This is a genomic window from Sedimenticola hydrogenitrophicus, from assembly GCF_025175675.1.
GTDB lineage: Bacteria > Pseudomonadota > Gammaproteobacteria > Chromatiales > Chromatiaceae > Sedimenticola > Sedimenticola hydrogenitrophicus.
The window spans coordinates 1-43,671 of record NZ_JANIOA010000038.1; the positions used below are offsets into that span (position 1 = coordinate 1).

The window sequence follows — 43,671 nt, forward strand, 5'->3', positions numbered from 1 at the left end:
AGGTCAGAGAACAATATTGGCAATTACCTGAAGAATTTGTTCTCTATGACCCAGATTCCTGTACCGCCGATGTATTGATTGCTGTATCGAGATGCTCCTGGACAACCGTACCCTGGTATTTTCCCTGATGCTGGTCGGCGCCATGATGGCGCTGAGCTTGGCCGTTGTGTCATGGGGGCGGGAGCATGACAGCCTGAAGAAATGGGCTGGGGCGATGGCGCTGGAGGCGGTTGCTTTCTTCTTGATCGGCGCACGCGGTGCAATTCCCGATGTGGTCTCCATCATGTTCCCCATCATTCTGATGGTTACGGCACAAGCCCTGAAGCTTGCGGCGATCTACGAATACCGTGAGTTGCCGTGGCCGCGCTGGCAATGCCTGGTGCCGGTTGGATTGGTCTCCATGGTCATTGTCTTGTTGCCACTGGATGATTTTCGTGGACGGCTGATTTATGGCAGCCTGATTTATGCAACGCAAATGCTGATGATCCTGAAAATCCTGCACACCGATATGGATTCCCGCGCGGGGCGTGCCTGGTGGCTGTTGTTCGGCGCCACCACAGCAATCTTGCTGTTTGCGCTGTTGCGGGGCATCGTTGCATTCTTCAGGATCATCGAGTTCGCCACCATCGAATCAACGGTTACGCCAAGCCCTGTGCAGATTGCGGTTTTCATCGGTCTCATGGCCATGAGCATGCTGGGTTCGCTGGGATTCATCCTGATGGTCAAGGAACGCGCCGACCGCACCATCCGTTCGCTGGCCATGACAGATTCGCTAACCGGGGTGATTAACCGCCACGCCTTCATGGAGCAGGCTGAGAAGGAACACGCTTTGGCACGGCGCCACATGATGCCCCTCGCGCTGCTCATGATCGACATTGATTATTTCAAACGCATCAATGACGAATTCGGGCATCCGGTCGGGGATGATGTGCTCGTTGATGTGGTGCGCATCCTGGGCTCGCGGCTGCGCAAGCAGGATACGCTGGGGCGTTATGGCGGGGAGGAATTCTGCATTTTGCTGCCCGGTACCGACGAGGTGGGCGCAATGGTGGTGGCCGAAACACTGCGTGGTGCGGTGGCGGAGGCGCCACTGGCGGTCGGGTATAAAGAGGTTTTCGCGACCGTCAGCATCGGTGTGACCGTCTGTCCATCATCCTGTGACAGTTGCGATCAGGAGTTCGACAAGCTGCTCGCCGATGCGGATGCGGCGCTATACCAGGCCAAGAATGAGGGGCGTAACCGCGTGGTCTCGTTATCCATGAATTGCCAATCGGCAAACCCGGGGTCAGAGGGTTCAGAGGAGAATGCCACTTATTTAACGAGTAAGCTGTTGATATAGTGATAAAAAAGGCTGGTCCAGGTGATAAGATGCAAATCGCCAGACCTACAACCAATCAGTCATGGAACCAGCCTCAATACATCCTGGCCAGGGTGCCTGCATATATCAACAGAAACGTGTCAGAAATCGGGCGGCCCCGCTCTTGCCTCGGAAGCTATTCAATCCGATATAGCGAACTTGACTGCGAAGGCTGCAAACTTTTTGGTGGCTGTTCCCCGGGATCGGTGGAAAGTCGAAAGCTGGGCGGCACATAGTCTCCAGCATCTATTATCTTAAGAACTATTGATCAGGGTATTGACACTCATGACCACCGGAAAACCCGTGCCATTACTGGCTTTTCGTAGCTTGTGGATAATCAAGTCGAAATGAGCGAAACCGTCAGCCCGCTGCCCGCGGATGCCGCGGATGAGGCGTTCATGCGCCAGGCCATCGCCTTGGCCCGGCGTGCCGAGGCCGAGGGGGAGGTGCCGGTGGGGGCGGTGTTGGTGGCGAATGGCGAGGTGATCGGCGAGGGCTGGAACCGGCCGATCACCGCTAACGACCCCACCGCCCATGCCGAGATCATGGCGCTACGCGACGCGGGACAGCGGATGAAGAATTACCGGCTGCCCGGCACCACCCTCTATGTCACCCTGGAGCCCTGTCCCATGTGTGCCGGCGCCATCGTTCACTCCCGCGTCAGCCGGGTGGTGTTCGGCGCCACCGACCCCAAGGGCGGGGCGGCCGGGAGCGTGTTCAATCTGCTGCCCTCGGACCAGCGGTTCAATCATTACGTGCAGGCCGAGGGTGGGGTGCTGGCCGGGGCCTGTGCCGAGCTGTTGCGCGCCTTCTTCCGCTCCCGGCGCTGAAGTACGTCATCATCAGGGTTCGGAGTCGGGTCGGCCGAGATCAGGCCAGGGACATATTGGGCTAGCGCATCAAGGGTGCAACAATACCCCGGGCTGCCCAAGGTAGTCACACGATTTTTCGTATCCACGGCGTCTTCCCAGTCCCGGATCGGTAAAGGGTCATTACTCTCGCCAAGACGCCAAGCACGCCAAGGAAAAGCGATTCCTTTTTTTATTCTTTGCGCTCTTGGCGTCTTGGCGAGAGTTCATTTGCCATTTGTCATCCAGAGGCGCTCGGCTCATGCATAGGTCAAACCTGAAGGGTCCCCGGCTCAGCGGGGGATTGTTCCGGGGATTCACTCGCTGCATCTTGCGGCTGTCAGGGGATCCCGGAGTACTGAATAAACGCGGAGTTACAATACCGCCGGCAGGGTGGTGACCACCGCCTGAAGGGGCTGTTGCTTCTGCTTGCGGTTGTGCCACACCAGCAGATCATAGTAGCTGCGGATATTGTCCACGTAATGGACCGGCTCCTTGCCGCGGGCAAAGCCGTGTTTGAGCGTTTCGAAATATTTCTTCTGGGCGAGCAGCGGCAGGTGCTGTTTCACCTCCGACCACTTGTCCGGGTCGCCGCCGTTACGCTGGGTGAGGATGCGGGCATCCTCCAGGTGGCCGTACCCCACGTTATAACCGGCCAGGGCCATCCAGGTGCGGTCCGGTTCCTGGATGCGCTCGGGGAGCTTCTTCTCCACCCGGCGCAGGTAGCGGGCGCCGCCGCTGATGCTCTGGGCGGTGTCGGTGCGGTCTTCGATTCCCATCTGTTTGGCGGTGGCGGAGGTCAGCATCATGATCCCCTTCACCCCGGTGGGGGAGACCGCCTTGGGATTCCAGTGGGACTCCTGGTAGCCGATGGCGGCGAGCAGATGCCAGTCCATATCATTCTGTTCCGCCGCCTCCTTGAACAGCGGGATCAGCGGCGGCAGGCGTTGCACCAGGTGCCGTGCGAAGGTGCGGTTGTCGACAAAGCCCAGCTTCTCCACGTAACCGTAATAGCGCTCCAGCAGCTGCTCCAGGGAGCCGTCCTCCTTGATCCGGTTGATGAAGGTCTTGGCCGCCTTGTACAGGCTGTTGTCCTCGGCATGGGGGAAGGCCCAGGCCACCGGCATCTCCTTGCCCAGTTCGAAAGCCACTTGCAATTCGGGATGATAACGCCGGCTCAGGGCCACCTCATTGGAGTTGGCGATGGTATAATCGATCAGTCCCTCATAGACCAGGTTCAGCAGTTCCGTACTCTCCACGGCGCGCTGTGCGTCCCAGTTCAGATCCGGATACTCGGCCACCAGTTGTCTGAGCTGCTCCTCATGGCTGCTGCCGGCCATCACCTCCAGGACCCCATCGACCGTATCGATAATCTTCCTGGGACGCCGTTTGCCCGACTTGTAGACAAGCTGGGCGGTCACGCGCTGGTATTCCGGGGTAAACCTGATCGCCAGCTCCCGGTCGGTAGTCACCGTCAGACCGGCGGCCGCAAAATGGGCTTCGCCGCGCACCACGGCTGGCAGGATCTCATCGAAACTCTCGGGGATGACATACTTCACCTTGACGCCCAACTCGGCGGCGAACTGTTCAACCAGCTCATACTCCAGGCCATGGATACGCTCCTTCTCCTGGATATAGGTGGCCGGATTGTTGCGGGTGATCACGATCAGTTGCCCCTCCTCCTTGATCCGTTCGATCAGAGGCTTGGGTATGCTGCAGCTGGAAAACAGCAGACTCAGTGTCAGGAACCACAGGGTACGCATGGCTTATGGGGTAACCTTCAGCGTCCTTTGTTGGGTCAACGACCGGGTTTGTCGGGTGTACAATCGACCCCCTATTCTAAAGGAGGTTTCAGCAGATCGCGAAGCTCTGTCTATCCGATTGTTTTATATCGCTTTTAATCGATTGCCATCTGGTTTGTCTATAGCGATAATAGCGCCGCTGCTGTCAGCGGCGGGAGAGTCGGGTACAATAGCCCGTCACCGGGAGAAGGGGGGATGCTCGGAGTCAGGGGGTTGACCCGACGCTGCAACGCGCCGTTGTTCGGCCGTACAGAATTGGAGAGGTGCCAGAGTGGCCGCAAAAATCGCCGGGAGCGATTTTAGCGCCCGCAGGGCGCCCCGAAGGGCGAAGGGCAGGATGCCCGGAGTAATGGGCTTGACTCGACGGTGCAACGCGCCGTTGTTCAGCCGTACAGAATTGGAGAGGTGCCAGAGTGGCCGAATGGGCTTGACTCGAAATCAAGTGACCCCTTGCGGGGTCCGTGGGTTCGACTCCCACCCTCTCCGCCAATTTTTTAAGCTATTGCAACGATCTACCTGCCCTGGTTATTGGCCGCTCATGCGTTTCAGCCGTTTCGCTGAAACCACCGCTGCCAAGCGATGGGTAGGTTCCTTCTTTAATACTGCTAGAGTACCGGTTTCAATTTGACGCGCAAACCGGATAGAGATGAACCTCCACCGGTGATGGCCCAATGAGGAAAAAACAGGCACTGGAGCTGCTGCGTTCACACAAGGCCGAGCTGTCCGAACGATTCGGGGTGATCGATCTGGCGCTGTTCGGGTCCACGGCGCGTAACGTTGCGGGCAAGGATAGCGATGTCGACATCCTCGTTTCATTCGATGGACCGGCCGTTTCGAAACGCTACTTCGGCGTCCAATTCTATCTGGAGGATCTTTTCGGTTGCCCTGTGGATCTGGTAACAGACAAGGCGCTACGCCCTGAGCTGCGGTCTTATGTGGAGCAGGAAGCCATCCATGTCTGACACAGGTAAGCCGAACCGTAGATGGGACTTCTATGTGCGGGATATGATCGGTTTTGCGCAAAAGTGCTTGTCTTACGTCGCAGACATGGATCAGCGGCAGTTCGTCACCAGCGGTATCACCTATGATGCCACCCTGCGTAATCTCGAGCTGATCGGCGAGGCGGCCACCCATATTCCCGATGACATCCGCGCGACCTATCCTGAAATCCCCTGGCGGCAGATCATTGCCACCCGAAACCAATTGATTCATGCCTATTTGGGCATAGATGATGACACGATCTGGAGTATTATTCGGGACGACATACCGGATCTGCTTCCAAAGCTGGAAAAAATCGCATGACCCGTCCCGGAAGGGTTTGCTGAGTGTTCTTCACGGAAGACCGGGAGCACTTTTTCAGGCCGCTCAACGGCAAGTACCGGGGCCAGGTGGTGGACTGCCTCCGCACCTTCTATTCCCGCCTCTACAGCTCGCTCGCCGACTACAGCCGCAGTTTCAACCGCGAGCAGGTGATCGAGATCCTGGAGGAGGCGATCGCCCGCAGCCCGGTACTGGATGAGGACGAGGCCGAGGTCTACCAGGCCCCGGCCCGCTCGCAGCGCGAGCAGGCCAACTGGATACTCAATCAGCTGCTGGAGTACGGTTGGCTGGAGCGCCAAATGGACGAGGCGACCATGCACAGCACCTACGCCTTCACCCGTCACGGCCGCCTGTTCACCCAGCCCATGGTGGAGGCGTCCGGCGGCCGTTTCCGCACCCGCCACCGCAATACCCGCAACACCCGCAACGCGCTACAGTCGTTCCTCGACCAGGGCGAGGTGTATGACCTACTGGACGCCTTCGAGTATTCGGAGCGCATCATCTCCGACTTCTCCGATGTGATTGCCGAGCTGGACGAGCGCAAGCGCCAACTGGTGAAGGAGGTGGAGGCGCAGCAGGTGGTGCAGCGCGCCTCGGACGAATTTTTCGATTTTATGGAGAAGCGCTTCATGCCGGACCTGTCGATCCGTCTGTCGGCCGATTCGGTGGAGAAGTACCGCGACGAGATCAGCGAGCTCATCGGCAAGGCGCGACGCAAGCGCCGTGAATTCAAGACGCAGGCGGAACGGGAGTTGCGGCGGGCGGTGCCGGAGCTGATCGAGCACGTCAACCGTTCGGTCTATCTGCTGATCCTCGACGGCATCGAGACGCGCATGCACAACGCGGCGTCCATCATGCTGCCGGCCCTGCGTCAGGCACTTAACGGCTTTACCCGTCGCGCCGATATCATCATGCGCCAGCTCAGCTATACCGGGGCGTCGGGCCAGAACCGCCTGTTCGGCCTGTGCGAGCGGCTGCGCAGCACGCCCGAGGCGCTGCAGGCGCGCGCCCTGGCGGCAGCGGGTCAGTCCCTGTCGGTGATGGATATGGGTTTTGTCGACCCGGACGGTATTCGCCTGCAACAGGGGCGCCGGCCCCGGCGGGTGAACAACTCGGTCGAAGCGGTTGTGACGAATGACCGGGTCTCCCGCAAGGCGCTGTTCGTGCAGGGCGCGGTGGACCTGGCCTTTACCTTTAACAGCCAGGGCCAGCGTGAGTACCTGGTCCAGGCGCTGTGTGACGGCCACCGGATCAAGAGCCAGCAGCTGCCGGTGCGCGACGCTCGGGAGCTGCTGATGAGCGCCCATGCCATCGAGGTGGGGGCACTCGGCGGCGGCGAGTTCGGCTTCCGGGTGACCCCGACCGACAACCGGGTCGGCACGGACTATTTTCACGCCTGCGATGAATTTACCATTGAACTGATCGAAAGGGAGTCGAATGCTGACTGAAGCACTGAGCGAGGCGCTTGAGGAGGCGGGGGTGAGCCTGCAGGAGTTCCGCGAACTCTGCCTGCGCCTGCTCAACTACGGGGTGCTGTGCCGCGCCGAGAGCCAGACCGAGCAACAACTCTACGACCGCTATCTGCGAATCGAGCCGCTGGTGGAGGAGTACCTGGATCTGATCGGCGTCAGCCTGTTCCACGACCGGCGCTTTGCCTATCTGCGGCTCTATCCCCCCGGCGCCCGGGTGCCCGGCATGGAGGATGCGCCGGAGAGCGCCTTCAGCGGCGGCCTGCGGGCGCGGCTGCGCCAGGACGAGGTGGCGCTGTTGCTGGTGTTGCGGCTGCAGTACGACAAGGCGTTGCGGGAGGGCCAGTTGGACGAGCACGGTCATGTCCTGGAGTCGGTGGAGTCGCTGGCCATCGCCATGCGCAATCTGCTCGGCCGCACCCTGCCTGACAAGATTGTCGAGCGCAAGCGGGTATTCAACCGGCTGCGCCAGTTGCGGTTGATCGACTACCGGCAGGATGAGGAGATGGAGAACGGTGAGGCGTGGATCCGCATTCATCCGATGATCGTCACCTTTGTCAGCGATGAGGCACTCACCGCCCTGGAAGATGAGTTGCCGCAACCCGAGGCGGAAGATGTTTCTTAAACAGTTTGTCTATATCAACTGGGGCAACATTCCCAACCTGGAATTCGATTTCGGCCCGGTCAATCTCTTTTCCGGCGGCAACGGCTCCGGCAAGACCACGGCGGCGGACGCCATCCAGACGGTGATGACGGCCGCCCACGAGAACCTGTTCCAGTACAACCCGGGACAGGACGAGACCACCCAGCGCGGGCGCGGCGGCAAGCGGGTGCGCACCCTGGCCTCCTATGTGCTGGGTTGCGATGATGGCAGCTACGCCCGGCTCGATCCCAGCGACGGCTACCTGGCGGCGATGTTCCACCCCACTCAGGGGGAGAGCGGTGAACCCTTCACTGCGGTAATCGCGGTACGCGCCTGGCTGGACAGCGCCGGCAGCAACACCGTGGCGCGCCAGGACGACGCACAGTTTTTCATAATCAGCGGCGAGACGCTCGGGTTGTCCCATTTTGTGCGCGGCGACAGCGCCGGACGCTACGTGGTGCCGTTGCCGGAGCTGCAGACCCTGCTGATCAGCGAGTTCGGCAAGCGCCGGGTGGAGAAGTACGAGACCAAGAAGGCCTATCTGCGCCGCCTCTACGGTGCCCTGCGCGGCAAGTCCGACGCGGTCACCGAGACCGAGGCGATCGCGGCGGCGCGCGCCTTCTCCCGCTTCATGTCCTACAAGCCGATCAAGGGGATCAACCGTTTTGTGGCGGATGAGATCCTGGAGCAGAAGGATCTTGGCGAGGCGGTGCGCTCGGTCTCCAGCCAGCTCAAGACCATCCACCACATGGAGCGGGATGCGGCCAATCTGCTGGGGTCGATGGAGACCCTGCGCCGGGCCGGCGCGCAGGCGCAGCGCTATATCGAACAGTGGACCGAACTGAATGTGCTCGATTACACCCTGGCCCAGGCCGAATATCAGACCCGCCAGGCCGACTATCTGCGCGGCAAGCAGCTGCAGCAGACCCAGCGTCAGGAGCAGCAGGAGACCGAGCAGGCGATCGCCCAGCTGGAGCGACAGGCGGAGCTGGTGCATGACCAGCGGATCAGCCTGGAGGCGCAGCGCCAGGGGGTGCAGGCCCTGCGCCAGAAAGATGAACTGGAGAAGCAGCGCGGTGGGCTTGACAGCCGCCTGGTAACGCAGGCCCAATCGGTGCTGGCCCAGGATCAATTGGTCACCGGGAACATCCAGGCAAGCCGGGATATCGCCGAGGCGCTGGGTGATGCGGCCCTGCTGGACGGCGAGTCCGGGATCACCGTGCTGGAGGCCGAGTCGCTGGCCCGGGAGGTGGCCGGCACTGCCCGGCAGGTGATCGGGGAGCTGCACCACCTGGTACAGCGGGACTTTTCCGGCACCCTGCCGGCGCTGGTGCCCGAGCTGGATCAGGTCCAGGCGCTGCAGCGGACCCACAACCGCTGGCACGCCTTCTGGCACGGCGGCGAGGCGGAGGCGTCGCCAAGAGAACGGTTGGCCGCGCAGCAGCACACCCGTCGGGCGCGTTACCAGCAGCTGGCCGAACAACGCCGCCAAAAGCAACATGAGATCGAACGGCTGAATGCCAATCAGGTCAGCTACCCCGCCTATGTAGAGCGGGCGTTGAAGGCGATCCGCCAGCACTGCCCGGCGGCCGACCCCCGGGTGCTCTGCGACCACGTAGAGGTGAAGGATCCACGCTGGCAGTCGGCCATCGAGGGCTATCTGGGCGGGGCGCGTTTCTCCATCCTGGTGGAGCCGGAGTATGAGGCCGAGGCCATCGGCATCGTCCGCCACCTGCCGGGCCGGGACAACCGGGCGCGGGTGATCCAGGGGGAGAAGGCGGCCAGGGATGCGGCGCGTATCAGTCTCGATTCCCAATCGATTATCCACGTGCTGGAGTTCAGCCACGCCGCGGCCCGCGCCTACCTGAGCGCCAGTTTCGGCACGGTGGTGCGAGTCGCCTCCGCCGAGGCATTGCGCATGACCCGGCGCGGCATTACCGAGGAGGGTATAGGCTCCGGCAGCTACAGTATGTGGCGCTGCGATCTGCCGGACAGCGATCTGGTGTTCGGCGCGGCGGCGCGCGAGCGGGCGTTGCAGGCCAAGCTGCAGGAGCTGTCGGAGATCGAAGTGGAGTGGAACCAGGCCAACGACCGGCTGCAGCGGATCGCACGCCTGCTGCAGGCAGTGGACCGGTTGCGGCACACCCGCTACGCGGACGATCTGCAAGCCATCGTCGAGACCCATCGTGAGATCGGCCAGATCGACGGCTTGCTGGCCCAGCTGGACCTGAGTGAACACCGGGACCTGGAGGCGCGGTTGCAGGCGTTGAAGGCGGAACAGCTGGAACTGGAGACGAAAAAGGGGGGGCTGCACGAACAGCGTGGCGAGATCCGCAAGGGGCTGGAGAGTATCGACAAGCAGCTTCGGTCGCTGAGCGACCTGCAGGAGCAGAACCGGGAACGGCTGGACGCCTGCGAAGCGGCGCTGCAGGCGCTGGCAGCCACCTGGCCCGAGTTCGATAGCGAGGCGCGTCTGCAGGCGGCCGATAACGAAGCCCGTGATCTGGATATCACCACCGCCCGCAATTTCCGTAATGAACTGGAGAAGGGGCTGCAACAGGCCCAGCGTCGGACGGAGGACGAGGTCAAGGCGCACAACCAGCATTGCCGACCGGCCGATACCATTATCTATCCCGACTTCAGCGGCGACTACGATGCCGCCCTGTTCCGCTCCATCTGCCAGCTGCAGCGCGAGATCGACCGGGTTTACAACATCCTCAAGAACAATATCCTGGTGGAGAAACACCAGCAGCTCGAGGAGCTGAAGGGGGCGTTCAACAACGCCTTCGTAACCCACCTCTGCCACACCATCCACCAGGCGCTGAACGACGGCAAGCGCCAGATCGAGCAGTTGAACCGGGAGCTGCAGCACCACCGTTTCGGCGCCGACCGGGAGACCTTCCGCTTCGCCAGCGACTGGATACCGGAATACCGGGACTATGCGCGTTTCTTCCAGGAGGTGGTGAAAAATCCACTGCTGGGGGACGAGACCACCCTGTTCGAGGTGGAGTTGTCGGCGAAGTCGCGCAAGGTGCTCGACGAGTTGATGCGTATGTTGCTGGACGAGGATGAACAACGGGCGATGCGCGACCTGGAACGCATCGCCGACTACCGCAACTACCGCCGCTACGAGATCTACAAAGAGGTGGAGGGCAAGCCGCCGATCCCGCTCAGCGAATACGGCACCGGCTCCGGTGGCCAGCTGGAGACCCCGGCCTACATCATCCGCTCCGCCGCCATCACCTCCGCCTTCCGCTTCGCCGAGGGCAACACCCACCTGCGCATGGTGCTGGTGGACGAGGCGTTCTCCAAGATGGACGAGACGCGCTCACGTGAGGTGATCAACTACCTCACCGGCAGCCTCGGCCTGCAACTGCTGTTCATCATGCCGACCAGCAAGTGCGGCCCCTACATGGACCTGATCAGCCACGAGTTCGTATTCGCCAAGGTGCCGAGCGAGCGCCTGCGCGGACAGCTCAACACCCGGGTGCTGGTGGACCGCAAGCAGTGCAACCAGGAGCGCATCCAGGCGCTGTGGGCCAATCACCGGCGCAACGTCTATCACCAGGCGGAGCTGGATTTCATGCAGGAGTTCGCGACGGCGGACTAGACAGTGGGCATGGCTTGGAACAGAACGCTTAGTGTGGAGTACCCGACGTATATGACACAACCGCCAATGCATACCCCGCCGGCGCCACCCTGGCTGCAAGACGAACCAGAGATCCGTGATCTTCTGGACACCCTGCTTGCGCGGCTAGACAAAAAGCCGTTGGCGGTACGGGAAAAGCCGCCAAGCGTGCGCTTGTCGGCAAAAAACCAGCCCGATCTGTTCAGGAATGATGAAGCATCGGATCGTAGCTGGGCACTGCTGAAATCGCTCACCCCTGATCTGCTCAGGGTGACCGATAACCCCAGACGGAAACCCTTCGATCCCGTTTATGCGGGCGCCACCATTCAATTGTCGCCCGGTCGTGAAGCCGAAGCGGAGAAGTTGTTACGCGGCTGGCTGGTGCACCCCTATTGCGCACCCTACCGATCACACTGGGAGAGAGCGGTGACGGCGGGCGCAGCGCTATTTCCAGGATCGGCGGCCGAACTGGTTTTGGCCGCTCCCGGCCTTCCCGGCCGATCGGCACAGGAGGTGCTGGATGCATTTGCCCGCATCGGCGACTTTGCGGATATCGGGTTGACCCTGAGGCAGTTGAGTGCAAAGTGCTTCTGGGGCCACTCCAAGTTCCTAGATTCCCGGGAAGATCTGTTGCGTACGCTGTTTCCCGGTATCCTGATCGCACCCCGCCCCGTGCTGGTGCAGCTCTATCTTTCGTCGGTCGTCTCCGGCGTACTGTTTATCGAAAACCAGGACAGCTATCTTGCGGCGCTGGCCGGTTCTCCCGAAGCGGTAGCGGGGCACGCGCTGATCTATGTGTCCGGCTTCAAGGGGAGTGCCGGTCGTATCCGGAACAAGCAGGCGGTTTCGATGCATTTTCATGCATCCAGTGACCTGCAACAGCAGGAGAAATTTCTCGGCTGGTGGTTTTCCGGCGAGGCGTGCGAATGGCCGTTGTGGTTCTGGGGTGACCTGGATTATTCGGGGATGATGATCCTGAAGGCGTTGCGTGGTCTGTTTGGTGAGGTGGGGGCTTGGGTGGCAGGGTATTCGCCCATGCTGGATCTGCTAAGCCGGTCCCAGGGGCACGCGGCGGAAACCGCTAATAAGGGCGCGCAGGGAAACCCGGAAAGTACCGGTTGTGACTACGCTGATAAGGTGTTGCTACCCGCCATCAGGTCAACGGGAATGTTTGTCGACCAAGAGGCGGTCACGAACTGAGCGGGCTGCTGGAACCTCACTATTTGCCACTGCTCCGGAGCGTCGGGGCAGTGGCGAAATTAGGTGCCGGATCAGTGCGTCAGCATCCAGGTGATAACTTTTTTAATGTCCGCCAGTGGTGCCGGACTGGGCGGCATCTGCGTCTCTCCCCATTTTCCGCCCGGACTGCCTGCCTGGACCGTGGCAGCCAAGGTGTCGACCACGCCGTTCTGGCCGGCATATTTTTTGGCGATATCCTGGAACGAGGGGCCGATCAGTTTGGCGTCCGCCTTATGACAACCGAGGCACCCCGACATCATGGCCGTTTGCTGGTCGGCCTGGGCCGTGAAGCTGGTAACCAGCACTGTGGTGCATACCGCGGCCAGGAGTATCGAGTAGAGCTTTTTCATTGGCACACCTGCTTTTGTTGTTTTATGGAATGAATTGGGCGTTGCTCAAATACAGATAACGGCAGTAAGCGAAGAAAATTTAACTTTCACGAGGGCATTTTTTTAAATTAAAACAGGGTGATATAGTGGGTTTATGCTCTGTTAGCCCGTATTGTCACGGCTGGGCGAGGTTGAAAAGTGGCCTGGGAGCGGGTCGGATGCATTTGGACTTTTCCGGATACGATCACGCGGGTAAATTCGCTCCGCCATGATGGAGTTCATCCCCTTGGGTGCGCGGCTTGGCTTCGACCTTGCACCGCCAGTGTTTCCCGGCTGGGATCTCAATATTGGACGATCATGACTTATACATTTGAACCAATCGGTTACATCCGTTCTCCTTACAAGGAGAAGTTCGGCATCCCGCGCCAGCCGGGACTGATCCCCGAGGCGCGGGGCGAGCTGGTGTTCGTCGCACCCTACGACCGGCCGGAGGCGGTGATCGGCCTGGAGGGGTACTCCCACGTCTGGCTGCAGTTTGTGTTTCATCAGGCACTGCGCGGGGCGTGGCAGCCGATGGTGAGGCCGCCGCGGCTGGGCGGCAACAAGCGGGTCGGGGTGTTCGCCAGCCGGGCGCCGTTCCGGCCCAATCCTATTGGGTTGTCGGTGGTGAAGCTGGAGGGCGTGCACGCCGTCGACGGCGAGGTGGTGTTGGAGCTCTCAGGCATCGATCTGCTGGATGGTACCCCGGTGCTGGATGTGAAGCCCTACGTGGGGTACGTGGACAGTATCCCCGAGGCCCGTTCCGGGTATGCCCCGGAGGCTCCCGGTGTCCGCTTTCAGGTGCGCTTTTTGGATCTGGCGGAGGTGCAGTTGCTGTCCCGCCATGAGCCGGACCGGCTGCGTGAGTTTATCACCCACTTGCTGGAGACTGACCCGCGACCGGCCTATTCGGGGGAATCCCGACCCGGACGGGTCTACGGCATCCGGCTGTATGACTTCGATCTGCGCTGGCGGATCAGCGACGATGTCATCGAGGTGCTGGAACTGGCACCGCTGGCTGTGGACTAGCGCTACCCTTTACCCATAAGTGGGGCGGACTGCGTCCAGGAGTAGGATGGGTGGAGCGCCCCCATGAACTCTCCGCCGGCTCCTTCTCCGGCGCGCAACCCATCGCGCACCTGCATCCGCATTCGAAGATGGGTTACGGCGCGCCCGAGCCTCGCGAACAGCCGTCAACAAGGGTGCCGCGCCTGCACCCATCCTACACGCGTGTGCATCGGCCTTTGTGGGTCAAGGGCAGGACTAGCCCGCCAGTTCGTTCCCCAGATACTTCCCGACCGCCCGGCGGACTTTGTCGATATCACTGAGCGTCCCGGCCAGGGTCGGGATGGTGTCTTCCCGTTCGATGATGGTGGTGAGGCGGCCAAAGCGGTCGAGCATTTCGCTATAGAGCTGCCAGATCGGATCGGGAATGTGCGGGGGAGCATCGCATTCGTCGTTCGTTGCCGGCAGGAAGCTGATCTCCGGCAGGTGGAGCTGCCGCACCCGCGCCGGCGGCAGGCGGGCAATGTAGTCCGAGGTGTTGAACCCCTGGTTCAGACTGCTGCTGAGCAGGTTACCAATATCGATCAGGATCAGGGAGTCCGAGCGCTCGGCCACTTCACGGATGAAATCGGCCTCCGGAATCTCCTGATGATTATCCTGTTCCAACGGTACGTTCTCCAGCAGGATCTGCCGGCCGAGGAACGCCTGCACCCGGTTGATGCGCGCGACCACATGCTCCAGGGTCTCTTCGGTATAGGGTAGCGGCAGCAGTTGGCCCTGCTGCTCATCGTCCGCCCCGCGCCAGCAGAGGTGGTCGGATACCCAGGCCGGCTCGATCCGTTCGGTCAACCGCTTCAGCTGATCCAGGTAGCCCGGTTCCAGCGGCCAGGGACTGCCGATGGACAGCGAAAGCCCATGCAGCATCACGGGGTAGTGTGATCTCAGCTCATCCAGCTGGCGCAATGTGGCTTCATCGGCATCCAGGTAGTTTTCGCTGATGATCTCGATGCAGTCCAACGCCGGCCGGTCATGGAGCAGGGTTTCCAGATACTCGGTGCGCAGGCGCAGGCCGTATCCGAGATAGGGGCGTGCGTCGCTGTTTTTTCTTGTAATCATAGGGCTAAAACCGTCACTTCATCGGGATGACAATACCCCGCTTGTCCCTGGCAGGGCAAGTGGGGGTAGTGTGGCGTGTTTGCCAGCATATCAGCAACTACTTGAAAACTGATTTTGCCGTACCCAATTGGGTTTCAGGAGAGTGCATCGACAGGTACTGCTACTCGCCCGAGGTGTCCGCTGTAGGCTCACAGATGCACCACGGAGACACGGAGCACACAGAGGTGTGTCCGGACAACGAAACGGATCGGGTCGTCGGGGAGGCTCCGCGTACGGACTTGGGGTTGGCCCGCATGAGAATCCTGTGATTTCTCTGAGCCCTCTGTGTCGCTGTGGTGCGGATAGAGGCAGGTAGTTAGCGACTGTTTTTTTCTGGAGAGGTGTGATGACACATATCGTATGCCCTCATTGTCAGGGGGTGAACCGGGTTCCCGAGCAGCGGCTGGCCGAGGGCCCGAATTGCGGCAAGTGTCGCCGGCCGCTGTTCAACGCCACCCCGATTGCCCTGGATAGTGCCGGATTCGAGCGCTTTGTCGGCCGTAGCGAGCTGCCGCTGCTGGTCGATTTCTGGGCTCCCTGGTGTGGTCCCTGTCGGATGATGGCTCCGGCCTTTGAGCAGGCGGCGCGTCGTCTGGAGCCCAGGGTACAGCTGATCAAACTCAATACCGAGGAGGAGCAGACGGTGGCGGTGCGCTACGGAATCCGCAGTATCCCCACCCTGATCCTGTTTCGCGGAGGGGCGGAGATCGCCCGGGTTTCCGGGGCGATGGATGCCTCGGGCCTGGTTGCATGGACGACAAAACAGCTGTGATTTTTGCCGGGTGTCGCATGGACAGCGATACCCCGATTCAAGTAGAATTCCCCCGGTCGGCGGCTTTGCGATTCAGCGCAGTCGCTCCCAGAAAATCCTAAATCTTTGCGGGATGGCTCCCTTGAGACTGTCCCGTTTGGCATGCCTGAAGGGGACTGGTTTCTTGAGTAAGCCCGCAATATTGGTCTTGGAAGATGGAACGGTCTTCCGTGGTGAGTCCATCGGTGCCGATGGTCAGACGGTCGGCGAGGTGGTGTTCAACACCGCCATCACCGGATATCAGGAGATCCTCACCGATCCCTCTTACTGTAAGCAGATCGTCACCCTGACCTACCCCCATATCGGCAACACCGGCACCAATGACGAGGACGAGGAGTCCAATGCCGTCCACGCCGCCGGGCTGATCATCCGCGATCTGCCACTGCTGGCCAGCAACTGGCGCAGTCGGCGTCCCCTGGATCAGTATCTGCGGGAAGAGGGGGTGGTGGCCATCGCCGGGATCGATACCCGCAAGCTGACCCGGATCCTGCGCGAGAAGGGGGCCCAGTCCGGTTGTATCGTCGCCGGCGAGCGGCCGGATGAGACCGCCGCCCTGGATGCGGCCCGGTCGTTCCCCGGCCTCAAGGGCATGGACCTGGCGAAGGAGGTAACCACCCATCTCCCCTATGAGTGGGCGCAGGGTACCTGGAGCCTGGAGGGTGGCCTGCCGGAGTCGCCGGGGAATCTGCTGGAGAGCCTGCCGACCCATGTGGTGGCCTACGATTACGGCATCAAGCGCAATATCCTGCGCATGCTGGTGGATCGCGGTTGCCGGGTCACGGTGGTGCCGGCGCAGACACCGGCCAGCAAGGTGCTGGAGCTGCAGCCGAATGGCGTGTTCCTGTCCAACGGACCGGGCGATCCGGAACCCTGCGACTATGCCATCGAGGCGATCAAAACGATTGTCGATAGCGGTATCCCGGTGTTCGGCATCTGTCTGGGACACCAGCTGCTGGCGCTGGCCAGCGGCGCCAAAACCGTCAAGATGAAGTTCGGCCACCACGGTGCCAACCACCCGGTGCAGAACCTGCAGGACAAGGTGGTGATGATCTCCAGCCAGAACCACGGTTTCGCGGTGGACGAGCAGAGCCTGCCGGACAATCTGCAGGCGACCTATCGCTCCCTGTTCGACGATTCGTTGCAGGGGATCCATCGCACCGACCGGCCGGCCTTCGGCTTCCAGGGCCACCCGGAAGCCAGTCCCGGACCCCATGACGTGGCGCCGGTGTTCGACCACTTTATCGAGTTAATGCAAGCCGCGGAATAGTGCGGGTTAGTCGACAACTGAAACAAGCCATTTACTGCGGATTTGAAAGCAACAAATGCCCAAAAGAACAGACATTGAAAGCGTACTGATTATTGGTGCCGGCCCGATCGTGATCGGTCAGGCGTGCGAGTTCGACTACTCCGGTGCCCAGGCCTGCAAGGCGTTGCGCGAGGAGGGCTACCGGGTGATCCTGGTCAACTCCAACCCGGCCACCATCATGACCGACCCCGACAGTGCCGATGCGGTCTATATCGAACCGATCAACTGGCGCACGGTGGAGCGGATTATCGAGAAGGAGCGCCCCGATGTGTTGCTGCCCACGATGGGCGGCCAGACGGCGCTGAACTGCGCCCTGGATCTGGTGCGCGAAGGGGTGTTGGAGAAGTACGGGGTGGAGATGGTCGGCGCCTCCCGCGAGGCGATCGACAAGGCCGAGGATCGCGATCTGTTCCGCCAGGCGATGCAGAAGATCGGCCTGGACATGCCCCGGGCAGCGGTGGCTCACAGCATGGAAGAGGCGCTGCAGGTGCAGGCGCAGATCGGTTTCCCCACCATCATCCGGCCCTCCTTCACCATGGGCGGTTCCGGCGGCGGTATCGCCTACAACCGCGAGGAGTTCATGGAAATTTGCGAGCGCGGCCTGGATCTCTCGCCCACCCGGGAGCTGCTGATCGAGGAGTCGGCGCTGGGCTGGAAAGAGTACGAGATGGAGGTGGTGCGCGACCACAAGGACAACTGCATCATCATCTGCTCGATCGAGAACCTGGACCCGATGGGCGTGCATACCGGCGATTCCATCACCGTGGCCCCGGCCCAGACCCTGACCGACAAGGAGTACCAGATCATGCGCAACGCCTCGCTGGCGGTGTTGCGCGAGATCGGCGTGGATACCGGTGGCTCCAACGTGCAGTTCGCCATCAATCCGAAGGACGGGCGCATGATCATCATCGAGATGAACCCGCGCGTCTCCCGCTCCTCCGCCCTGGCCTCCAAGGCGACCGGCTTCCCGATCGCCAAGATCGCCGCCAAGCTGGCGATCGGCTACACCCTGGACGAGCTGCGCAACGAGATCACCGGCGGCGCCACCCCGGCCTCCTTCGAGCCGACCATCGACTACGTGGTCACCAAGATCCCCCGCTTCGCCTTCGAGAAGTTCCCGGCCGCCCAGGATCGCCTGACCACGCAGATGAAATCGGTGGGCGAGGTGATGGCGATCGGCCGCACCTTCCAGGAGTCGCTGCAGAAGGCGCTGCGTGGTCTGGAGACCGGCAAGAGCGGCCTGGACGAGGTGGTGGACCTGGAGTCCGAGGAGCTCAAGACCATCCTGCGCCATGAGTTGCGGGAGCCGGGCGCGGAGCGCCTCTGGTATGTCGCCGATGCCTTCCGTTCCGGCATGTCGCTGGACGATATTTTTGAAGTGACCAAGATCGATCCCTGGTTCCTGGCGCAGATCGAGGAGCTGGTGCAGATCGAGGCCGGGATCCGCCAGGGCGGGCTGCCGGCGCTGGATGGCGCGCGGCTGCGCTACCTGAAGCGCAAGGGTTTCTCCGATGAACGGCTGGCCGAGTTGGTGGGTGTGAAGCAGGATCTGATCCGCGAGGCACGCTGGAGTGCCGGGGTGCGGCCGGTGTTCAAGCGGGTGGATACCTGCGCCGCGGAATTCTCCACCAGCACCGCCTACATGTATTCCACCTATGAGGAGGAGTGCGAGGCGCAGCCCACCGACAGGAAAAAGATCATGGTGCTGGGTGGCGGCCCGAACCGGATCGGCCAGGGTATCGAGTTCGATTACTGCTGCGTGCACGCCGCCTTCGCCCTGCGCGAGGACGGTTACGAGACCATCATGGTCAACTGCAACCCCGAAACGGTCTCCACCGATTATGACACCTCGGACCGGCTCTATTTCGAACCCTTGACCCTGGAGGATGTGCTCGAGGTGATCGCGGTCGAAAAGCCGCTGGGGGTCATCGTGCAGTATGGCGGGCAGACGCCGCTGAAACTGGCGCGGGCGCTGGAGGCGGCCGGTGCGCCCATTATCGGTACTTCGCCGGACTCCATCGACCTGGCCGAGGATCGCGAGCGCTTTCAGCAATTGGTGGAAAAACTGGGCCTGAAGCAGCCGCCCAACCGGACCGCCACCGAGGCCGAGCAGGCCGTGCTGTTGGCGGAAATGGTGGGCTATCCCCTGGTGGTGCGCCCCTCCTATGTGCTCGGTGGCCGGGCCATGGAGATCGTGCATGACGAGGATGATCTGCGCCGCTACATGCGCGAGGCGGTGAGCGTCTCCAACGACTCGCCGGTGCTGCTCGACCGCTTCCTGAACGATGCCATCGAGGTGGACATCGACGCTATCTGCGACGGTACCGATGTGGTGATCGGCGGCATCATGGAGCATATCGAGGAGGCCGGTGTCCATTCCGGCGACTCCGCCTGCTCGCTGCCCCCCTATACCCTGTCGGCCGAGGTACAGGATCGCATGCGTGAACAGATGCGGCGCATGGCGCTGGAGCTGAAAGTGGTGGGGCTGATGAACGCCCAGTTCGCCATCAAGGACAACGAGATCTACCTGCTGGAGGTGAATCCGCGTGCCTCACGCACCGTGCCGTTCGTCTCCAAGGCGACCGGGGTGCAGCTGGCCAAGATCGCCGCGCGCTGCATGGCCGGCGTATCGCTCAAGGAGCAGGGTTTCACCAAAGAGGTGATCCCGGAAAACTACTTCGTCAAGGAGGCGATCTTCCCGTTCGTCAAATTCCCCGGGGTCGATACCCTGCTGGGTCCGGAGATGAAATCCACCGGCGAGGTGATGGGGGTTGGCGCCACCTTTGGCGAGGCCTTCGCCAAGGCGTTGGAAGGGGGGGGCGATCTGCTGCCGCGCTCCGGCCGGGCCCTGCTGTCGGTGCGTGAGCAGGATAAGGCGCGTCTCGTCTCGGTGGCGCGTGATCTGCAACAGCACGGTTTTCAGCTCTATGCCACCGGCGGCACCTGCAAGGTGATCACCGATCACGGTATTGAGTGCGAGCGGGTGAACAAGGTGGCGGAAGGGCGTCCGCACATCGTGGATATGATCAAGAACGATGAATTCCGCCTGATCATCAACACCACCGAGGGCAAGAAGGCGATTGCCGACTCGGCCGCCATCCGCCGCGCCGCGCTGCAGCACAAGGTGAGCTACACCACCACCATGTCGGGGGGCGAGGCGATCTGTCTGGCGTTGAAGCAGGCGGACAGTACCCATGTCAATCGGTTGCAGGACCTGCATTGATCCGCGTCCGGATCGGCTGCGAGGAGAGAGAACAGAGATGAGGTTTAAGCTATGAGCAAGGTACCCCTGACAGTCAGAGGTGCGGAGAATCTACGGGCTGAGTTGACCCAGCTGAAGCAGGTGGCGCGCCCGCAGGTGATCCAGGCCATCGCCGAGGCGCGCGCCCACGGCGATCTGAAAGAGAACGCGGAATACCATGCCGCGCGTGAGCAACAGGGCTTTATCGAGGGCCGGATCAAGGATATCGAGTCCAAGCTCTCGCATGCCCAGATTATTGATGTGAAGAGTATCAATGCCGATGGCCGGGTGATTTTCGGCGCCACCGTCGACGTGTATGAAGAGGAGGAGGATGCCGAGCACACCTTCCAGATCGTCGGCGATGACGAGGCGGATATCAGGCAGGGGCTGATCTCGGTCAGCTCGCCCATGGCGCGCGCGTTGATCGGCAAGTCGGTGGGTGACGAGACGGCGGTTCAGACCCCGAATGGCCTGCGGCACATGGAGATCCTGGCCGTGCGTTATGAGTAACGGCCCGGGTTGACAGGATTCCATCACGGGGGCGCAAGCCCCCTTTTGGTTCAGGCCCCTTTGCGATCACACCTCTTGTGCATCGGCCCCGTTCTGGATCGGAGTAACATAGGGTCTGCCCAGGGGGCTGGGTCAAGCCGCGTATTTCCGGAAATTGGTTGATCCATTCCGGCCGGCTTGACTCCGACCCCTCTTAGAAGAGTGTCAGGAATTGTTAATCCTTTTTTAGGGTAATGACCGGGTTGTCGGGGTTGCGCCGGAAAAAGGCGGCCACATGGCCGATGGTCTGGACCAGTTCGGCGCCACAGCGGCCGCAGATCTGTCCAATCATCTCCTGACGCTCCTCCCGGTCGCCGGCATTCAGTCTCACCTTAATCAGTTCATGGGTGTTCAGGGTGATATCCAGTTCATTGAACACCGCCTCGGTCAGGCCGTTCTGACCAACGATCACCACCGGATTGAGGTGATGAACCAGACTCTTCAGCTGGCGGATCTGTTTTTTTGTCAACGGCATGGCGGGCTCCGGTCGGTGTTGAAAGGCCGCGCATTCTAACGTAGTTATAGGATGGCTGACACTTTTTTGATTTGTCGCTCCTGTCGGCGGGACCTCGGTCCGGGCGGCGTGGCTGAGTGTCGGAATATCCGGACATCACAGATGAAGTAGGTCCAATGAAAAAAAGCAAAAGCAGTCACCAGTGGCTGGACAGGCATTTCAATGATGCCTATGTAAAGCGCGCCCAGGCCGAGGGATATCGTTCGCGGGCGGCCTACAAGCTGCTGGAATTACAGGAAAAAGATCAACTGTTGAGCCCGGGGCAGGTGGTCGTGGATCTCGGTGCGGCGCCCGGCGGCTGGTCCCAGGTGGCGGCCCGGCTGGTGGGCGGCAAGGGGCGGGTGTTTGCCCTGGATATCCTCGCCATGGCTGCGCTTCCCAGGGTCGATTTTATTCAGGGCGATTTCCGCGAGGATGCGTCGGTTGAGCAATTGCGGGAACTCCTGGCCGGCCGGGCGGTGGATCTTGTAATTTCCGACATGGCCCCCAATGTGAGTGGAATGAGCGCAGTCGACCAGCCCCGCGCCATGTATTTGTGTGAACTGGCACTGGAATATGCACGCGAAGTGCTGCGTCCGGGAGGCGATTTTGTGGTCAAGGTCTTTCAGGGCGAGGGGTTTGATCAATATGTCAGGGGGCTGCGGAGTAGCTTCGCCCGGGTGACAACACGCAAGCCCGCCGCTTCGCGGTCCCAGAGCCGCGAGGTCTATCTGGTGGCGAGGGGCTATAATGTATAGTAATGTAGATCGCTCATATAGATGATAGCCAATTGAATTTTGACCGGTTCCTGTGGTCGATAATGCAAGTGGGCCGGAAAGCGTCGGGGCGGTGCTGCAATTTTCTCGACATGGGCAGTAATGTAGAGGGTTTCAACCTTGAATGATATGGCAAAGAATCTGATTCTCTGGGTGATCATCGCGATTGTTTTGATGTCAGTATTCAACAATTTTTCCACCCAGACTACGCAGACCAACGCGCTGTCCTATTCAGATTTTATTGCCCAGGTTAAGAACGGTGCAGTCGAGAAGGTGAATATCGACGGCCGCGAGATCAAGGGTACCCTCTCTTCCGGCGCCAGCTTCTCCACCTATAGTCCCGGGGATGACGGGCTGGTGGGCGACCTGCTGAACAACGATGTGCAGATCGTCGCCACGCCGCCGGATAAGCCGTCTATCCTGATGACCATCCTGATCAACTGGTTCCCGCTGTTTATCCTGATCGGCCTGTGGATCTTCTTCATGCGCCAGATGCAGGGTGGCGGTGCCGGCCGGGGTGCCATGTCCTTCGGCAAGAGCAAGGCGCGCATGTTGGGCGAGGATCAGGTCAAGGTGACCTTTGCCGATGTCGCCGGCGTCGAGGAGGCCAAGGAAGAGGTCTCGGAGATGGTCGAATTCCTGCGTGACCCCTCCAAATTCCAGAAACTCGGTGGCAAGATCCCCAAGGGCGTGCTGATGGTCGGCTCGCCCGGTACCGGCAAGACCCTGTTGGCCAGGGCCATTGCCGGCGAGGCCAAGGTGCCGTTCTTCACCATCTCCGGCTCCGATTTCGTGGAGATGTTCGTCGGTGTCGGTGCCTCCCGCGTGCGCGATATGTTCGAACAGGCGAAGAAGCACGCCCCCTGTATCATCTTTATCGACGAGATCGATGCCGTCGGCCGCCACCGTGGCGCCGGTCTTGGCGGCGGGCATGACGAGCGTGAGCAGACGCTCAACCAGCTGCTGGTGGAGATGGATGGATTTGAAGGCAACGAGGGGGTCATCGTCATCGCCGCGACCAACCGTCCCGATGTGCTGGACCCCGCGCTATTGCGTCCCGGCCGTTTCGACCGCCAGGTAGTGGTGCCGCTGCCCGACGTGCGTGGCCGCGAGCAGATCCTCAAGGTGCACCTGCGCAAGGTGGCGGCCTCGGACGACGTGAAGCCGTCGCTGATCGCGCGCGGCACCCCGGGCTTCTCGGGCGCCGATCTCGCCAACCTGGTGAACGAGGCGGCGCTGTTCGCCGCCCGCTCCAACAAGCGCATGGTGGAGATGGCCGAGATGGAGCGGGCCAAGGACAAGATCATGATGGGCGCCGAGCGCAAGTCCATGGTGATGAACGAAAAAGAGAAGACACTTACCGCCTACCACGAGGCGGGCCACGCCATCGTGGGCCGCAATGTGCCTTCTCATGACCCGGTCTACAAGGTGAGCATCATTCCGCGGGGCCGGGCGTTGGGTGTCACCATGTTCCTGCCCGAGGAGGACCGCTACAGCCTGAGCAAGGAGCATCTGGAGAGTCAGATCTCCAGTCTGTTCGGCGGCCGCGTGGCGGAAGAGCTGGTGTTCGGCAAGGAGATGGTGACCACCGGTGCCTCCAACGATATCCAGCGCGCTACCGGCCTTGCCCGCAGCATGGTCACCAAGTGGGGACTCTCCGATCGCCTGGGTCCGCTGATGTATGGCGAGGAGGAGGAAGAGGTGTTCCTGGGGCGGTCCGTGACCCAGCACAAAAATGTCTCCGACGAGACCGCCCACGCCATCGATGAAGAGGTGCATAGCATTATCGACCGCAACTACGCACGGGCGCGGCAGATCCTCGAGGAGAACCTGGAAAAGCTGCACATGATGGCCGAGGCGCTGATGAAGTATGAAACCATCGACAGTGCCCAGATCAACGACATCATGTCCGGCAAGCGGCCCCAGCCGCCCGCGGACTGGATCGATGACTCGGATTCTTCACCCAAATCCGGCGGCGGCGACCTGAAGGCCGATGTGGTGGACAAGCCCAAGGGCGACTCCCCTGACGGCATCGGCGGTCCTGCCGGACAGCACTGATCTGTTGCGGATACGGCCGGCGTCCGCCATGACCGTGCTCGATTGCGCCGCTAACCCTGTCGCTCTCCATCGCCCGCGGGTCATGGGCATACTCAACATCACCCCCGACTCCTTCTCGGATGGGGGTGATTTCATTTCCCGTGATGCCGCGCTGGAGCGAGCCCGTGCCATGGTCGCCGAGGGTGCCGATATCCTGGATATCGGCGGTGAATCCACCCGCCCGGGTGCCCGGGCGGTTTCGGCGCAGGAGGAGCTGGATCGGGTTATCCCCGTTATTCAGGCCATTGCCGCCGAGCTCGCCGTCCCCGTTTCGGTGGATACCAACAAGGCGGCCGTGATGCGTGAAGCGGTGGCGGCCGGGGCAGGGATGATCAATGATGTCATGGCGTTGCAGGACGAGGGTGCGCTGGCGGCGGCCGCGGCAGTGAACGTGCCGGTCTGTCTGATGCACATGCAGGGGTTGCCCCGGACCATGCAGCAAAACCCGCAGTATCAGGACGTGGTGGCGGAGGTGATGGCGTTCCTGCAGGCGCGGGTCGAGGCCTGTCAGGCGGCCGGTATCCGCAGAAGCCGACTGCTGCTTGATCCGGGATTTGGCTTCGGCAAAACCCTGCGGCACAATCTCCTGCTGTTGCGGCATCTGGACCGGTTCAACGAGCTGCAGCTTCCGCTGCTGGTCGGCATTTCCAGAAAATCCATGATCGGCGCGGTACTCGGCGATGCCCCTGTGGATCAGCGGCTGTCGGGTGGGTTGGCCTGCGCGGTGATGGCGGTCGAACGGGGGGCGGCGATTATCCGCACCCATGATGTGAAAGCGACGGCCGATGCGCTGTGCATGGCCCATGCTGTGATGAAGTGTGAATGAAGTGTGAAGGGCGTCCTTTTCAAACTGCACACTTCATCTAGTCTTATATTGTTGATTTACAGGGATCGAGGGGAGCACCTTGAAACGGAAATATTTTGGAACAGACGGCATTCGCGGCCGTGTCGGAGAGGGAAAGATAACTCCGGAATTTGTCATGCGCCTCGGCTGGGCCGCGGGGCGGGTACTCGGCAACGGCAGCGGCAGCAAGGTGTTGATCGGCAAGGATACCCGGATCTCCGGTTACCTGCTGGAGTCGGCGCTGGAGGCCGGCCTGGTGGCCGCCGGGGTGGATATCCACCTGTTGGGCCCCATGCCGACCCCCGGTATTGCCTATCTGACCCGCACCCTGCACGCCCAGGCGGGTATCGTGATCAGCGCCTCGCATAATCCCCATTGCGACAACGGCATCAAGTTCTTTTCCAGTGAAGGCAAGAAGCTCCCGGACGAGGTGGAGCTGGCGATCGAGCGGGAACTGGATAAACCGATGACCACGGTGGAGTCCGAACATCTGGGCAAGGCCTATCGGGTCAGCGATGCCGCGGGCCGCTACATAGAATTCTGCAAAAGCACCATCCCCTGGACCATGAGTTTCCAGGGCATGAAGATCGTTGTCGACTGCGCCCACGGCGCCACCTACCACATCGCGCCCCACGTCTTCAGGGAGGTGGGGGCCGAGGTGATCGCGATCGGCGCCGAGCCCGACGGGCTGAATATCAATGCCGGTGTCGGTTCGACACATATTGAAACCCTGCAGAAGGCGGTGCTGGCGGAGCAGGCCGATCTGGGGATCGCCCTGGATGGTGATGGTGACCGTCTGATCATGGTGGATGTCAACGGGTCCGTGCTGGATGGTGACGACATACTCTATATCATCGCCTGTTCCCGGTTGCGCCGGGGCGTCCTGAATGGCGGTGTGGTGGGCACCAAGATGACCAACTTCGGTCTCGAACGTGCCTTGAATGAACACGGCATCGACCTGGTGCGCACCGATGTGGGGGATCGTTATATCCTGGAGCGGCTGGAGATTGAGCGCTGGTGCCTGGGGGGCGAACCCTCGGGGCACATCATCTGTCTGGATCGCACCACCACCGGTGACGGTATCATCTCGGCATTGCAGGTGCTGGCAGAGATCAACAAGAGCGGCGTGGCCCTGCACGAGTTGCGCGAAGGCTACCGGAAGTATCCGCAGATCACCCGGAACGTGAAGCTGGGCAGTGTCCCGGCTGCTGAATTGATGGCCGCCGTGCCGGTGCGGCAGGCGGTTGCCGCGGCCGAGGCGACACTCGCCGGATCGGGGCGCGTGTTGTTGCGGGCCTCGGGTACCGAGCCGCTGATCAGGGTGACGCTGGAAGGCCCGGATGATGCCCAGATTCAGGGACTGTCGCAACAGATTGTCGATGTCCTGGAGCGGCTCATGAGCGAGTCGGCGGGAGGCCGGTCGGTGGTCTCGTTCTGAGTGCTGTCCATTAGCGACCGCGCATAGGACCCACGCAAAAATAAGTTCCTGTATTCGGTCGCCCCTAGACCCCGGCGGCGGCGTTACGCTTTTTGGCAGGGGAGCGGCCATTGCCTGCAAAGCGTGCCTTGCCAGCGTGGCCCAGGAACGCCCTCGGTACTACGGAATTATTCTTGCGCGGGCCCTTACCATAGGGATAACTGATCCCATCTATTCCATTTCCTGATTTGCTTTAGCGGGGTGCGGTGGCTAGACTTTTCCCGCTATTGTCATCGGAAAGGCCATCGTCGATGGTGAATTGTTAAAGCGAATCTGTCAGGAGAAAACAATGCGTCAACCACTCGTTGCGGGTAACTGGAAAATGAATGGCTCTCTGGAGAGCATCACCCGGCTGCTCGATGGAATCAAGGCGGGGATGGCGGACGTGAAGCGGGCCGAGGTGGCTGTTTGTGCCCCGGCGATCTACCTGCCGGCTGTGCAGCAGCAGTTGCAGGGCAGTTCGGTCGGCTGGGGTGCGCAAGATGTTTCAGCGGAACCGTCCGGCGCCTATACCGGCGAGATCGCCACCTCCATGCTGGGGGAGTTCGGCTGCAGATATGTCATCGTCGGTCACTCCGAACGGCGTGCCTACCACGCCGAGAGCGATGAGCTGGTGGCCCGCAAGTTTGCCGCGGCACGGGCGGCGGGGCTGGTGCCCATTCTGTGCGTGGGGGAGACCCTTGCCGAGCGCGAGCAGGGTATCACCGAATCGGTGGTTGCCCGCCAGCTGGATGCGGTCATCGATCTGGAGGGGGCCGCTGCCCTGGCCAATGGCGTGGTCGCCTATGAGCCGGTATGGGCCATTGGCACCGGGGAGACCGCTACCCCGGAACAGGCGCAGGAGGTGCACGCGTTCATCCGCCAGCGTATCGCCGGGCATGACGCGGCTGTGGCGGAGGGCCTGCGCATCCTTTATGGTGGCAGCATGAAACCCGGGAATGCCCAGGAGCTGATCGCCAAACCGGACATTGACGGCGGCCTGATTGGCGGGGCTTCGCTTGACGCGGCTGATTTTCTGGGCATCTGTACCGCGGCCAACTGAGCCTTTGTCCTGGCAAGTTTTGTAGGGCGCTGCCCGGGTATAGTTGTGGTCTGAAAGTGATTGTCCTGCCTTGCCGGCCTCACACGATGGCTTGTATCCTCGAATCCGGCCCCATTTTCAGCGCCTGCCCAAACTCGCTTCGCTCAAACAAGGGCAGGCTTGAATCTGAAAAAGGGGCCGGATTCGAGGCGCCATCAAGATCGGCCAACAAGGCAGGACAATCACCTCGTGAATAGTTACGCGAATTGAACTAAATTGACTTTGCCCCTCGTAAAGTTGAGAGTAAGCGAAAATCCGCATCGTTTGACGATATGGGATGATTGTCCGGTTTATTCGCAGGAAAAACCTTAAGAAATTTGTCTTTTGATGCCGATGTGGCTTCTTTCTCGCAACTGCATCAGGTACAATGCGCGCTTTGAATTTTCAGCTATTCAACGGAAGCCCGAATGCAAACAGTTCTGGTCGTAGTCCATCTCTTCCTGGCCGTCGGTGTCATTGGTCTCGTGCTGATGCAGCACGGCAAGGGCGCTGATGCGGGCGCGGCTTTTGGCTCCGGTTCTTCCGGCACGGTTTTCGGTGCTGCGGGTTCCGCTAATTTCCTCAGTCGCGCGACGGCGCTGCTGGCAACTCTTTTCTTCCTTACCAGTCTGGGCATGGGCTGGTACTCCATGCAATCGGTAGAGCGGCCAGGGTTGATGATAGAAGAGCAGAGGCCGGCGGTTGAAATACCGGTCTCCAAGCAGGCGCCGGCATCTGAGGTTCCCTCGGTACCCGGTGCAACCAGCGAAAATACCGGAGGCGTTCCGGTGGTTCCTCAGGCGCCAACTGACAACGGTGAGCAGCCGAAGGCAACTGAATGAAGTGATTTGATGGGCTGCAAATGCCCGTATGCCGATGTGGTGAAATTGGTAGACACGCTATCTTGAGGGGGTAGTGGCGCAAGCCGTGCCGGTTCAAATCCGGCCATCGGCACCATACAAGAAAAAACGGCATCACCCGTTAGGGTGCTGCCGTTTTTTGTGAGTAATATCAACATAAGTGACTGATTATAAAGTTTTTTATTGTTGCCATAAGCTTGACAGATCACCCTCTCTGCTCTACCATTTCGCCCCGTTAATCTTACGGCTGGGACCACTTCCAATGAGAACCCGGTGAGGAAGGACGAGAGCAAATGTTAGAGAACTATCTACCCGTTCTGGTGTTTTTGGCTGTCGGCCTGATTGTGGGGGTCGTCATGGTTATGATGGGTTTCGCGCTCGGCACTCGACGCCCTGACAGCGAGAAGCTATCCCCCTATGAGTGCGGTTTCGAGGCATTCGAAGATGCACGCATGAAGTTCGATGTCAGGTATTACCTGGTCGCCATCCTGTTTATTATCTTCGATCTTGAGATTGCTTTTCTGTTTCCCTGGGCCATCGTCCTGGACAAGATCGGCGGGGTCGGACTGGTTGCCATGACCGTATTTCTGGGCGTGCTGGTGGTCGGGTTTATCTATGAGTGGAAGAAAGGGGCCCTGGAATGGGAGTAGAAGGCATACTTGAAAAGGGTGTCATCACCACAAACGCCGACAAGCTGATCAACTGGGCGCGTACCGGCTCCCTCTGGCCGATGACCTTCGGTCTAGCCTGTTGCGCCGTTGAGATGATGCACGCGGCAGCCGCGCGCTACGATATGGACCGGTTCGGAATCATCTTCCGCCCCAGTCCCCGTCAGTCGGACGTGATGATTGTGGCGGGCACGCTGGTCAACAAGATGGCGCCGGCACTGCGCAAAGTCTACGACCAGATGGCCGAGCCCCGCTGGGTCATCTCCATGGGCTCCTGTGCCAATGGGGGAGGGTACTACCACTACTCCTATGCCGTGGTGCGGGGCTGTGACCGGGTGGTACCGGTGGACATCTACGTGCCCGGTTGCCCGCCGACTGCCGAGGCGCTCCTCTACGGGGTGATCCAGCTGCAGGAAAAAATCAAACGTACCAGCACTATTGCGCGTCAGGACTAGGTGAGTCAGGTAATGAACGAAGCAGTCAAGACGAAATCCCAACTTCGCCACGAGACATTGCAGGCCAATCTAATTGACCGCTATGCATCGAAGGGCTGCGTGGTAACCGCCGCACTCGGTGAGGTGACGATGGTGATCCCGCGCGAGCATCTGTTGGCGATCGCCACTGAGCTCCGCGATGACGCGGCGTTTCAGTTCGAGGAGCTGATCGATGCCTGCGGTATCGACTACGCCGGCTATGGCGAATCCGAATGGGTGACCCAGGAGGCCTCGGCGGCCGGATTCAATCGCGGGGTGAACCGCCATATAATCGATGTATCCGCCCGGGGTGAAAACGACCGCTTCGCGGTGGTCTACCATCTTCTGTCCATGGTGCACAACCAGCGTCTGCGGTTGCGCACCTTTGTCGACGCCCTGCAACCGATAGTCGATTCCGTGGTGGGTATCTGGCGCGGTGCCGACTGGTTTGAGCGCGAGGCCTTCGATCTGTACGGCATCATGTTCAGCGGCCACCCGGACCTGCGCCGCATTCTCACGGACTATGGATTCGTCGGTCACCCCTTCCGCAAGGACTTCCCGCTCGAAGGGACTGTCCAGATGCGCTATGACGCCGAGCAGGCGCGTGTCATCTACGAGCCGGTGACGCTCGATCCCCGCGTGCTGGTGCCGAAGGTGATCCGCGAAGACAACCGATTTGTGTCTAACGCACAGCAGGACCCCACAGATGCCTGAGATTCGTAATTACACCCTCAACTTCGGCCCCCAACATCCTGCCGCGCATGGGGTGCTGCGTCTGGTGCTTGAGATGGATGGCGAAGTGATTGAACGCGCCGATCCGCACATCGGACTGTTGCATCGCGCCACGGAGAAACTGGCGGAGAGCAAGCCCTACAACCAGACGATTCCCTACATGGATCGACTCGACTACGTCTCCATGATGTGCAGCGAACATGGCTATGTCATGGCGATTGAGAAGCTGCTGGGCGTCGAGGTGCCGCTGCGGGCCAAGTATATCCGCACCCTGTTCGACGAGATTACCCGGATACTGAACCACCTGATGTGGTTGGGAACCCATGCGCTGGATGTCGGTGCGATGACGGTGTTCCTGTACGCCTTCCGTGAACGTGAGGATCTGATGGACTGCTACGAGGCGGTTTCGGGAGCACGCATGCATGCCGCGTACTACCGAGTCGGTGGCGTCTATCGGGATCTGCCGGATGTGATGCCGCGCTATGCCAACAATCAGTTCCGTAGCGATGCCGACATCGCGCGTAAAAACGAGACCCGCCAGGGATCGCTGCTGGATTTCATTGATGATTTTGCCAACCGCTTCCCAGGTTTGGTGGACGAATACGAGACCCTGCTGACGGATAACCGTATCTGGAAACAGCGCACCGTCGGCATCGGCGTGGTGACGCCGGAGCGCGCTCGGCAGCTGTCGTTTACCGGGCCGATGGTACGTGGGTCCGGCCTGGCCTGGGACCTGCGCAAGAAGCAGCCCTATGCGGCCTATAACCGGGTTGATTTCGATATCCCGGTGGGGGTGAACGGCGACTGCTACGATCGCTATCTGGTGCGGATCGAGGAGCTGCGCCAGTCCACCCGGATTATCAAGCAGTGTGTCCAGTGGCTGCGCGAGAATCCGGGTCCGGTAATTGTGCAGGACCACAAGATCTCGCCGCCTGCCCGCGACTATATGAAAGGGGACATGGAGAGCCTGATCCACCATTTCAAACTGTTCACCGAGGGTTATTGCCCGCCGGCCGGCGAGGCCTATGCGGCTGTCGAGGCGCCCAAGGGGGAGTTTGGCTGCTACGTGGTTTCCGATGGCAGCAACAAGCCGTTCCGCTTGAAGATTCGCGCTCCCGGTTTCGCGCATCTGGCGGCGATGGATGAGATGGTCAAGGGTCACATGCTGGCCGACGTGGTGGCGGTGATCGGCACCATGGATGTTGTGTTCGGGGAGATTGATCGCTGATGGGTTTCAAGAATTTACCAATGACCACGGTCAAGCCGACGGAGAACAAGGAGCAGCTGTTCTCCGCGGAAGTACGGGCGGAGATCGATACCTGGGTTGCCAAATACCCGGAAGGCTGGCAGCAGTCGGCGGTCATGGCGGCGCTGCGCATCGTGCAGGATGACAACGGTGGTTACCTGACACAGGAGTTGATGGACAAGGTGGCCGCCTACCTGGACATGCCGCCCATCTCGGTCTACGAAGTGGCCACCTTCTACTCCATGTACGAACGCAACAAGGTGGGTAAGCACAAAGTCTGCGTCTGTACCAACGTCTCCTGCATGATCAACGGTTCCGACAAACTGGTCGACCATATGGAGAAGAAGCTCGGTATCACCCTGGGACAGACCACGGAAGATGGCAAGTTCACCCTGAAAGAGGTGGAGTGCCTCGGTGCCTGCGGCGGCGCCCCCATGTTCCAGATCGGCACCAAGTATTACGAGAACCTGACGCCTGAACTGGTCGATTCCATTCTGGACGGGCTGGAGTAAGCATCATGGCAAACGAAGTCTGTCTCAGAAATAATGATCTCGAGCGCCCCTGGCTACTGGAAACCTACCAGAGCCGTGGCGGCTACTCCGCGCTGATCAAGATCCTCAAGGAGAAAATCCCGCCGGAGCAGGTGATCGAGGAGGTCAAATCCTCCGGACTACGCGGTCGTGGCGGCGCGGGTTTCCCAACCGGCCTGAAGTGGAGCTTTATCTCCCGCAATGCCCCCGGTCAGAAATATGTGGTGTGCAACTCGGACGAGGGCGAGCCCGGTACCTTCAAGGATCGCGATATCCTGCGTTACAACCCGCATCAGCTGATCGAGGGCATGGTCATCGCCGGTTATGCCATCGGTGCCACCGTCGGCTACAACTATATCCGCGGCGAGTTCTGGGAACCCTACGAGCGTTTCGAGGCGGCACTGGCAGAGGCGCGTGCGGCCGGCTTCCTGGGCAACAACCTGCTGGGTTCCGGATTTGATTTCCAGCTTCATTCGCACCTGGGCGGCGGTGCCTATATCTGCGGTGAAGAGACCGCGCTGTTGGAGTCCATCGAAGGCAAGAAGGGGCAGCCCCGTTACAAGCCGCCGTTCCCCGCCCACTTCGGGCTCTATGGCCGGCCGACCATTATCAACAACACCGAATCACTGGCCTCCATCCCGGTCATCATGGAGAAGGGCGGCGAGTGGTTTAAGCAGCTGGGCGTGGAAAACAGCGGCGGCTCCAAGCTGTTCTCCATCTCCGGCAATCTGAACAACCCCGGGGTGTTCGAGATCCCGCTGGGTACGCCGTTCTCGGCATTGCTGGAGATGGCGGGCGGCATGAAGGATGGCCGCAAGATCAAGGCCGTCATCCCCGGTGGCTCCTCCGCGCCCATTATCCCGGGTGAGCAGATGATGGAGCTGACCATGGACTACGATTCGATCGCCAAGGCCGGCTCCATGCTCGGTTCCGGGGCGGTAATCGTGCTGGATGACACCAACTGCATGGTCAAGGTACTGGAGCGCATGTCCTACTTCTATTTTGAAGAGTCCTGCGGACAGTGCACCCCCTGTCGCGAAGGCACCGGCTGGCTCTACCGGGTGATCAACCGGATCGAGCGCGGTGACGGCCGCCCCGAAGACCTCGCACTGCTCGACGACGTCACGCAGAAGATTGCCGGGCGCACCATCTGTGCCCTGGGCGATGCCGCCGCCATGCCGGTACAAGGCATGCTGAAGCACTTCAGGCATGAGTTCGAGTATCACATTGAACACAAGAAATGCATGGTCGGCTGAGGCCTCACCCTGTATTGAACGTTATTTACGGCTACTGGTTAGAGAACTAAATCAATGTCTGAAGACCAGACGATTACAATCGAGATAGATGGTAAGGCGATACAGGCAAAGCCCGGTCAGATGCTGATCGAGGTGACCGACGCCGCCGGCATCGATATCCCGCGCTTCTGTTATCACAAGAAGCTCTCCGTCGCCGCGAACTGCCGGATGTGTCTGGTAGAGGTCGAGCGTGCGCCCAAGCCGTTACCGGCCTGCGCCACGCCGGTCAATGACGGCATGAAGGTGTTTACCCGCTCCGCGGTGGCGCTGGCGGCGCAGAAAGGGACCATGGAGTTCCTGCTGATCAACCACCCGCTGGATTGCCCGATCTGCGATCAGGGCGGCGAGTGCGAGCTGCAGGACGTCTCCATGGGCTACGGCAGCGATATCTCCCGTTTCGTTGAAGGCAAGCGCATCGTCAAGGACAAGGATATCGGTCCGCTGATCAGGACCGACCTGACCCGCTGCATTCACTGCACGCGCTGTGTCCGCTTCGGGGCCGAGATCGCCGGCATCCGCGAACTGGGCGCCACCGGTCGCAGCGAGCACATGACCATCGGCACCTTTGTCGAGAGGAGCGTGGACTCGGAGCTTTCCGGCAACATTATCGATGTCTGCCCGGTCGGCTCCCTCACCTCCAAGCCCTCCCAGTTCAAGGCGCGTGCCTGGGAACTGATCGAGCGCGACAGCATCGCGCCGCACGATTCCGTCGGCTCCAATATTCACCTGCATGTGCGTCGCAATGAACTGATCCGGGTGCACCCGAAAGAGAACGAGTCGGTCAACGAGTGCTGGATCTCGGATCGTGACCGCTTCAGCTACGAAGGCGTCTATAGCGACCAGCGCCTGACCTCGCCGATGCTCAAGAAAAATGGCGAGTGGGCCGAGGTGAGCTGGGACGTGGCCCTGACGGAAACGTCCAAGGGCCTGCAGGCGGCCGGTACCGACCTGGGTGCACTGCTCTCACCGGTATCGACTCTGGAAGAGCTGTTCCTGGCCCGCAAGCTGGTCAGGGCACTGGGCAGCGAGGCGATTGACAGTCGTCTGCGGCAGGGCGATTTCCGCGGCGAAGAGCCCCGCGTCCCCTGGTTGGGACAGTCTATCGAGGCGCTGCAGTCGGTGGACGCCGCGCTGCTGGTCGGCAGCAACGCCCGCAAGGAACAACCGCTGCTGGCGCATCGTCTGCGCAAGGCGGCGCTGGAAGGGGCCGAAATAAGCTTCCTCAACCCGATTGAGCTGGAGCTGAACTACGTGGCCCGGCAGCTGGTGGCCAGTCCGGCGGATATGCTCAATGAGCTGGCGGCGGTAGCCAAGGCGGCGGGTGCCAGCGGTGCACTGATCGATCAGGCGGTGGTCTCCGAACAGCATCAGGCGATTGCCGACAATCTGAAGTCTGCCGCAAACGGCACCGTGCTGCTGGGTAATCTGGCGGCCGCCCATGCTGATTTCTCTATCCTGCGCGTCCTGGCCGGCGCCGTCGCCAAGGCCTGTGATGTCACGCTGGGTTATCTGCCGGAGGCGGCGAACAGCGTCGGTGCCCGTCTGGTCGGTGCCGTGGCTGCGACCGGCGACGATGCGCAGGCCATGCTGGAACAGCCGCGCAAGGCCTATCTGCTGATGGGTATCCAGCCGGGCCTGGATCTGTGGAATCCCGCCAAGGCGGGCAGCGCCTTCGCACAGGCCGGGTTTGTGGTGGCAATGACCGCCTACCGCAGCGCGGACCTGGATGCCGCCGCCGATGTGCTGTTGCCGACGGCCCTGTGCATGGAGACCTCGGGCAGCTATGTCAACGCCGCCGGCACGCTGCAATCGTTTGCCGGCGCCATCACCCCTGGCGGTAATACCCGCCCCGCCTGGAAGGTCCTGCGCGTACTGGGTAACCTGCTGGCGATCCCGGGTTTTGATTATGTCAGCTCGGAAGAGGTGCTGGCGGAGCTCAAGGAGGAGATCGCGGGCGTGTCCCCCGATAACCGTGCCAACGAAGCCGTCATGGCCTTGCAGCCGAGGAGCAAGGCGGATGGGCTGCAGCGTATCGGCGATGTGCCGATCTACGCGCTGGATCCGCTGGTTCGCCACGCGGCCGCGCTGCAGAGAACCCATGATGCTATCCCGGCCGGCATCTACATAAATGGTGACGAGGCGGCCAGGCTGGGTCTTTCAGCCGGCGAAACCGCGGTCGCCGTCCAGGATGGCAGCCGCGCCCGACTGTCGATAATTATTGACCCCAACGTACCAAACGGAAGTGTCCGTATCCCCGCCGCACTGGCCGGTACCGAGACGCTTGGCGCTCAGTTTGGTGAAGTGACCCTGGAGAAGATTTAAGCGATGGAATCATTGATAACTCTCTGGGAATGGCTCGGTCAGAATCTGATCGTTCTGCAGATCCTGATTAAAATCGTGGTGATCGTCGCGCCGCTGATGCTCTGCGTGGCCTACTTTACCTACGCGGAGCGCAAGCTTATCGGCTACATGCAGGTGCGTATCGGTCCCAACCGGGTCGGGCCCAAGGGCTGGCTGCAGCCGATTGCCGATGCGGTCAAGCTGATGTTCAAGGAGATCGTGATCCCGACCAAGGCCAACAAGGTCCTGTTCCTGATCGCACCCCTGCTGACCCTGGGTCCCGCGCTCGCCGCCTGGGCCGTGTTTCCCTTTTCCGAAGGTTTGGTGCTGGCCGATCTGAACGCCGGACTGCTCTATATCCTGGCCCTCACCTCGATCGGTGTGTATGGCGTCATCATCGCCGGCTGGGCGTCCAACTCCAAGTACGCCTTTCTCGGCGCGATGCGCTCGGCGGCGCAGATCGTCGCCTACGAGATCGCCATGGGGTTCGCCCTGGTGGGTGTACTGGTGGCGGCGGGCAGCCTCAACCTGGGTGAGATCGTGCGCGCCCAGCAGAGCGAGGCCGGCATCTTCGGCTGGTTCTGGCTGCCGCTGTTCCCGCTGTTCCTGATCTATTTCATCTCCGGTGTCGCCGAGACCAACCGCGCACCGTTCGACGTGGCCGAGGGTGAGTCGGAGATCGTCGCCGGCTTCCATGTGGAATATTCCGGTATGCCGTTCGCCGTATTCTTCCTCGGTGAATACGCCAACATGATCCTGATTTCCGCCCTGACCGCGTTGCTGTTCCTGGGTGGGTGGTTGTCGCCGCTGCCGGCCAGCTGGGTGGATGGGGTGTTCCTGCTGGGCGACGGGATTCACTGGGTGTTCCTGAAGACCGCGTTTGCCGGCTTCTTCTTCCTCTGGTTCCGCGCCACATTCCCGCGCTATCGCTATGACCAGATCATGCGTCTGGGTTGGAAGGTCTTCATTCCCATCACCATCGTCTGGATTCTGGTGGTCGGGATCATGGTCGTCTACCGATTTGCCTGGTTTAGCTGAGGTTGGATGAAAGATGAAAATGCTGAGCGATTACATCAAAAGTCTGGCCATGCTGGAGCTCCTCAAGGGTTTGGGGGTGACCGGCGGATACATGTTCAAAAAGAAGTTCACGGTCCAGTATCCCGAAGAGAAGGCGCCGATCTCACCGCGTTTCCGGGGACTGCATGCCCTGCGGCGTTATGAAAATGGCGAGGAGCGCTGCATTGCCTGCAAGCTGTGCGAGGCGACCTGCCCGGCTGCGGCGATCACCATCGAAGTGGCGCCCCCGCGCGCGGACGGTTCACGGCGTACCTCACGCTACGACATCGACCTGTTCAAATGCATCTTCTGTGGTTACTGCCAGGAGGCATGCCCGGTCGACGCGATTGTCGAGACACCGATTTACGAGTACCACTTTGAAAATCGTCAGGACGCCGTGATGACCAAGGCAAAGTTGCTGGCCCATGGCGACACACATGAAGCGGCACTGGCCGACTGCATCCGTGCAGACGGCAAGTATCGGTAATAGTGGTTTTTAAAAACTGAAACTGGAATAACCCATGACATTCGAGAAGTTTGTCTTTTATCTGTTTGCCGCCATCCTGGTGTATGCCGCCACAATGGTGATCACCCGGCGCAATCCGGTGCATTCGGCACTGTTCCTGGTGCTGGCCTTTTTCGCCAGTGCTGGTATCTGGCTGCTGGCGGAGGCCGAATTCCTGGCCATCGTGCTGATTCTCGTCTACGTGGGCGCGGTCATGGTGCTGTTCCTGTTTGTGGTGATGATGCTGGATATCGATCTCGCCACCCTGCGGGCCGGGTTCATCAACTATATGCCGGTCGGCGCACTGATGGCCCTGGTGATGGCGATCGAGATATTCCTGGTCGTCGGCCCCGGTAACTTCGGTCTCGACAAGATGCCGGCCCCGGCGGCGCGTCCGGCCAGTTACAACAACACCGAGGATCTGGGCAGCGTCCTCTATACCATCTACATGTATCAGTTCGAAGTGGCGGCCGTCATCCTGCTTGTGGGCATCATCGCGGCAATCGGGCTGACCATGCGCAAGCGTCCCGAGACCAAGTATCAGAACCCGTCGTTGCAGGTTCGGGTGAAAAAGGCCGATCGCCTGCGGGTGATCAAGATGGACGCAGAGGATTGACTGGAGCCGACATGATTGCACTATCAGACTATCTCATACTCGGCGCAATACTGTTTTCACTCAGCGTCACGGGTATTTTCCTGAACCGGAAGAATGTCATCATTCTGTTGATGTGCGTGGAATTGATGTTGCTGGCAGTGAATATAAATTTCATCGCTTTCTCCCACTTCCTCGGCGATAACGCCGGACAGGTGTTCGTATTCTTTATCCTGACCGTGGCGGCCGCCGAGGCGGCTATCGGCCTGGCGATTCTTGTGGTGCTGTTCCGCAACACGCGCACCATTAATGTTGAAGATCTGGATTCTCTCAAGGGTTAAGCATGGACAAGATATACCTCCTTATCGTGCTGGCGCCCCTGATTGGCGCAATCATCGCCGGCTTTTTGGGTTCGCGTATTGGGCGTGCCGGGGCGCATTGGGTCGCCAGCGGTGGTGTCGGTCTCTCCATGCTGCTTTCGTTCTACGTGTTGCTCCAGTTCATCAACGGTACTACCGGGGTCTATAACGAGAGCGTCTATACCTGGATGGTCAGTGACGGTATCCGCATGGAGATCGGGTTCCTGGTGGACCAGCTGACCGCCATGATGATGGCGGTGGTGACCTTCGTCTCTTTCTGTGTGCATATCTACACCATCGGCTATATGGCCCATGATGAGGATAACTGGCCGAAGAGCAGTCTGGCCGGTACCAACAGTTACCAGCGCTTCTTCAGCTATATCTCGCTGTTTACCTTCTCCATGCTGATGCTGGTGATGTCCAACAACTTCCTGCAGCTGTTCTTCGGCTGGGAAGCGGTGGGCCTGGTCTCCTATCTGCTGATCGGCTTCTGGTCGGTGCGGGAGACCGCGGTATTCGCCAACCTCAAGGCCTTCATCGTCAACCGCGTCGGTGACTTCGGCTTTATCCTGGGTATCGCGGCGGTCGCCATGTATACCAATAGCCTGGATTATGCCGAGGTGTTCAAACTGGCGCCGGGCCTGGCGGATACCCAGATCACCGTGCTGGGTGACACCGGCTGGTCGCTGATGACGGTGATCTGCATCTGCCTGTTCATCGGCGCCATGGGCAAGTCGGCGCAGGTGCCGCTGCATGTCTGGCTACCGGATTCGATGGAAGGCCCGACCCCGATCTCGGCGCTGATCCATGCCGCCACCATGGTGACCGCCGGTGTCTTCATGGTCACCCGCATGTCGCCGCTCTATGAGCTGTCCGAGACGGCACTCACCTTTGTCCTGGTCATCGGCGCCACCACGGCCCTGTTCACCGGGTTGATCGGCGTGGTGCAGAACGACATCAAGCGGGTGGTGGCCTATTCGACCCTGTCCCAGCTCGGTTACATGATGGTGGCCCTCGGTGTCTCCGCCTATGCCGCCGGCGTGTTCCACCTGATGACCCACGCCTTCTTCAAGGCACTGCTGTTCCTGGCCGCCGGTTCGGTGATTATCGGCATGCACCATGATCAGGATATTCGCAACATGGGCGGTATCCGCAAATACATGAAGATCACCTGGATTACCGCGCTGATCGGCTCACTGGCGCTGATCGGTCTGCCGGGCTCTTCGGGGTTCTTCTCCAAGGACGCCATTATCGAGGCGGTGCATCACTCAACCATCGCCGGATCAGGCTATGCCTATTTTGCCGTGGTCGCCGGCGTGTTCGTGACGGCGCTCTACAGCTTCCGTATGTACTTCCTGGTGTTTCATGGCAGCGGGCCGCGGGACGAGCATGCCAAGGCACACCTGCACGAATCGCCCAAGGTGGTGACCGTGCCGCTGATCCTGCTGGCCGTGCCGTCCCTGTTCATCGGTATGTTCACCGTGGGCGACATGGTGTTCGGCGACTGGTTCAAGGATTCGATCTTTGTGCTGCCTGAGCACAATACCCTGGGCCAGATCGAGTTTCACGGTACCTGGGCCTTCTTTACCCACGGCATTTTCGCCCTGCCGACCCTGCTGGCCGCGGCGGGCGTGGCGGTTGCCTTTGTCTTCTACATGATGAAACCGGCCCTGGCGGAGAGCTGGAAGAAGCGCTTCCAGAGCGTCGGTATCTACCAGATGCTGGACAAGAAATACGGCTTTGACGAAACCTATCAGGCGCTGTTTGCCGGGGGCAGTCGGGGCATCGGAAAGCTGTTTTGGAATATGGGTGACCGCGGCCTGATCGACGGCCTGATCATCAACGGCTCCGCCCGTTCGATCGATCGCTTCGCCGGTTGGGTGCGCAACATCCAGACCGGTTATCTCTTCCATTACGCAATTGCCATGATTCTGGGTCTGCTGATTCTGCTGACCTGGTTCGTGATCGCTTAAGCAAGGTAGGACGCATCGAATGTTAGCAGACTGGCCCATACTCAGTTTGACCATCTGGTTGCCCATCGTGGGTGGCTTCCTGGTTCTCGCAAGTGGAGACAGGGCGGCCAATGCCACCCGCTGGACGGCCCTGACCTTTGCGATTCTCACGTTTCTCGTGAGTCTGCCGCTCTATTCGAGTTTCGACTCGACCAGCGTCGGCATGCAGTTCGTGGAACGCGCGACCTGGATCGAACTGTTCAAGATCGAGTACTACCTGGGTGTCGACGGTATCTCCATGCCGCTGATCATCCTCACCACCTTTATCTCGATCTTTGTGATCATCGCCGGCTGGGAGGTGATTCAGTACAAGCCCTCCCATTACATGGCGGCGTTCCTGATCATGGAAGGCGTCATGGTGGGTGTGTTCTCCTCGCTCGATGCCATGCTGTTCTACGTATTCTGGGAAGCGATGCTGATCCCGATGTTCCTGATCATCGGCGTCTGGGGCGGACCCAACCGGGTCTATGCCACCATCAAGTTCTTCCTCTACACCTTCTTCGGCTCGGTGTTCATGCTGGTCGCGCTGATCTACATGTATTTCCAGGCCGGCAGCTTCGACATCCTGGCGTTCCACGACCTGAAGATGGGGCTGGAGGTGCAGGTGCTGATCTTTATCGCCTTCCTGCTGGCCTTCGCGGTCAAGGTGCCGATGTGGCCGGTGCACACCTGGTTGCCGGACGCCCACGTCGAGGCGCCGACCGGCGGTTCGGTCATCCTGGCGGCCATCATGCTGAAGATCGGTGGCTACGGCTTCCTGCGTTTCAGCCTGCCGATCACGCCCGATGCCAGCAGCTACCTGGATTGGCTGATCATCACCCTGTCCCTGATTGCCGTGGTCTACATCGGCTTCGTGGCGCTGGTGCAGCAGGATATGAAGAAGCTGATCGCCTATTCATCCATCGCCCACATGGGCTTTGTAACGCTGGGCTTCTTTATCGTGTTCATTATTGCCCGGAGCACCGAATCCACCGGCGGCGCCATGATGGGCGTGGAAGGCGGCATGGTGCAGATGGTATCTCACGGCTTCATCTCCGCCGCCATGTTCCTCTGTGTCGGCGTGCTGTATGACCGTATCCACAGCCGTGAGATCGCCGACTACGGTGGCGTGGTCCACACCATGCCGATCTTCGCCGGCTTCATGGTGTTCTTCGCCATGGCCAACGCCGGACTGCCGGGTACCTCCGGGTTTGTCGGCGAATTCATGGTGATCCTGGCCAGTTTCCGCGCCGACTTCTGGTTTGCCTTCCTCGCCGCCACGACACTGATTATCGGTGCCGCCTACACCCTGTGGATGGTCAAGCGGGTGATGTTTGGGGCGGTTGGCAACGACAAGGTCGCGGCATTGAAGGATATCAACGGGCGTGAGTTCCTGGTGCTTGGCTCCCTGGCGGCCGCCGTGCTGATCCTCGGTCTCTGGCCCGCCCCGCTGGTCGAGGTGATGGACGTCTCTGTCGCCAACTTGCTGAAACATATTGCTGTAACAAAAATACCCTAACCGGCCCTATTCAAGGAATTGGTGAGATTCGATGCAATTTGATACATCCAGCCTGATACCGGTATTACCGGAGATCTTTATCCTGACAGCGGCCTGTGTGGTCCTGGTGGTGGATCTGTTTCTAAAAGAGGAGCAACGGGTAGTCAGTTATGGCATGACGCAGATCAGCCTGTTGCTGGGCATCGCCGTCATCCTGATGACGGCGCCGGCGGAAACACGCATTGTGTTTGACGGCAGCGTGGTCAGGGATGGCATGGGCGACATCCTCAAGATCGCCATCTTCATCATCAGCGGCGGGGCGTTCCTCTATTCCAAGGAGTACCTGCGGGACCGGGACCTGTTCAAGGGCGAGTATTACGTCCTGGGCCTGTTTGCCATACTGGGCATGATGGTCATGGTATCGGCCAACAGCTTCCTCACGGTCTATCTCGGACTGGAGCTGCTGGCGCTCTCCTTCTATGCCCTGGTCGCCTTCAATCGGGATTCCGCCGACGCCTCCGAAGCGGCAATGAAGTACTTTGTGCTGGGTGCGCTTGCCTCCGGTATGTTGCTGTACGGTATCTCCATGATCTACGGTGCCACCGGCTCCATCGGTTTCCAGGCCATCAGCGAGGGCCTGACCAATCCCGATGTGAACAAGATCGTGCTGGTATTCGGTCTGGTGTTCGTGGTGATCGGCCTGGCCTTCAAATTTGGCGCCGTACCGTTCCATATGTGGGTGCCGGATGTCTATCAGGGGGCGCCCACCGCGGTGGTCACGCTGCTGGGTAGTGCGCCAAAAATCGCCGCCTTCGCACTGGCCATGCGCATGCTGGTGGATGGACTGGGGGGGCTGCACGGCGACTGGCAGTACATGCTGGTGATCCTGGCGATTCTCTCCATGGCGGTGGGCAACATATTCGCCATCGCCCAGGCCAATATCAAACGCATGCTGGCCTATTCGACCATCTCCCATGTCGGCTTTATCCTGATCGGTATTCTCGCCGGCACCAGCAAGGGCTATACCGCCGCCATGTTCTACAGCATCGTCTACGCGGTCATGGCGCTCGGTGCCTTCGGTATCGTGATGCTGCTGAGCCGGCGTGGCTTCGAGGCGGAGAACCTGGACGATTACAAGGGTCTGAACGAGCGCAGCCCCTGGTTTGCCGGGATGATGCTGCTGGTGATGTTCTCCATGGCGGGTGTGCCGCCCACCGTCGGCTTTTTTGCCAAGCTGGTGGTGCTGGAGGCGGTCGTCAGTATCGATATGACCTGGTTGGCCCTGGTGGGTGTGTTCTTCTCAATCATCGGCGCCTTCTATTACCTGCGTATCATCAAGCTGATGTACTTTGACAAGCCGCTGGACAATACGCCGTTGAGCGCGGGCATGGATACCCAGATCGCCTTGTCGGTGAACGGGCTGGCCATGCTGGCCCTGGGGATGTTCCCGGCCGGTCTGCTGTCCCTTTGCGCGGCGGCGCTGGCCTAGGTACTGGTTGCACCATCGCCTGGTCCAGGCCAATAAAGCCCTGTCCCGGTGACAGGGCTTTTTCGTTCAGGGAAGGAAGTCCTTATCCCATGAAGGCCAGGGATGGTTGGGCGCAACTTTGATGGATCCAGCTGAAGAGGTCGGAGTCAAGCCGCCCCGAGTTGGCAGCATATATTCGCTGTTCTGGCGCGGCTTGACTCCGACCCCTTCCGGTTCAGTGAACCTGTCGAGCGGGATTGAAAGGGCAGTGAATTTTGCCCTGTTGTTGTGTATCCGGATTAATCGAATTATTTGAACGGAGAGGGGTTGTCAAACCGATTTCATGTGCGTATCATCTGCGCCTTCAGATGCGGGGTGGAGCAGTCTGGCAGCTCGTCGGGCTCATAACCCGAAGGTCGTAGGTTCGAATCCTGCCCCCGCTACCAAACAAAAAAAGGGTCGCCCAGTGCGACCCTTTTTTGTACCAATAAATAGGGTGTATTCGAACCTACGACTTCCAAACGGTCAGGTTCGACCAGCGCCGCAGGCGCGCAGCACGAGCGGAGCGAG

37 protein-coding genes and 3 tRNA genes are annotated in these 43,671 nt (G+C 60.5%); 36 read left to right on the top strand and 4 right to left on the bottom strand.

Annotated features, from left to right (window positions below):
• Positions 1–91: 91 nt before the first annotated feature.
• The gene (locus NPX02_RS16870; protein ID WP_260294976.1) at positions 92–1,339 is read left to right on the top strand and encodes a GGDEF domain-containing protein; all 1,248 of its coding nucleotides are present in this window, start codon (positions 92–94) and stop codon (positions 1,337–1,339) included.
• Between the two features lie 365 nt (positions 1,340–1,704).
• Complete coding sequence (gene tadA / locus NPX02_RS16875; protein WP_260294977.1) at positions 1,705–2,187, top strand: tRNA adenosine(34) deaminase TadA; 483 nt, start codon at positions 1,705–1,707, stop codon at positions 2,185–2,187.
• A gap of 392 nt (positions 2,188–2,579) precedes the next feature.
• Here the strand turns inward: tadA and mltF are convergent, their stop codons facing one another.
• Entirely contained in the window at positions 2,580–3,968 is a 1,389-nt protein-coding gene (gene mltF, locus NPX02_RS16880) for a membrane-bound lytic murein transglycosylase MltF (protein ID WP_260294978.1), read from the bottom strand.
• Between the two features lie 438 nt (positions 3,969–4,406).
• On the opposite strand from mltF, the gene NPX02_RS16885 reads away from it, so the two are divergent.
• The 7 genes from NPX02_RS16885 to NPX02_RS16915 all read left to right on the top strand — a co-directional run bounded on the left by NPX02_RS16885 (position 4,407) and on the right by NPX02_RS16915 (position 12,267).
• Positions 4,407–4,496: transfer RNA gene (locus NPX02_RS16885), tRNA-Ser, on the top strand.
• Positions 4,497–4,678: 182 nt separating this feature from the next.
• Positions 4,679–4,969: a nucleotidyltransferase family protein gene (locus tag NPX02_RS16890; RefSeq protein ID WP_260294979.1), complete on the top strand. Its 291-nt coding sequence runs from the start codon at positions 4,679–4,681 to the stop codon at positions 4,967–4,969.
• Positions 4,962–5,309, top strand: coding sequence for a HepT-like ribonuclease domain-containing protein (locus NPX02_RS16895; protein ID WP_260294980.1), 348 nt, complete (start codon positions 4,962–4,964; stop codon positions 5,307–5,309). The genes NPX02_RS16890 and NPX02_RS16895 overlap by 8 nt, the downstream gene beginning before the upstream one ends.
• 23 nt (positions 5,310–5,332) lie before the next feature.
• A complete protein-coding gene (locus NPX02_RS16900; protein WP_260294981.1) occupies positions 5,333–6,775 on the top strand; it encodes a Wadjet anti-phage system protein JetA family protein in 1,443 nt (480 codons plus the stop codon).
• Entirely contained in the window at positions 6,765–7,421 is a 657-nt protein-coding gene (locus NPX02_RS16905; protein ID WP_260294982.1) for a DUF4194 domain-containing protein, read from the top strand. Before NPX02_RS16900 ends, NPX02_RS16905 begins: the two co-directional genes overlap by 11 nt.
• Positions 7,411–11,049, top strand: a complete 3,639-nt coding sequence (locus NPX02_RS16910) for an ATP-binding protein (RefSeq protein ID WP_260294983.1) — start codon at positions 7,411–7,413, stop codon at positions 11,047–11,049. Before NPX02_RS16905 ends, NPX02_RS16910 begins: the two co-directional genes overlap by 11 nt.
• 3 nt (positions 11,050–11,052) lie before the next feature.
• A complete protein-coding gene (locus NPX02_RS16915) occupies positions 11,053–12,267 on the top strand; it encodes a hypothetical protein (protein WP_335342594.1) in 1,215 nt (404 codons plus the stop codon).
• A gap of 71 nt (positions 12,268–12,338) precedes the next feature.
• Here NPX02_RS16915 and NPX02_RS16920 read toward each other — a convergent pair whose 3' ends face one another.
• On the bottom strand, positions 12,339–12,656 hold the full coding sequence (locus NPX02_RS16920) for a c-type cytochrome (protein ID WP_260294984.1): 318 nt from the start codon (positions 12,654–12,656) through the stop codon (positions 12,339–12,341).
• A gap of 336 nt (positions 12,657–12,992) precedes the next feature.
• Between NPX02_RS16920 and tsaA the strand changes: the two genes are divergently transcribed.
• Complete coding sequence (tsaA, locus tag NPX02_RS16925; protein WP_305792917.1) at positions 12,993–13,703, top strand: tRNA (N6-threonylcarbamoyladenosine(37)-N6)-methyltransferase TrmO; 711 nt, start codon at positions 12,993–12,995, stop codon at positions 13,701–13,703.
• A 234-nt stretch (positions 13,704–13,937) separates the two neighbouring features.
• Here the strand turns inward: tsaA and NPX02_RS16930 are convergent, their stop codons facing one another.
• Positions 13,938–14,795 (bottom strand): MbnB/TglH/ChrH family RiPP precursor modification enzyme, encoded by an 858-nt coding sequence (locus tag NPX02_RS16930; protein WP_260294985.1) that lies wholly within the window; start codon positions 14,793–14,795, stop codon positions 13,938–13,940.
• Positions 14,796–15,180: 385 nt separating this feature from the next.
• Here NPX02_RS16930 and trxC point away from each other — a divergent pair, with 385 nt between their 5' ends.
• The 4 genes from trxC (at position 15,181) to greA (ending at position 20,702) form a co-directional block, all read left to right on the top strand.
• Positions 15,181–15,606 (top strand): thioredoxin TrxC, encoded by a 426-nt coding sequence (trxC, locus tag NPX02_RS16935; RefSeq protein ID WP_260294987.1) that lies wholly within the window; start codon positions 15,181–15,183, stop codon positions 15,604–15,606.
• A 163-nt stretch (positions 15,607–15,769) separates the two neighbouring features.
• Positions 15,770–16,912 (top strand): glutamine-hydrolyzing carbamoyl-phosphate synthase small subunit, encoded by a 1,143-nt coding sequence (carA, locus tag NPX02_RS16940; RefSeq protein WP_260294989.1) that lies wholly within the window; start codon positions 15,770–15,772, stop codon positions 16,910–16,912.
• Positions 16,913–16,967: 55 nt separating this feature from the next.
• Entirely contained in the window at positions 16,968–20,174 is a 3,207-nt protein-coding gene (gene carB / locus NPX02_RS16945) for a carbamoyl-phosphate synthase large subunit (protein WP_260294991.1), read from the top strand.
• A 51-nt stretch (positions 20,175–20,225) separates the two neighbouring features.
• Positions 20,226–20,702 carry a transcription elongation factor GreA gene (gene greA, locus NPX02_RS16950; RefSeq protein WP_260294992.1) on the top strand — a complete coding sequence of 159 codons (477 nt, stop codon included), beginning with the start codon at positions 20,226–20,228 and terminating at the stop codon, positions 20,700–20,702.
• A 214-nt stretch (positions 20,703–20,916) separates the two neighbouring features.
• Here the strand turns inward: greA and yhbY are convergent, their stop codons facing one another.
• Positions 20,917–21,216: a ribosome assembly RNA-binding protein YhbY gene (yhbY, locus tag NPX02_RS16955; protein ID WP_260294994.1), complete on the bottom strand. Its 300-nt coding sequence runs from the start codon at positions 21,214–21,216 to the stop codon at positions 20,917–20,919.
• Positions 21,217–21,371: 155 nt separating this feature from the next.
• Between yhbY and rlmE the strand changes: the two genes are divergently transcribed.
• The 22 genes from rlmE to NPX02_RS17065 all read left to right on the top strand — a co-directional run bounded on the left by rlmE (position 21,372) and on the right by NPX02_RS17065 (position 43,547).
• Positions 21,372–21,992: a 23S rRNA (uridine(2552)-2'-O)-methyltransferase RlmE gene (gene rlmE, locus NPX02_RS16960; protein WP_260294995.1), complete on the top strand. Its 621-nt coding sequence runs from the start codon at positions 21,372–21,374 to the stop codon at positions 21,990–21,992.
• Positions 21,993–22,139: 147 nt separating this feature from the next.
• The gene (gene ftsH, locus NPX02_RS16965; protein WP_260294996.1) at positions 22,140–24,068 is read left to right on the top strand and encodes an ATP-dependent zinc metalloprotease FtsH; all 1,929 of its coding nucleotides are present in this window, start codon (positions 22,140–22,142) and stop codon (positions 24,066–24,068) included.
• Positions 24,069–24,096: 28 nt separating this feature from the next.
• Positions 24,097–24,933, top strand: a complete 837-nt coding sequence (folP, locus tag NPX02_RS16970; protein ID WP_260294998.1) for a dihydropteroate synthase — start codon at positions 24,097–24,099, stop codon at positions 24,931–24,933.
• 79 nt (positions 24,934–25,012) lie between these two features.
• Positions 25,013–26,389 (top strand): phosphoglucosamine mutase, encoded by a 1,377-nt coding sequence (gene glmM, locus NPX02_RS16975; RefSeq protein WP_260294999.1) that lies wholly within the window; start codon positions 25,013–25,015, stop codon positions 26,387–26,389.
• 328 nt (positions 26,390–26,717) lie between these two features.
• Positions 26,718–27,470: a triose-phosphate isomerase gene (tpiA, locus tag NPX02_RS16980; RefSeq protein ID WP_260295000.1), complete on the top strand. Its 753-nt coding sequence runs from the start codon at positions 26,718–26,720 to the stop codon at positions 27,468–27,470.
• Positions 27,471–27,916: 446 nt separating this feature from the next.
• A complete protein-coding gene (gene secG / locus NPX02_RS16985; RefSeq protein WP_260295001.1) occupies positions 27,917–28,330 on the top strand; it encodes a preprotein translocase subunit SecG in 414 nt (137 codons plus the stop codon).
• A 30-nt stretch (positions 28,331–28,360) separates the two neighbouring features.
• Positions 28,361–28,445, top strand: a tRNA-Leu gene (locus NPX02_RS16990).
• Between the two features lie 196 nt (positions 28,446–28,641).
• Entirely contained in the window at positions 28,642–28,998 is a 357-nt protein-coding gene (locus tag NPX02_RS16995; RefSeq protein WP_260295003.1) for an NADH-quinone oxidoreductase subunit A, read from the top strand.
• Positions 28,989–29,471, top strand: a complete 483-nt coding sequence (locus tag NPX02_RS17000) for a NuoB/complex I 20 kDa subunit family protein (RefSeq protein ID WP_260295004.1) — start codon at positions 28,989–28,991, stop codon at positions 29,469–29,471. The genes NPX02_RS16995 and NPX02_RS17000 overlap by 10 nt, the downstream gene beginning before the upstream one ends.
• 12 nt (positions 29,472–29,483) lie before the next feature.
• A complete protein-coding gene (locus NPX02_RS17005; RefSeq protein ID WP_260295005.1) occupies positions 29,484–30,203 on the top strand; it encodes an NADH-quinone oxidoreductase subunit C in 720 nt (239 codons plus the stop codon).
• Complete coding sequence (locus NPX02_RS17010; RefSeq protein ID WP_260295006.1) at positions 30,196–31,449, top strand: NADH-quinone oxidoreductase subunit D; 1,254 nt, start codon at positions 30,196–30,198, stop codon at positions 31,447–31,449. The genes NPX02_RS17005 and NPX02_RS17010 overlap by 8 nt, the downstream gene beginning before the upstream one ends.
• Before the next feature lie 20 nt (positions 31,450–31,469).
• Positions 31,470–31,979 carry an NADH-quinone oxidoreductase subunit NuoE gene (gene nuoE / locus NPX02_RS17015; protein WP_260295007.1) on the top strand — a complete coding sequence of 170 codons (510 nt, stop codon included), beginning with the start codon at positions 31,470–31,472 and terminating at the stop codon, positions 31,977–31,979.
• A gap of 5 nt (positions 31,980–31,984) precedes the next feature.
• Positions 31,985–33,253, top strand: a complete 1,269-nt coding sequence (gene nuoF, locus NPX02_RS17020) for an NADH-quinone oxidoreductase subunit NuoF (RefSeq protein WP_260295008.1) — start codon at positions 31,985–31,987, stop codon at positions 33,251–33,253.
• A gap of 54 nt (positions 33,254–33,307) precedes the next feature.
• Entirely contained in the window at positions 33,308–35,614 is a 2,307-nt protein-coding gene (nuoG, locus tag NPX02_RS17025; protein WP_260295009.1) for an NADH-quinone oxidoreductase subunit NuoG, read from the top strand.
• A 12-nt stretch (positions 35,615–35,626) separates the two neighbouring features.
• Positions 35,627–36,670, top strand: coding sequence for an NADH-quinone oxidoreductase subunit NuoH (gene nuoH / locus NPX02_RS17030; protein ID WP_418067347.1), 1,044 nt, complete (start codon positions 35,627–35,629; stop codon positions 36,668–36,670).
• 13 nt (positions 36,671–36,683) lie between these two features.
• Positions 36,684–37,175, top strand: a complete 492-nt coding sequence (gene nuoI, locus NPX02_RS17035; RefSeq protein WP_260295012.1) for an NADH-quinone oxidoreductase subunit NuoI — start codon at positions 36,684–36,686, stop codon at positions 37,173–37,175.
• Positions 37,176–37,209: 34 nt separating this feature from the next.
• The gene (locus NPX02_RS17040; RefSeq protein WP_260295013.1) at positions 37,210–37,809 is read left to right on the top strand and encodes an NADH-quinone oxidoreductase subunit J; all 600 of its coding nucleotides are present in this window, start codon (positions 37,210–37,212) and stop codon (positions 37,807–37,809) included.
• 11 nt (positions 37,810–37,820) lie between these two features.
• A complete protein-coding gene (nuoK, locus tag NPX02_RS17045; protein WP_260295014.1) occupies positions 37,821–38,126 on the top strand; it encodes an NADH-quinone oxidoreductase subunit NuoK in 306 nt (101 codons plus the stop codon).
• 2 nt (positions 38,127–38,128) lie between these two features.
• Positions 38,129–40,117: an NADH-quinone oxidoreductase subunit L gene (nuoL, locus tag NPX02_RS17050; RefSeq protein WP_260295016.1), complete on the top strand. Its 1,989-nt coding sequence runs from the start codon at positions 38,129–38,131 to the stop codon at positions 40,115–40,117.
• Positions 40,118–40,136: 19 nt separating this feature from the next.
• On the top strand, positions 40,137–41,654 hold the full coding sequence (locus NPX02_RS17055; protein ID WP_260295017.1) for an NADH-quinone oxidoreductase subunit M: 1,518 nt from the start codon (positions 40,137–40,139) through the stop codon (positions 41,652–41,654).
• Between the two features lie 31 nt (positions 41,655–41,685).
• On the top strand, positions 41,686–43,122 hold the full coding sequence (gene nuoN, locus NPX02_RS17060; protein WP_260295018.1) for an NADH-quinone oxidoreductase subunit NuoN: 1,437 nt from the start codon (positions 41,686–41,688) through the stop codon (positions 43,120–43,122).
• 348 nt (positions 43,123–43,470) lie between these two features.
• Positions 43,471–43,547 (top strand) — tRNA-Met (locus tag NPX02_RS17065).
• The last annotated feature ends 124 nt before the right edge of the window (positions 43,548–43,671 follow it).

Bases quoted from the DNA above. Each gene is read 5' to 3' on its own strand.
- NPX02_RS16870 (WP_260294976.1), top strand. From the start codon at position 92: ATGCTCCTGGACAACCGTACCCTGGTATTTTCCCTGATGCTGGTCGGC.
- tadA (WP_260294977.1), top strand. From the start codon at position 1,705: ATGAGCGAAACCGTCAGCCCGCTGCCCGCGGATGCCGCGGATGAGGCG.
- mltF (WP_260294978.1), bottom strand. From the start codon at position 3,968: ATGCGTACCCTGTGGTTCCTGACACTGAGTCTGCTGTTTTCCAGCTGC.
- NPX02_RS16890 (WP_260294979.1), top strand. From the start codon at position 4,679: ATGAGGAAAAAACAGGCACTGGAGCTGCTGCGTTCACACAAGGCCGAG.
- NPX02_RS16895 (WP_260294980.1), top strand. From the start codon at position 4,962: ATGTCTGACACAGGTAAGCCGAACCGTAGATGGGACTTCTATGTGCGG.
- NPX02_RS16905 (WP_260294982.1), top strand. From the start codon at position 6,765: ATGCTGACTGAAGCACTGAGCGAGGCGCTTGAGGAGGCGGGGGTGAGC.
- NPX02_RS16910 (WP_260294983.1), top strand. From the start codon at position 7,411: ATGTTTCTTAAACAGTTTGTCTATATCAACTGGGGCAACATTCCCAAC.
- NPX02_RS16920 (WP_260294984.1), bottom strand. From the start codon at position 12,656: ATGAAAAAGCTCTACTCGATACTCCTGGCCGCGGTATGCACCACAGTG.
- tsaA (WP_305792917.1), top strand. From the start codon at position 12,993: ATGACTTATACATTTGAACCAATCGGTTACATCCGTTCTCCTTACAAG.
- NPX02_RS16930 (WP_260294985.1), bottom strand. From the start codon at position 14,795: ATGATTACAAGAAAAAACAGCGACGCACGCCCCTATCTCGGATACGGC.
- trxC (WP_260294987.1), top strand. From the start codon at position 15,181: ATGACACATATCGTATGCCCTCATTGTCAGGGGGTGAACCGGGTTCCC.
- carB (WP_260294991.1), top strand. From the start codon at position 16,968: ATGCCCAAAAGAACAGACATTGAAAGCGTACTGATTATTGGTGCCGGC.
- greA (WP_260294992.1), top strand. From the start codon at position 20,226: ATGAGCAAGGTACCCCTGACAGTCAGAGGTGCGGAGAATCTACGGGCT.
- yhbY (WP_260294994.1), bottom strand. From the start codon at position 21,216: ATGCCGTTGACAAAAAAACAGATCCGCCAGCTGAAGAGTCTGGTTCAT.
- rlmE (WP_260294995.1), top strand. From the start codon at position 21,372: ATGAAAAAAAGCAAAAGCAGTCACCAGTGGCTGGACAGGCATTTCAAT.
- ftsH (WP_260294996.1), top strand. From the start codon at position 22,140: ATGGCAAAGAATCTGATTCTCTGGGTGATCATCGCGATTGTTTTGATG.
- folP (WP_260294998.1), top strand. From the start codon at position 24,097: ATGACCGTGCTCGATTGCGCCGCTAACCCTGTCGCTCTCCATCGCCCG.
- tpiA (WP_260295000.1), top strand. From the start codon at position 26,718: ATGCGTCAACCACTCGTTGCGGGTAACTGGAAAATGAATGGCTCTCTG.
- secG (WP_260295001.1), top strand. From the start codon at position 27,917: ATGCAAACAGTTCTGGTCGTAGTCCATCTCTTCCTGGCCGTCGGTGTC.
- NPX02_RS16995 (WP_260295003.1), top strand. From the start codon at position 28,642: ATGTTAGAGAACTATCTACCCGTTCTGGTGTTTTTGGCTGTCGGCCTG.
- NPX02_RS17000 (WP_260295004.1), top strand. From the start codon at position 28,989: ATGGGAGTAGAAGGCATACTTGAAAAGGGTGTCATCACCACAAACGCC.
- NPX02_RS17005 (WP_260295005.1), top strand. From the start codon at position 29,484: ATGAACGAAGCAGTCAAGACGAAATCCCAACTTCGCCACGAGACATTG.
- NPX02_RS17010 (WP_260295006.1), top strand. From the start codon at position 30,196: ATGCCTGAGATTCGTAATTACACCCTCAACTTCGGCCCCCAACATCCT.
- nuoE (WP_260295007.1), top strand. From the start codon at position 31,470: ATGACCACGGTCAAGCCGACGGAGAACAAGGAGCAGCTGTTCTCCGCG.
- nuoF (WP_260295008.1), top strand. From the start codon at position 31,985: ATGGCAAACGAAGTCTGTCTCAGAAATAATGATCTCGAGCGCCCCTGG.
- nuoG (WP_260295009.1), top strand. From the start codon at position 33,308: ATGTCTGAAGACCAGACGATTACAATCGAGATAGATGGTAAGGCGATA.
- nuoI (WP_260295012.1), top strand. From the start codon at position 36,684: ATGAAAATGCTGAGCGATTACATCAAAAGTCTGGCCATGCTGGAGCTC.
- NPX02_RS17040 (WP_260295013.1), top strand. From the start codon at position 37,210: ATGACATTCGAGAAGTTTGTCTTTTATCTGTTTGCCGCCATCCTGGTG.
- nuoK (WP_260295014.1), top strand. From the start codon at position 37,821: ATGATTGCACTATCAGACTATCTCATACTCGGCGCAATACTGTTTTCA.
- nuoL (WP_260295016.1), top strand. From the start codon at position 38,129: ATGGACAAGATATACCTCCTTATCGTGCTGGCGCCCCTGATTGGCGCA.
- NPX02_RS17055 (WP_260295017.1), top strand. From the start codon at position 40,137: ATGTTAGCAGACTGGCCCATACTCAGTTTGACCATCTGGTTGCCCATC.
- nuoN (WP_260295018.1), top strand. From the start codon at position 41,686: ATGCAATTTGATACATCCAGCCTGATACCGGTATTACCGGAGATCTTT.